Origin of the sequence: Kitasatospora sp. NPDC050463, assembly GCF_040655255.1 — a bacterium.
Classification (GTDB): domain Bacteria; phylum Actinomycetota; class Actinomycetes; order Streptomycetales; family Streptomycetaceae; genus Kitasatospora.
Genome location: NZ_JBFAJO010000001.1, coordinates 1 through 56,541, shown reverse-complemented (window position 1 = coordinate 56,541; position 56,541 = coordinate 1). Strand labels below are relative to the sequence as shown.

48 protein-coding genes, 1 tRNA gene, 1 pseudogene and 1 riboswitch (1 of these 51 only partly in view) are annotated in these 56,541 nt (G+C 72.5%); of the genes and pseudogenes, 33 read left to right on the top strand and 17 right to left on the bottom strand.

Going from position 1 to position 56,541, the window contains the following annotated elements; translation table 11 throughout:
- The 5 genes from AB0J08_RS00250 to AB0J08_RS00230 form a co-directional block, all read left to right on the top strand.
- On the top strand, nt 1-60 hold the final stretch of the coding sequence (locus tag AB0J08_RS00250) for an N-6 DNA methylase (RefSeq protein ID WP_360624310.1). The gene continues 2,127 nt to the left of window position 1, outside the view; only the last 60 of its 2,187 coding nucleotides appear in the window; its start codon lies beyond the left edge, outside the window; its stop codon occupies nt 58-60.
- Nucleotides 61-248: 188 nt separating this feature from the next.
- Nucleotides 249-977: a hypothetical protein gene (locus AB0J08_RS00245; RefSeq protein WP_360624307.1), complete on the top strand. Its 729-nt coding sequence runs from the start codon at nt 249-251 to the stop codon at nt 975-977.
- A complete protein-coding gene (locus tag AB0J08_RS00240; protein WP_360624304.1) occupies nt 974-2,722 on the top strand; it encodes a serine/threonine-protein kinase in 1,749 nt (582 codons plus the stop codon). The genes AB0J08_RS00245 and AB0J08_RS00240 overlap by 4 nt, the downstream gene beginning before the upstream one ends.
- A gap of 112 nt (nt 2,723-2,834) precedes the next feature.
- Nucleotides 2,835-4,271 (top strand): histidine kinase, encoded by a 1,437-nt coding sequence (locus tag AB0J08_RS00235; protein ID WP_360624301.1) that lies wholly within the window; start codon nt 2,835-2,837, stop codon nt 4,269-4,271.
- A gap of 7 nt (nt 4,272-4,278) precedes the next feature.
- Entirely contained in the window at nt 4,279-5,004 is a 726-nt protein-coding gene (locus AB0J08_RS00230; RefSeq protein ID WP_360624298.1) for a response regulator transcription factor, read from the top strand.
- Nucleotides 5,005-5,097: 93 nt separating this feature from the next.
- On the opposite strand, the pseudogene AB0J08_RS00225 reads toward AB0J08_RS00230, so the two are convergent.
- Nucleotides 5,098-5,700, bottom strand: a pseudogene (locus AB0J08_RS00225) (phosphatase PAP2 family protein); the annotation flags it as partial.
- 338 nt (nt 5,701-6,038) lie between these two features.
- Between AB0J08_RS00225 and AB0J08_RS00220 the strand changes: the two are divergent.
- Nucleotides 6,039-6,635: a hypothetical protein gene (locus AB0J08_RS00220; protein ID WP_360624294.1), complete on the top strand. Its 597-nt coding sequence runs from the start codon at nt 6,039-6,041 to the stop codon at nt 6,633-6,635.
- A 165-nt stretch (nt 6,636-6,800) separates the two neighbouring features.
- A complete protein-coding gene (locus tag AB0J08_RS00215) occupies nt 6,801-7,829 on the top strand; it encodes a MazG family protein (protein ID WP_360624291.1) in 1,029 nt (342 codons plus the stop codon).
- Nucleotides 7,830-7,877: 48 nt separating this feature from the next.
- On the opposite strand, the gene AB0J08_RS00210 is transcribed toward AB0J08_RS00215, so the two are convergent.
- Entirely contained in the window at nt 7,878-8,312 is a 435-nt protein-coding gene (locus tag AB0J08_RS00210) for an SDR family NAD(P)-dependent oxidoreductase (RefSeq protein ID WP_360624288.1), read from the bottom strand.
- Nucleotides 8,313-8,470: 158 nt separating this feature from the next.
- Between AB0J08_RS00210 and AB0J08_RS00205 the strand changes: the two genes are divergently transcribed.
- The 7 genes from AB0J08_RS00205 (at nt 8,471) to AB0J08_RS00175 (ending at nt 16,738) form a co-directional block, all read left to right on the top strand.
- Nucleotides 8,471-9,745: a cytochrome P450 gene (locus AB0J08_RS00205; RefSeq protein ID WP_360624285.1), complete on the top strand. Its 1,275-nt coding sequence runs from the start codon at nt 8,471-8,473 to the stop codon at nt 9,743-9,745.
- A gap of 275 nt (nt 9,746-10,020) precedes the next feature.
- A riboswitch (cyclic di-AMP (ydaO/yuaA leader) is annotated at nt 10,021-10,192 on the top strand.
- A gap of 4 nt (nt 10,193-10,196) precedes the next feature.
- Complete coding sequence (locus AB0J08_RS00200; protein WP_360624282.1) at nt 10,197-11,114, top strand: transglycosylase family protein; 918 nt, start codon at nt 10,197-10,199, stop codon at nt 11,112-11,114.
- A 242-nt stretch (nt 11,115-11,356) separates the two neighbouring features.
- Nucleotides 11,357-12,643 (top strand): phosphopyruvate hydratase, encoded by a 1,287-nt coding sequence (eno, locus tag AB0J08_RS00195; protein ID WP_360624279.1) that lies wholly within the window; start codon nt 11,357-11,359, stop codon nt 12,641-12,643.
- A gap of 223 nt (nt 12,644-12,866) precedes the next feature.
- Entirely contained in the window at nt 12,867-13,364 is a 498-nt protein-coding gene (locus AB0J08_RS00190) for a septum formation initiator family protein (protein ID WP_360624276.1), read from the top strand.
- Nucleotides 13,354-14,001, top strand: coding sequence for a DUF501 domain-containing protein (locus AB0J08_RS00185; RefSeq protein ID WP_360624273.1), 648 nt, complete (start codon nt 13,354-13,356; stop codon nt 13,999-14,001). Before AB0J08_RS00190 ends, AB0J08_RS00185 begins: the two co-directional genes overlap by 11 nt.
- A complete protein-coding gene (locus AB0J08_RS00180) occupies nt 13,998-14,939 on the top strand; it encodes a Ppx/GppA phosphatase family protein (RefSeq protein WP_360624270.1) in 942 nt (313 codons plus the stop codon). Before AB0J08_RS00185 ends, AB0J08_RS00180 begins: the two co-directional genes overlap by 4 nt.
- 428 nt (nt 14,940-15,367) lie before the next feature.
- Nucleotides 15,368-16,738 carry an FAD-dependent oxidoreductase gene (locus AB0J08_RS00175; RefSeq protein WP_360624267.1) on the top strand — a complete coding sequence of 457 codons (1,371 nt, stop codon included), beginning with the start codon at nt 15,368-15,370 and terminating at the stop codon, nt 16,736-16,738.
- Between the two features lie 199 nt (nt 16,739-16,937).
- Here AB0J08_RS00175 and AB0J08_RS00170 read toward each other — a convergent pair whose 3' ends face one another.
- Together AB0J08_RS00170 and AB0J08_RS00165 are read right to left on the bottom strand one after the other, a co-directional pair.
- The gene (locus AB0J08_RS00170; protein WP_360624264.1) at nt 16,938-19,496 is read right to left on the bottom strand and encodes an FtsX-like permease family protein; all 2,559 of its coding nucleotides are present in this window, start codon (nt 19,494-19,496) and stop codon (nt 16,938-16,940) included.
- Nucleotides 19,497-19,543: 47 nt separating this feature from the next.
- A complete protein-coding gene (locus AB0J08_RS00165) occupies nt 19,544-20,317 on the bottom strand; it encodes an ABC transporter ATP-binding protein (protein WP_360624261.1) in 774 nt (257 codons plus the stop codon).
- Between the two features lie 399 nt (nt 20,318-20,716).
- Between AB0J08_RS00165 and AB0J08_RS00160 the strand changes: the two genes are divergently transcribed.
- The 3 genes from AB0J08_RS00160 (at nt 20,717) to AB0J08_RS00150 (ending at nt 22,350) form a co-directional block, all read left to right on the top strand.
- Nucleotides 20,717-20,798: transfer RNA gene (locus AB0J08_RS00160), tRNA-Leu, on the top strand.
- Nucleotides 20,799-20,940: 142 nt separating this feature from the next.
- The gene (locus AB0J08_RS00155) at nt 20,941-21,867 is read left to right on the top strand and encodes a Bax inhibitor-1/YccA family protein (RefSeq protein ID WP_360624258.1); all 927 of its coding nucleotides are present in this window, start codon (nt 20,941-20,943) and stop codon (nt 21,865-21,867) included.
- Between the two features lie 78 nt (nt 21,868-21,945).
- Nucleotides 21,946-22,350 carry a hypothetical protein gene (locus AB0J08_RS00150; protein WP_360624254.1) on the top strand — a complete coding sequence of 135 codons (405 nt, stop codon included), beginning with the start codon at nt 21,946-21,948 and terminating at the stop codon, nt 22,348-22,350.
- 198 nt (nt 22,351-22,548) lie between these two features.
- Here the strand turns inward: AB0J08_RS00150 and AB0J08_RS00145 are convergent, their stop codons facing one another.
- The 3 genes from AB0J08_RS00145 to AB0J08_RS00135 all read right to left on the bottom strand — a co-directional run bounded on the left by AB0J08_RS00145 (nt 22,549) and on the right by AB0J08_RS00135 (nt 26,234).
- Nucleotides 22,549-23,514: a hypothetical protein gene (locus AB0J08_RS00145; protein ID WP_360624251.1), complete on the bottom strand. Its 966-nt coding sequence runs from the start codon at nt 23,512-23,514 to the stop codon at nt 22,549-22,551.
- Nucleotides 23,515-23,807: 293 nt separating this feature from the next.
- Nucleotides 23,808-25,028, bottom strand: coding sequence for an acetyl-CoA C-acetyltransferase (locus tag AB0J08_RS00140; RefSeq protein WP_360624248.1), 1,221 nt, complete (start codon nt 25,026-25,028; stop codon nt 23,808-23,810).
- A gap of 111 nt (nt 25,029-25,139) precedes the next feature.
- Complete coding sequence (locus tag AB0J08_RS00135) at nt 25,140-26,234, bottom strand: SGNH/GDSL hydrolase family protein (RefSeq protein ID WP_360624245.1); 1,095 nt, start codon at nt 26,232-26,234, stop codon at nt 25,140-25,142.
- Nucleotides 26,235-26,519: 285 nt separating this feature from the next.
- On the opposite strand from AB0J08_RS00135, the gene AB0J08_RS00130 reads away from it, so the two are divergent.
- The 4 genes from AB0J08_RS00130 (at nt 26,520) to AB0J08_RS00115 (ending at nt 31,013) form a co-directional block, all read left to right on the top strand.
- Nucleotides 26,520-27,920 carry a cystathionine beta-synthase gene (locus tag AB0J08_RS00130; protein ID WP_360624242.1) on the top strand — a complete coding sequence of 467 codons (1,401 nt, stop codon included), beginning with the start codon at nt 26,520-26,522 and terminating at the stop codon, nt 27,918-27,920.
- Between the two features lie 671 nt (nt 27,921-28,591).
- Complete coding sequence (locus tag AB0J08_RS00125; protein WP_360624239.1) at nt 28,592-28,930, top strand: hypothetical protein; 339 nt, start codon at nt 28,592-28,594, stop codon at nt 28,928-28,930.
- A gap of 188 nt (nt 28,931-29,118) precedes the next feature.
- On the top strand, nt 29,119-30,411 hold the full coding sequence (locus AB0J08_RS00120) for an Ig-like domain-containing protein (RefSeq protein ID WP_360624236.1): 1,293 nt from the start codon (nt 29,119-29,121) through the stop codon (nt 30,409-30,411).
- Nucleotides 30,412-30,521: 110 nt separating this feature from the next.
- A complete protein-coding gene (locus AB0J08_RS00115; protein ID WP_360624233.1) occupies nt 30,522-31,013 on the top strand; it encodes a DUF1203 domain-containing protein in 492 nt (163 codons plus the stop codon).
- 16 nt (nt 31,014-31,029) lie between these two features.
- Here AB0J08_RS00115 and msrA read toward each other — a convergent pair whose 3' ends face one another.
- Nucleotides 31,030-31,695, bottom strand: coding sequence for a peptide-methionine (S)-S-oxide reductase MsrA (msrA, locus tag AB0J08_RS00110; RefSeq protein ID WP_360625129.1), 666 nt, complete (start codon nt 31,693-31,695; stop codon nt 31,030-31,032).
- 142 nt (nt 31,696-31,837) lie between these two features.
- Here msrA and AB0J08_RS00105 point away from each other — a divergent pair, with 142 nt between their 5' ends.
- Nucleotides 31,838-32,995: a cystathionine gamma-synthase gene (locus AB0J08_RS00105; RefSeq protein ID WP_360624230.1), complete on the top strand. Its 1,158-nt coding sequence runs from the start codon at nt 31,838-31,840 to the stop codon at nt 32,993-32,995.
- Between the two features lie 16 nt (nt 32,996-33,011).
- Here the strand turns inward: AB0J08_RS00105 and AB0J08_RS00100 are convergent, their stop codons facing one another.
- Nucleotides 33,012-33,491 carry a MarR family transcriptional regulator gene (locus AB0J08_RS00100; protein WP_360624227.1) on the bottom strand — a complete coding sequence of 160 codons (480 nt, stop codon included), beginning with the start codon at nt 33,489-33,491 and terminating at the stop codon, nt 33,012-33,014.
- A gap of 122 nt (nt 33,492-33,613) precedes the next feature.
- Between AB0J08_RS00100 and ilvA the strand changes: the two genes are divergently transcribed.
- The 3 genes from ilvA (at nt 33,614) to AB0J08_RS00085 (ending at nt 36,970) form a co-directional block, all read left to right on the top strand.
- Nucleotides 33,614-34,825 carry a threonine ammonia-lyase gene (gene ilvA / locus AB0J08_RS00095; RefSeq protein ID WP_360624224.1) on the top strand — a complete coding sequence of 404 codons (1,212 nt, stop codon included), beginning with the start codon at nt 33,614-33,616 and terminating at the stop codon, nt 34,823-34,825.
- 215 nt (nt 34,826-35,040) lie between these two features.
- Nucleotides 35,041-36,111 (top strand): ATP-binding cassette domain-containing protein, encoded by a 1,071-nt coding sequence (locus AB0J08_RS00090; protein ID WP_360624221.1) that lies wholly within the window; start codon nt 35,041-35,043, stop codon nt 36,109-36,111.
- Between the two features lies 1 nt (nt 36,112).
- Nucleotides 36,113-36,970 (top strand): ABC transporter permease, encoded by an 858-nt coding sequence (locus AB0J08_RS00085; protein WP_360624218.1) that lies wholly within the window; start codon nt 36,113-36,115, stop codon nt 36,968-36,970.
- 81 nt (nt 36,971-37,051) lie between these two features.
- Here AB0J08_RS00085 and greA read toward each other — a convergent pair whose 3' ends face one another.
- The gene (gene greA, locus AB0J08_RS00080) at nt 37,052-37,552 is read right to left on the bottom strand and encodes a transcription elongation factor GreA (protein WP_360624216.1); all 501 of its coding nucleotides are present in this window, start codon (nt 37,550-37,552) and stop codon (nt 37,052-37,054) included.
- 287 nt (nt 37,553-37,839) lie between these two features.
- The gene (locus tag AB0J08_RS00075; protein WP_360624213.1) at nt 37,840-38,253 is read right to left on the bottom strand and encodes a DUF4307 domain-containing protein; all 414 of its coding nucleotides are present in this window, start codon (nt 38,251-38,253) and stop codon (nt 37,840-37,842) included.
- Between the two features lie 271 nt (nt 38,254-38,524).
- Between AB0J08_RS00075 and mca the strand changes: the two genes are divergently transcribed.
- Together mca and AB0J08_RS00065 are read left to right on the top strand one after the other, a co-directional pair.
- A complete protein-coding gene (gene mca, locus AB0J08_RS00070; RefSeq protein ID WP_360624210.1) occupies nt 38,525-39,430 on the top strand; it encodes a mycothiol conjugate amidase Mca in 906 nt (301 codons plus the stop codon).
- 49 nt (nt 39,431-39,479) lie between these two features.
- Entirely contained in the window at nt 39,480-39,671 is a 192-nt protein-coding gene (locus tag AB0J08_RS00065) for a hypothetical protein (RefSeq protein ID WP_329489368.1), read from the top strand.
- 174 nt (nt 39,672-39,845) lie between these two features.
- On the opposite strand, the gene AB0J08_RS00060 is transcribed toward AB0J08_RS00065, so the two are convergent.
- On the bottom strand, nt 39,846-41,489 hold the full coding sequence (locus tag AB0J08_RS00060; RefSeq protein ID WP_360624207.1) for an allantoin permease: 1,644 nt from the start codon (nt 41,487-41,489) through the stop codon (nt 39,846-39,848).
- Nucleotides 41,490-42,090: 601 nt separating this feature from the next.
- Complete coding sequence (locus AB0J08_RS00055) at nt 42,091-43,806, bottom strand: RICIN domain-containing protein (RefSeq protein WP_360624204.1); 1,716 nt, start codon at nt 43,804-43,806, stop codon at nt 42,091-42,093.
- A 500-nt stretch (nt 43,807-44,306) separates the two neighbouring features.
- On the opposite strand from AB0J08_RS00055, the gene AB0J08_RS00050 reads away from it, so the two are divergent.
- The gene (locus AB0J08_RS00050; protein WP_360624202.1) at nt 44,307-46,385 is read left to right on the top strand and encodes a thioredoxin domain-containing protein; all 2,079 of its coding nucleotides are present in this window, start codon (nt 44,307-44,309) and stop codon (nt 46,383-46,385) included.
- Between the two features lie 81 nt (nt 46,386-46,466).
- The gene (locus tag AB0J08_RS00045) at nt 46,467-47,327 is read left to right on the top strand and encodes a GNAT family N-acetyltransferase (RefSeq protein WP_360624199.1); all 861 of its coding nucleotides are present in this window, start codon (nt 46,467-46,469) and stop codon (nt 47,325-47,327) included.
- A 36-nt stretch (nt 47,328-47,363) separates the two neighbouring features.
- On the opposite strand, the gene AB0J08_RS00040 is transcribed toward AB0J08_RS00045, so the two are convergent.
- Nucleotides 47,364-48,296: a hypothetical protein gene (locus AB0J08_RS00040; RefSeq protein WP_360624196.1), complete on the bottom strand. Its 933-nt coding sequence runs from the start codon at nt 48,294-48,296 to the stop codon at nt 47,364-47,366.
- Nucleotides 48,297-48,561: 265 nt separating this feature from the next.
- Between AB0J08_RS00040 and AB0J08_RS00035 the strand changes: the two genes are divergently transcribed.
- Nucleotides 48,562-49,218, top strand: a complete 657-nt coding sequence (locus tag AB0J08_RS00035) for a papain-like cysteine protease family protein (RefSeq protein ID WP_360624193.1) — start codon at nt 48,562-48,564, stop codon at nt 49,216-49,218.
- A gap of 8 nt (nt 49,219-49,226) precedes the next feature.
- Nucleotides 49,227-50,084: a hypothetical protein gene (locus AB0J08_RS00030; protein ID WP_360624190.1), complete on the top strand. Its 858-nt coding sequence runs from the start codon at nt 49,227-49,229 to the stop codon at nt 50,082-50,084.
- 185 nt (nt 50,085-50,269) lie between these two features.
- Here AB0J08_RS00030 and AB0J08_RS00025 read toward each other — a convergent pair whose 3' ends face one another.
- Nucleotides 50,270-50,926, bottom strand: a complete 657-nt coding sequence (locus AB0J08_RS00025; RefSeq protein WP_360624188.1) for a TetR family transcriptional regulator — start codon at nt 50,924-50,926, stop codon at nt 50,270-50,272.
- A gap of 8 nt (nt 50,927-50,934) precedes the next feature.
- Nucleotides 50,935-52,521, bottom strand: coding sequence for an MFS transporter (locus AB0J08_RS00020; protein ID WP_360624185.1), 1,587 nt, complete (start codon nt 52,519-52,521; stop codon nt 50,935-50,937).
- 327 nt (nt 52,522-52,848) lie between these two features.
- On the opposite strand from AB0J08_RS00020, the gene AB0J08_RS00015 reads away from it, so the two are divergent.
- Nucleotides 52,849-53,469 (top strand): hypothetical protein, encoded by a 621-nt coding sequence (locus tag AB0J08_RS00015; RefSeq protein ID WP_360624183.1) that lies wholly within the window; start codon nt 52,849-52,851, stop codon nt 53,467-53,469.
- Here the strand turns inward: AB0J08_RS00015 and AB0J08_RS00010 are convergent.
- The gene (locus tag AB0J08_RS00010; RefSeq protein WP_360624181.1) at nt 53,440-54,123 is read right to left on the bottom strand and encodes a hemolysin III family protein; all 684 of its coding nucleotides are present in this window, start codon (nt 54,121-54,123) and stop codon (nt 53,440-53,442) included. The two genes, AB0J08_RS00015 and AB0J08_RS00010, sit on opposite strands and share 30 nt — an antisense overlap.
- Before the next feature lie 276 nt (nt 54,124-54,399).
- Between AB0J08_RS00010 and AB0J08_RS00005 the strand changes: the two genes are divergently transcribed.
- Nucleotides 54,400-56,226, top strand: coding sequence for a phosphoenolpyruvate carboxykinase (GTP) (locus AB0J08_RS00005; RefSeq protein ID WP_360624178.1), 1,827 nt, complete (start codon nt 54,400-54,402; stop codon nt 56,224-56,226).
- Nucleotides 56,227-56,541: the final 315 nt, after the last annotated feature.

Below are 56,541 nucleotides of genomic sequence, written 5' to 3'. Positions count from 1 at the left end.
ACCCAGGCCCTCACCGACGGCCTCGCGACCGGCACCCTGGCCCCGCCCGGCCGCCCCTGAATCCCGGGTCAGGTCCGGTCCGGCTGCACGGACGCCACCACCGGCCCGCGTCCGGCCGTCCCACCCGCCGTGCGTGGCCGGGGCCCGGAGGCTGGGAAGCCCCCCGGCGTGTCGGCCGCGGAAGGTACGGTGTTCGGGGTTCGTCCGTCCTGCGGCCGGCCACCGTCCTCACTCGCTCAGGAGCGCACATGTCAGGGCAGTACCCCGGGCAGTTCGGACCACCGCCCGGCGGCGCGTTCCCCGGCGGGCCCCACGGCGGCCCGCCGCACGCCGGAGGGACGGGCGCGGTGCCGTACCCCGTTCCACCGCCGCCCGGCGCGGCGCGGCGCCCCGGGCCCTACGGTCCGCTCGGCCGGGTACTGTGCGCCCTCACCCCGCTGGTGACGGTCGGTCTGCTCGGCATGATCCCCTCTCTGCTGCTGGCGATCCGCCGCCGCCGGGCGTACGACATCCTCGGCGCGGTGGTCTTCGCCGGGCTGTTCCTCACCTACCTGGTCTGCGCGGGCGTGGCCGGCGGCACCGGGGACGCGCCCGCCGCGGACACCGTCGGCATGGTGGCCATGGTGCTGATGTGGTTCGGTGCGCCGCTGCACTTCCTGGCGATGGACCTGCGCGTCGTCTGGGAGGCCGGCCTGCCGAAGGCGCCCGCCCCGGCGGCCCACTACCCGCAGCCCGCCGCGCCGTACGCACAGCCCGCGCCCGGTGCGCCCTACGCTCCGACCCCCGCGCCCGGGTACGCCGCACCGTTCGGTGTCCCGGCTCCGCCCGGCGCGGCAGCCCCGAACACCCCGCCGCCCGTACCCGGCTACGGCTACCCGGCCCCGGCCCCGGCCCCGACCGCGCCCGCGACCGGCGAGGAGCTGCGCGAGCTGGGTGAACTGCTGCGGCGCCAGGCCCGGGAGGGCGGCCGGCCGTGACCACCGCCAGGGTGATCGGCGGCCGCTACCGCCTGACCGAGAAGATCGGTCACGGCGGGATGGGACAGGTCTGGGGCGGCTACGACGAGCGGCTGGACCGCCCGGTCGCCGTCAAACTGCTCCGCACCGACCGCCTGCTCCCGGGCGACCCGTCCGCCGGTGGCGGGACGGAGCACCGCCGGCAGGGGGACGAGCTCCGCCGCCGCTTCCTGCGCGAGTGCCGGATCACCGCCGCCCTCGACCACCCCGGCCTGGTCACCGTCTTCGACGCGGGGGAGGACGGCGGCGAGCTGTACCTGGTCATGCAGCGCGTACCGGGCATCAGCCTGGCCGACCTGATCGCCGAGGACGCCCCGTTCCCGCCGGAGCGCGCGGCCGCCGTCGCGGCCCAGCTCTGCGCGGCGCTGGCCGCCGTCCACGCCGTACCGGTGGTCCACCGCGACCTGAAGCCCAGCAATGTGATGGTCCGGGACGACGGCCGGACGATCCTGCTCGATCTCGGCATCGCCACCGCGCTCGACACCGAGGCCACCCGCCTCACCCTGACCGGCGTCCCCGTCGGCAGCCCGTCCTACATGGCTCCCGAGCAGGCGCTCGCCGCGACGGTCGACCCGCGCAGCGACCTCTACGCGCTCGGCTGCATGCTGCACGAGATGCTCGCCGGCGAGGAGCCGTTCCGCGCGCCCACCGCGCTCGGCGTGCTGCGCCGACACGTCGACGAACCGCCGGTGCCGCTGCGCGAACTCCGCCCGGACGTCCCGGAACCGCTGGAGCGGCTGGTCCTCGACCTGCTCGCCAAGCAGCCCGACGGCCGCCCCGCCGACGCCCAGGAGGTGCACGCGCGGTTGCTCCCGCTGTTGCCCGCCACCACCCGGGAACCGCAGCCCCGGTACGGGCCGCTGCCCGATCCCGCCCGCCCGTACCGCCACCCCCACCAGCCGCAGCACCGGCCGATCGAGGCCGCGGCGCCGGTGCCGTCGCCCGCGCCGCGTGCGGAACCGCGCCCGTTCCTGATGGCGGCGGTGCCGGGGCCCGTCCTCCCGTCCTCGCCTCCCCCTCCTGTCGCGGGTCCCGCTGCGGCGGCGACCGGGCCGACGGCGTCCGGGGCAGCGGTGTCCGGGGCAGCGGCGTCCGGGGCGGACCTGGCGGCGGCCTGCGCCCGGCTCTCCGACCTGCTCGACGCGGGCCGCCGCGCGGAGGTGCTCGATCTCGCCGGCACGCTGCTGCCCCGGGCCCAGGCCGAACTCGGCGACAGCGCACCGCTCGTGCGCACCGTCCGGACCATCTACGCCCGCACCCTGCACCAGGAGCGCCGCTACCGGCAGGCGCTGCCCGAGTACCGGCTGCTGGCCGCTACCGCTGACGGTGGCCCGCACGGCCCGCAGGCGCTCGAACACCGCTACCGCGCCGCCGAGTGCCTGGAGCGGCTGGGGCAGGGCACCGAGGCGCTCGCCGAGTACCGGGCGCTGCTCGCCGACGCTCCGGGCCTCGACCCGGAGCGGGCGTTCGACGCGCGCGAGCGGATCGGCCTGCTGCTGGCGGCGGGCGGTGATGCCGAGGGCGCCTGGCAGTGGCTGCTCCAGCTCCTGTTCGACCGCGAACGCCGCGAGGGCCCGCACCACCCGGCCGTCCGACGGCTGCGCCAGACCCTGGACACCCTCCAGCCGCACCGCACCACCAACAACCCCGCGCCCCCCGATCCCCGTGCCGATCCCCGTGCGGCTCCCTGGCCCTCCGCCCCCTGAGCCGCCGGCCGTCACGGGAGGCCCGGCCAACCCGGCCCACGTGGCACCGCCGCGGCATCCGTATGACTTTCGGCAGATCCGGCGTTGCCGCCCGCCTCCTACTGTCGTAGCCGTGAGGACGAACGGTGAGCGGTGGAGCGGGTGGCTCGACGGCGGCCTGCTGGCGGGTGCGGCGGCGGCGACCGGGGCGAGCACGGTGAGCATCTGGTGGGCTCTGCCGGCGATCGGAGCGGCGTTCCTCGCCGGGTGGCGGACGGACCGCGTGCGGTGGGCCGCGGTCGTCCTGGCGGCGATGGTCGCGGTCGGGGTGGCGGCGGCGCTGACGGTGCCGGCATGGATGGTCCAGGGGACGTCGTTCCTGTCCCTGGTGGTCTGCGCGGGGATGGCGCCCTGGATGGCGGGCAGGTTCTGGCGGCAGTCGCAGGAACTGGTCCGGGCGGGCTGGGAGCGGGCGGAGCGGCTGGAGCGCGAGCAACGGTTGGTGGCCGACCAGGTTCGGCTGCGCGAGCGGGCCCGGATCGCCCAGGACATGCACGACGCCCTGGGTCACGACCTGAGTCTGATCGCCCTGCGGGCCGGTGCACTGAAGCTGGCGGCCGACCTCGCGCCGACGCACCGTGAGGCGGCCCAGGAGATCCGCAAGGGCGCGGGAGCGGCCGTGGAGCGTCTCGCGGAGGTGATCGGAATCCTGCGGGACGAGGCGGACGAGGCGGACGAGACGGACGAGGCGGTCCGGGGCCCCGCCGACGCGGGAGTCGGCCAGCTGGTCGAGGAGGCGGCGGCGGCCGGGTTGGAGGTCCGGCTGATCGTGACCGGCACAGCCGACGGCCTGCCGCGCGCGGCCGAGCACGCCGCCTACCGGGTGACGCAGGAGGCGCTGACCAATGCGGCCAAACACGCCCCGCTGGCTCCGGTCACGGTGCGGGTGGCCTACACACCGGACGGCGCCCGGGTCCAGGTGGTCAGCGGGCCGTCGCCGGCGGCTCCGGCGGCCGCACCGGGCGGGGGCGGCCGCGGGCTGATCGGCCTGGCCGAGCGGGTCAGACTGGCCGGCGGAACCCTCCGACACGGGCCGGGTGCCGACGGCGCCGGCTTCGAGGTGCTCGCCTTCCTTCCGCGCTCCGGTGCGGCCGTCGCTCCGGCCCCCGGGCCCGGCCCGGTGTCACCGGCCCGCGAGCTGAGCCGCGCCCGTCGCCGGGTGGGCCGGATGATGGCAGCGACCGTCCTGCTGCCACTGGTCACCGTGCTGGTGCTGACCGGTCTCCTGCGGGGATGGACGATCTACAGCGCAGGGCGTGCGGTGCTGGCCCCGGCGGCCTACGCGTCGCTGCGGGTCGGCCAGGACCGCGCCACCGTCCAGCGTTTTCTGCCGGGTCATCAGTTTCCGTACCATCCATCCGTGGGGAACCCGCCACCCCGGGGAGAAGGAGTGACGTGCGAGTACTACGCGATCACCGCCGAACCGTTCGGCAACGACCGTTCCGGCGACGCGTACCGGCTCTGTTTCCAGGGCGGCGTGCTGATCTCCCTGGACGCCCTGGTCGCGTGAGCGCCGGATGAGCGGCGGCGAGCGGGCCGCGACCGGCAGACCGATCCGGGTGGTGATCGCCGACGACGAGCCGATGGTCCGCGCAGGCGTCCGCGCGGTGCTCACCACCGATCCGGGGATCGAGATCGTGGCCGAGACCGGGGACGGCCGGGAGGCCGTCGAACTGGTCCGCCTCCACCGCCCCGATGTCGTCGTGCTGGACATCCGGATGCCCGGCGCGGACGGCATCACCGCTGCCGCCGAGATCCGCCGCACCGGCGCCACCACCGGGATCGTCATGCTGACCACCTTCGGTGAGGACGACTACATCCTGCGGGCCCTCTCCGGTGGCGCCAATGGGTTCCTGATCAAGTCCGGTGAGCCGGAGGAACTGATCGCCGGAGTGCGGGCGGTGGCCGACGGCGCGGCCTACCTCTCACCCAAGGTGGCCGCGCGGGTCGTCGCCCACCTCGCCGCCGCCGGAGCCGGCGGGCCGGCCGACCGCCGCTCCGCCGCCCGTGAACAGGTGGCCGGGCTGACCACCCGGGAACGGGACGTGTTGACGCTGATCGCCGCCGGACTGTCCAACGGTCAGATCGCGCGCCGGATCGGGGTGGTGGAGGGCACCGTGAAGGCCCACGTGAGCTCCATCCTGGCGCGGCTCGGCGTGGCCAACCGGGCGGCCGCCGCCGTCCTCGCCCACGAGGCCGGTCTGACCACCGGCGGAGCGTGCGCGGGCGGACCGCGCGCCTGACGGCGGCGCCGCCAGCAGTGGGCCCAGCACCCGTATACCGGTCAGTGACGCCACGGCGGTGGTGGCGAGCGGTAGCAGCGCGACGACCACCGCCGCCGTGATCGCCCCGCCGAGAGCCGCCCCGGCGACCACGTCGTGCGGATAATGCACCCCGGCGGCCACCCGCAGCGCGGCCGTCGCGCCGCCGACCGGGACGACCAACAGGGCCCAGCGCGGGCGCAGCAGGACCAGGCCGGTGGCCAGGGCGACGGCGAGGGTCGCGTGGTTGCTGGGGAACGACCAGTCGCCCGGGGGCGGGCACTCGGCGACGGCCGGCCGTGCGGACAGCACGCCGGACAGCGCGCGGCAGGGGCGCTCCTCTTCGATCACGACCTTCAGCACCTCACTCGCCCCGTACGCGAGGACCGTGCCGAGGCCGGTGAGCGCGACCCCCGCGACGAGGTGGACGGCGCGCCGGCTGCGGGCCGTCCACCAGCACAGTGCCAGCAGCAGGCCCAGCACCAGTAGCCCGGCCTCGGTGGCGGGCTCCAGCAGTGAGCCGAGTCGGTGCGGCGCATCGGCGACGACGTCGGCCACCCGCCGATAGCCGGTGGCGGACGCGCCGGTGATCACCCGGGCCGGCCCGTCCTCCCCACCGCGGGCCGGCGCCAGCGACCCGACCACACCGGTGCCCGCACCCAACAGCACCACCGTCATGGCCGCCCGCGCGCCGGTCGTTCCGACCGCCCTCGTACTGACCGCCCTCGTCCCGACCGCTTCGGCCCCGACCGTTCTCGTCCTGGCCGCTCGCTTCCTCTTCCTGACCTTGTTCGTCATGGTCAGGACGGTAGGGGCGGTCGGGGGCTCGCGACCCGGGCCGAAAGGCAGGGCGAGACCTGGACGATCGTCAGGGTTGACAGCCGCCGCACGCCTGGTGACCCGTTCGGGTCACGGTCCGCGCGATGCGGGCCCGGTCGCCCTAATCTCAGGACAACGCCCGGCCGCTCGTGGGAGGGCGGCCCCGGACGCGTGTCACCCCACCCCGGAGACCAGCCATGCACCGTCGGACCGCCGTCGCAGGCGCCCTGCTCGCCGCCTCGGCGCTGGCCGCCTGCGGAGGCAACGGGCTGACGCCGGGCACGGCGGCGGTGCTCGACGGCCGGCGGATCCCGGTGGCGGCGGTCGAGGCCCGGGTCGCGGAACTGCGTGACACGGCCGGCGGTGCGTCGGCTGACGCCCGGCAGGAGTCGGACGGGCTGGTGCGGCGAGCCCTCACGGACCTGGTGCTCGATACCGTGATCGCCCGCGCGGTGGCCGACCGGGGGATCGCCGTGGGCGGCGCCGAGGTGGCGGCGGCCCGGACCGTGGAGGAGGACCGGTTCGGCGGTGCCGGGCCGCTCGCCCGGGTACTGGCTTCCCGGGGCGTCCCCGCCGCCGCGATCGACGACTACCTCCGCCGCCAGCTGGGCATCCGCCGCCTCGCGGCGGCAGCCGGGCAGGACGGCGGCACCCCGGCGGGCGACGCCGGCGTCCGCCTCGCCCTGGCCGACGCCGCCACCGCCCTCCACCTGCACGTCAACCCCCGCTACGGCACCTGGGACGCCGACCAGGTCACCCTCCTCCCCGACACCCCGCTCTGGTTGGCCCCGTAGCCCGGCGTGCGGCTACCGGCCAGGGGAGAGCTGCGGGGAGCGGGAAGTCGGACCGGCCGACTTCCCGCTCCCGGGTCCGCGCCTCCCCGGGTCCGCCCCGCCCCCGCCGCGGGGCGGCCGGAAACGCGAGGGCGGAGCCTTGCCCGGGGCGGGTAGGTTCGGGGTGTGACGAATCCTCCGGGCGCGAAGCTGATCCTGCTCACCACCACCCACCGGGTGGCCCCCGGCCTGCTGGCCTGGCCCGCCTGGGAGGCGCTGCGGTCTGCCGGGCGGGTGCTCGCCGGCGACGCCGCGCACCCGCAACTGGCAGCGGTGCGGGCTGCCGGGGTCGAGGTGGAGGTGGTGGTGCCCGGCTCGGCGCCGACGCTCGCCCGGCTGCTGACCGGGCAGCCGGCCGCTTCGGGCCCGACGGTCTGGCTGGGCAGCCCGGACGGCGACCCGGGGCTCACCGACGCGCTGGCGCGCCTGGCGGTCGAGCACGCGGGTGAGGTGCCCGAGATCGAGGTGCTGCCGGGCTCGTACGACCTGCCGGGCGCGCGGCTGCTGGACCTGGTCTCGGTGATGGACCGCCTGCGCTCGCCCGGCGGTTGCCCCTGGGACGCCGAGCAGACCCACGCCAGCCTGGTGAAGTACCTGGTCGAGGAGTCGTTCGAGCTGGTGGAGGCGATCGAGGAGGGGGATCGCGAGACCCTCCGCGAGGAGTTGGGCGACGTCCTGCTCCAGGTCTTCTTCCACTCCCGGATCGCCGAGGAGCACCCCACCGACGCGTTCTCCATCGACGACGTGGCGGGCGACATCGTCGACAAGCTGATGTACCGCCACCCGCACGTGTTCGGGGACACCGAGGCGGAGGGTGCCGCCGAGGTGGAGGCGAACTGGGAGGCGCTGAAGGCCGCCGAGAAGTCGGAGCGCGAGTCGGTGCTGGACGGCGTACCGGCCGGGCTGCCGTCGCTGGCGTACGCGGCGAAGCTGGTGTCCCGGGTGCGCAGGGCGGGGTTCACGGGAGTGCCGGACGCGCCCTACGAGCTGCCTGCGGAGCTCACGGCGGAGTCGGCGGGCAGGCTGCTGCTCGCCGTGGCGCAGCGGGCGCACGACGCGGGGGTGGACGTGGACGCCGCGCTTCGGGCGGCCGCGCGCGGCTACCGGGACGCCGTGCGCGCGGCCGAGGGGCTCAAGCCCGAGCAGCCCGAGTAGCCCGGACTACCCCGAGCACCCCCGAGCACCCCGGACCGAGCGCGCCCGTCAGACCGTCGCGACGTCCTCCACGGAACGGCGCTGCGCCGGGACGACGTCGCCGACGACCTCGGCGATCGCCTCGCCGACCAGCGCGAGCAGTTCGGCGAGCCGCTCCAGGTCGAGGTGGTCGGGCAGTTCGGCGAGGGAGACGATGCGCTCGCCGTCCGGGCCGGCCACGCAGAACAGGTCGATCGGGCCGAGGTGCTTCTCGGTGGTGTCGACGAGGGCGGCGATGTCGCTCGGGCGGCGGATGTCACCGCAGACGCCGACGACCGGGCAGCCCGGCCGGTCGAGTTCGGCGGCGAGGTCCTCGGCGATGCCGACCTGCTGGTCGGCGATGAGCACGCCGGCGGCGCCCGCGGCGGTGAACCGGCGGGCGAGGTCGGCTCCCGACCCGCCGGCGAGTACGGCGATGACCACGACTGCCCCGGTGACCCGCATGGTGCGCTCCTCCCTGTGGGCGGCTCCGCACCGGCGCCCACGCGTTTTGCTTGCGGAGGATGGTAGGCAGGTCCTGATCCTCCGCAACAGGGATTACCCCTCAGGTGACCAGGCTCACGCCTGCCGCGCCCGAGATCCCCACCGGATACGGTCGACACATGCCAGTTCAGCCCGATTCAGCCCGCCCGCCGCTCTTCACCTGGGAGTTCGCCGCCGACCCGTACCCGGCGTACGCGTGGCTGCGGGAGCACGAGCCGGTGCACCGCACCACCCTGCCGAGCGGGGTCGAGGCCTGGCTGGTGACCAGGTACGCGGACGCCCGGCAGGCGCTCGCCGACAGCCGCCTCTCGAAGAACCCGCTCCACCACAGCGGGCACGCCCACCGCACCGGCCGGGTCGGCATCCCCGGCGAGCGCCAGGCCAACCTGATGACCCACCTGCTGAACATCGACCCACCGGACCACACGCGGCTGCGCCGACTGGTCTCGAAGGCGTTCACGCCGCGCCGGGTGGCGGAGTTCGAGCCCCGGGTGCAGCAGCTCACCGACCGGCTGATCGACGGCTTCGCGCAGCGCGGCTCGGCGGACCTGATCCACGAGTTCGCCTTCCCGCTGCCCATCTACGCGATCTGCGACCTGCTCGGGGTGCCGGCCGAGGACCAGGACGACTTCCGGGACTGGGCTGGCATGATGATCCGCCACGGCGGCGGGCAGCGCGGCGGGGTGGGGCGTGCCGTCAAGCGGATGCGCGCCTATCTGGCGGAGCTGATCCACCGCAAGCGGGCCGATCTCGGCGACGACCTGATCTCCGGCCTGATCCGGGCCAGCGACCACGGTGAGCACCTGACCGAGAACGAGGCCGCGGCGATGGCCTTCATCCTCCTCTTCGCCGGTTTCGAGACGACCGTCAACCTGATCGGCAACGGCACCTACGCGCTGCTGCGCAACCCCGGGCAGCGGGCGCTGCTCCAGGATTCGATCGCCCGTGGCGAGACCGCCCTGCTGGAGACCGGGATCGAGGAACTCCTGCGCTACGACGGGCCGGTGGAGCTCGCCACCTGGCGGTTCGCGACCAGCCCGCTGACCATCGGCGGCGTGGAGATCCCGGTCGGTGACCCGGTACTGGTGGTGCTCGCGGCGGCGGACCGGGACCCGGCGCGGTTCGCCGACGAGAACACCCTCGACCTGGCCCGGACCGACAACCCGCACCTGGGCTTCGGGCACGGCATCCACTACTGCATCGGTGCTCCGCTGGCCCGATTGGAGGGGCGGTCGGCGCTCACCACCCTGCTCACCCGGCTGCCCGATCTGCGACTCGCCGAAAGCCCGGAGAATCTCCGTTGGCGCGGTGGCCTGATCATGCGTGGACTTCGCGACCTCCCGGTGGAATTCACCCCCGAGAAGCCGTCCGCAGAGCCGCCGACCGGGCTCTGAGAATCCGCAGCGGCGATGCCCCGGCGGTGTCTCGATCTCGACCCTTCGAGTCTCCGACACGCTGACGGGGTGTCGCTGTCCGGCTCTGATCGCAGGTCTGAATCACCATCAATCAGGACATAGCCCTGTCGTTGGTAGGCAATCGGCCATCCGCCGTAATTTATGTGTGATACCTGCGATATGAGCTTGTGATTGATGTGAGGATCTGTCTACCCTCCCTGGAGTTCGCAGCTGCGGACCTCGTGCGCGGAACGCCGAATCCTGCCCGCCGCGTCACGGGAAACCGACCAGAACCCTTGGGCAGGGGCGGGGGAACCAGGTTTGTTGCCGTCCCCCACGGCTTGGGGTGAAGCCGCCAGCGCGGGCCGAAAGCCCCCGCGCCACGCGGCCGGGCCACCTCCCGGTCCGAACCCGACAGCTCACCTCGCAGGCGTGCGGAGAGGGAAACGTCATGCTCTTCGTCGGAACCGGCCGTCATCGTCGTCGCACCCAGACCGAGAAGGCCATCGCCGTGGCCGGTGTGGCCGGCGTCGGACTCGCGCTGCCGCTGCTCACCGCCACCGGCGCCTCCGCCGCCCCGACCTCGACCTGGGACGCGGTCGCCCAGTGCGAGAGCGGCGGCAACTGGAGTATCAACTCCGGCAACGGCTTCTACGGTGGCCTGCAGTTCACCCCCAGCACCTGGAAGGCGTACGGCGGCACCTCGTACGCGCCGCAGGCCCACCAGGCCAGCAGGGCGCAGCAGATCTCGGTCGCCGAGAAGGTCCTCGCCTCGCAGGGGCCGGGCGCCTGGCCGGTCTGCTCGCAGAAGGCGGGCCTGGCCAAGGGTGGCGCCCCGGCCTCGGTCGACACCTCCTCGGACGCCGAGCCCGCCGCCCAGCAGCCCGCCGCGCCGAAGCCCGCGCAGGCGAAGCCGGCTCAGCCGAAGCCCGCTCAGAAGCCCGTCCAGCAGCAGGCCCAGAAGCCCGCCCCGAAGCCCGCCGTCCAGCAGCCCGTCCAGCAGGACGCGCAGCAGAAGCCCGGCTGGGACGCCGACGCGAAGGTCTTCTGGTACCAGAGCAACGGCGCCTGGTACTGGACCAGCCACCAGAGCGTCTATCAGCAGTACGCGGGTCAGGCCGCCGGCCAGTACGCGGGTCAGGACAGCCGTCCGGCCGAGGCCCACGGCGCCCCGGCTGCCGCAGCCTCCCCCGTCGCCCAGCAGCGCGCCGGCCACGGCTACACCGTCCAGTCCGGTGACACGCTGTCGACCATCGCCACCGCCCAGGGTGTTGAGGGCGGCTGGCAGACGCTGTACGACGGCAACCGTGGCACCGTCGGCACCGACCCGAACCTGATCCTCCCGGGCCAGGTGCTCGACCTCGGCTGACGCCCGCCGGTGCGGTGGCTCCACGAAGGGGGCCGATCGGCCCCCTTCGTCCGCATCTGTTCCCCTTTTGTGGGGCAATCAGGTGAACTACCGGTGGGTAGCCGGGCCACACGCTGAGACGGGACCGAGGTCGACGTGGTCCCGAGAGCCCGTGCGGTTAGGCTCTGGTCGTAACGACTCCGCAACCATCCGGCCGACAGCACCCATCGTCAGCCGAACCTGCTTCCGCTAGGAGATGCCTCGTGCCGTCCATCGATGTCGTCGTAGCCCGTGAGATTCTCGACTCGCGTGGCAACCCCACGGTCGAGGTCGAGGTCGGCCTCGACGACGGCAGCACCGGCCGTGCCGCTGTCCCGTCGGGTGCCTCCACCGGCGCCTTCGAGGCGCTGGAGCTTCGCGACGGTGACAAGAACCGCTACTTCGGCAAGGGCGTGGAGAAGGCCGTTCTGGCCGTCATCGAGCAGATCGGCCCCGAGCTGGTCGGCTACGACGCCACCGAGCAGCGCCTGATCGACCAGGCCATGCTCGACCTGGACGCCACCCCGGACAAGTCCTCGCTCGGCGCCAACGCGATCCTCGGCGTCTCGCTGGCCGTCGCGCACGCCGCCTCCGAGGCCAGCGACCTGCCGCTGTTCCGCTACCTGGGCGGCCCGAACGCGCACGTCCTGCCGGTCCCGATGATGAACATCCTCAACGGTGGCTCGCACGCGGACTCCAACGTCGACATCCAGGAGTTCATGATCGCCCCGATCGGCGCGGAGTCCTTCTCCGAGGCCGTCCGCTGGGGCGTCGAGGTCTACCACACCCTCAAGGGCGTGCTGAAGGAGCGCGGCCTGTCCACCGGCCTCGGCGACGAGGGCGGCTTCGCGCCGAACCTGGACAGCAACCGCGAGGCCCTGGACCTCATCACCGAGGCCATCCAGAAGGCCGGCTACGTGCCCGGCAAGGACATCGCGCTCGCCCTGGACGTCGCCGCCTCCGAGTTCTACCAGGACGGTGCCTACCAGTTCGAGGGCAAGGCGCTCTCCGCCGCCGAGCTCATCGAGTACTACGCCGAGCTGGTCGCCTCCTACCCGCTGGTCTCCATCGAGGACCCGCTGGACGAGTCTGACTGGGACGGCTGGAAGGCCATGACCGTCAAGCTGGGTGACAAGGTCCAGCTGGTCGGCGACGACCTGTTCGTCACCAACCCGGCCCGCCTGGCCAAGGGCATCGAGACCGGCACCGCCAACGCGCTGCTGGTCAAGGTGAACCAGATCGGTTCGCTGACCGAGACCCTGGACGCCGTCGAGCTGGCCCAGCGCAACGGCTACCGCTGCATGATGTCGCACCGCTCCGGCGAGACCGAGGACGTCACCATCGCCGACCTCGCCGTCGCCACCAACTGCGGCCAGATCAAGACCGGCGCCCCGGCCCGCTCCGAGCGCGTCGCCAAGTACAACCAGCTGCTGCGCATCGAGGAGATCCTCGACGACGCCGCCGTGTACGCCGGCCGCGGTGCGTTCCCCCGCTTCCGCTCCGCGGAGTAACGAGCACAGCCGCTCCGCGGAGTAACGAGCACAGCCGCTCCGCGGAGTAACAAGCACAGCCGCTCTGCGGAATAGCAAGCACAGCCGCTCCGCCGAGTGGTCGTCGCCGCAGCCGAGGACGAGGGCCGCGCGCGCCCAGTGGCGCAAGCCTGACCGGTGCCCCGCCGTTCACCCCGTAGGGTGGACGGCGGGGCACCGCCGCGACCAGGAGGGGATACGGGAGATGGCAGGCTGGAGGATCCCGGGCTTTGCCGCCCGGCCTCGCTTCACGAGCCGGGCGACCGTCCTCGTCCTGGTGCTCTGTTCCCTGGTGGCGATCCTGGCGTACCCGACCAGGCAGTTCATCTCCCAGCGTTCCGAGATCTCCGCCCAGCGGGCGAGGGCCGAGCACGCCCGGCAGCAGGTCGAGCAGCTGCGCCGGGAGAAGGCCCGCTGGCAGGACCCGGAGTACGTCAAGGCGCAGGCCCGCAACCGGTTGCACTACGCGATGCCGGGGGAGACCCCGTACATTGCGGTGGATCCGGCGGGCCGGGGCGCCACCCCGTCCTCCGTCGCCCCGCCCGCCTCGTCCGACGGCGTGGCCGCCGGGCCGGCGAAGGCCGCCAAGCCCTGGTACGCGAGCGTCTGGGACTCGGTGGACGCCGCCGACACCGCCGCCCTAGCCCCGCCCTCTCCACCCGCCCCTGCCTCTGCTGGAGCCAGCTCCCCCCATGACCACTGAGAACCACCCCTCCGTCTCCGACACCGATGTCGCGGCCATCGCCGCGCAGCTCGGCCGGGTCCCGCGCGGCCTGCGCTCGGTGGCGCACCGCTGCCCCTGCGGCAACCCGGACGTCGTGGAGACGGCGCCCCGGCTCGCGGACGGCACGCCGTTCCCGACGCTCTACTACCTGACCTGCCCCAAGGCCGCCTCGCTGATCGGCACGCTGGAGGCGGACGGCGTGATGAAGGAGCAGACCGCCCGGCTCGCCGAGGACCCGGAGCTCGCCGCGGCCTACCAGAAGGCGCACGAGGACTACATCGCCCGCCGCGACGCCATCGAGGTGCTGGAGGGCTTCCCGAGTGCCGGTGGCATGCCGGACCGGGTGAAGTGCCTGCACGTGCTGGTCGGCCACTCGCTGGCGGCCGGCGAGGGCGTCAACCCGCTCGGCGACGAGGCGATCGGCATGCTGGAGGACTGGTGGGCCAAGGGCCCCTGCGTCTCCGCCGCCGAGGTCGAGGCCGCCGGTCAGCGGGTCGCGAGGAACCGTGCCAAGGACCAGGACCATGAGGCCGTGATCGCGGCCAAGCAGCAGAAGGCCGCCGAGCGCGCCGCCAAGAGGGCCGCCCAGGAGACCGTCGAGGAGGACGGCGCATGAGCGTCACCCGGGTCGCCGCGATCGACTGCGGCACCAACTCGATCCGCCTGCTGGTCGCCGACCTCGACCCGGAGACCGGTGCGATCACCGACCTCGACCGCCGGATGATCATCAACCGGCTGGGCCAGGGCGTGGACCGGACCGGCAGGCTGCACCCGGACGCGCTGGCGCGCACCTTCGCGGCCTGCCGCGAGTACGCCGAGGTCATCTCCGGCTTCGGGGTGGGTCCGGACCGGATCCGCTTCGTCGCCACCAGCGCCTCCCGGGACGCCGAGAACAGCGACGAGTACGCCAAGGGCGTGCGCGACATCCTGGGCGTCGGGCCCGAGGTGGTGAGCGGCGAGGAGGAGGCGCACCTCTCCTTCGTCGGTGCCACCAAGGAGCTCGCCGGCGGCCGGTTCCCGGCGCCGTACCTGGTCTTCGACCTCGGCGGCGGCTCCACCGAGTTCGTGCTCGGGACGGAGGACGTCCGGGTCGCCCGCTCGGTCGACATCGGCTGTGTCCGGCTGACCGAGCGCCACTTCGCCGGCGCCGAGCTGCCGTCGGCCGAGCAGATCGCCGAGGCGCGGGCGCACGTCCGGGCCGAGCTGGACAAGGCCGAGGAGGTCGTCCCGCTGACCGGTGCGGCCACCCTGGTCGGCCTGGCCGGGACGGTCACCACCGTGTCGGCGATCGCCCAGGACCTGCCCGCGTACGACTCCGAGCGGATCCACCACTCGCGGCTCGGCCGGGAGCAGGTGGCCCGGATCGCGACCGAACTGCTCTCCGCCACGCACGCCCAGCGTGCGGCCATCCCGTCGATGCACCCCGGTCGGGTGGACGTGATCGCGGCCGGTGCGCTGGAGCTGCTGGAGATCATGGAGCGGACCGGCGCCACCGAGCTGGTCGTCAGCGAGCACGACATCCTGGACGGCATCGCCTGGAGTATGGCCTCCTGAGCGGATGCGAGCCTTACCGCCCCGGCCCCGGCACCCCTTCGAGGGGTCCGGGGCCGGGGCGCGCGCGGGGCTCCGCGGAAAAGTTCGTGAATTTCTTCACATGGCGATCCAGCCATTCGTCGTGCCTTCCGGTCCGCTACGTCCGAAATGTGGGACCGAAGGCCCGTCGGCCGTGCGGGCCGCTGGATCGCAGGTGATGCTCCCGCACAGGTTTGAAAATCGAAATCACGCGCGGGAACCCGGGCGTGCCATGGATCGTTGCTGCTCAGCCGGGCCGTTCGGGCGCGCATCCTCACCGGGGGGTCGGGTGGGCCGTGAGGCGGCTCCCCGGGGCCGCGAAAGTGGCCGCGAAGTGTAGCACAGGGCGTCCAGGAGCTTGTGACCGGCCTCACGAAGGCTGCTCCGGACGGTGCTGGATACTTTCGGATATGAGCACCACGGAGCGTCCTCGCATCCTCATTGTCGGCGGTGGTTACGTCGGCCTGTATGCCGCGATGCGCATCCTCAAGAAGATGCGCTATGGCGAAGCGACCGTCACGGTCGTCGACCCGCGGTCGTACATGACGTACCTGCCCTTCCTCCCCGAGGCGGCCGGCGGCAACGTCGCGCCCCGCAACCTCGTCGCGCCGCTGCGCAGCGCCCTCAAGAAGGCGGAGGTGCTCACCGGTGCTGTCACCGGTGTGGACCACGCCCGCAAGGTCGCCACCATCCAGCCCGCGGCCGGCGACTCGTACGAGCTGCCCTTCGAGTACCTGGTCGTCGCGACCGGCTCGGTCTCCCGGACCTTCCCGATCCCGGGCCTGGCGGAGCACGGCATCGGCATGAAGACGGTCGAGGAGGCCATCAGCCTCCGGAACCACGTCATGGCGCAGCTGGACAAGGCCGAGTCCACCACGGACGAGGCGATCCGCCGCAAGGCGCTGACCTTCGTCGTCGTCGGCGGCGGCTTCGCCGGTGTCGAGACGATCGCCGAGATCGAGGACATGGCGCGCGACGCCGCCAAGATCTACAAGACCGTCAGCCGTGACGACATGCGCTTCATCCTGGTGGAGGCGGCCAACCGCATCCTCCCGGAGATGGGCCCGGACCTCGGTCTGTGGACCAAGGAGAAGCTCGAAGAGCGCAACATCGAGATCTACATCGAGACCTCGATGGACTCCTGCGTCGACCAGCACGTCGTGCTGAAGAACGGCGTCGAGGCCGATGCCTCCACCATCGTGTGGACGGCCGGCGTGAAGCCGAACCCGGTGCTGGCCAACTTCGGCCTGCCGCTGGGCCCGCGCGGCCACGTCGACACCGCCTCGACCCTCCAGGTCAAGGGCTTCGACTACGTCTGGTCGGCCGGCGACAACGCCCAGGTGCCGGACCTCGCCGCCGGTGAGGGCGCCTGGTGCCCGCCGAACGCGCAGCACGCCGTCCGCCAGGCCGCCGTCCTCGGCGACAACGTCATCTCGGGCATGCGCGGCTTCCCGCAGGCCGAGTACAAGCACAAGAACCTCGGTGCGGTGGCCGGCCTCGGCCTGCACAAGGGTGTGGCGATCCTCTTCGGCAAGTACAAGCTGAAGGGCCGTCCGGCCTGGTGGTTCCACCGCCTGTACCACGGCGCCATGGTCCCGACCATGAACCGCAAGGTCCGCGTCTTCACCGACTGGACCCTGGCCGTGTTCCTGAAGCGCGAGGCCGTCGGCCTGGCCCAGATGGAGAAGCCGTTCGAGGCGTTCCAGGAGGCCGCGGCACCCGCGCCGAAGCCGGTCGAGGCCGCCAAGCCGGCCGCCGACAAGGAGCTCGCCAGCAAGTAAGCGACTGCGACCCCGGTGTGGGAGCACCGGGGTATGAGTCGGAGGCCCTCCGCCCGGCAGCGTCGCCGGACCACGACCTCCGTGGTGCTCAGCCGGCCGTGCGACCGGGCGGAGTACAGAAGTACGGGAAGACCCCCACCGAACCCTCCGGTGGGGGTCTTCCCGTGTTCGGCGCCGGGGTGGTGCCCGGCGCCGGCGGTCAGTCGGTCTTGATGCTTTCCAGGATGTCCAGCTTGGACGCCCGGCGGGCCGGCCAGATCGCGGCCACCAGGCCGACCACGCCGGCCAGGGCGAGGAAGAGCAGCAGCTGGCCGTACGGGAGCACCGTGGTGAGGCCCGCCATGCTGGACTTCAGCGTGCCGTTGATCGCCCAGGCCATGAAGCAGCCGAGCAGCAGGCCGATGCCGGCACCGAAGAGCGAGATCACCACGGACTCCAGACGGACCATCCGCTTGATGCCGCCGCGGTCCAGGCCGATCGCCCGCAGCATCCCGATCTCGCGCTTGCGCTCGAAGACCGACATGGCCAGCGTGTTGACGACCCCGAGGATCGCCACGATCACGGACATCGCCAGCAGGCCGTACATCAGGTTCAGCGCGATGGTGATGGTCTGGCTGAAGTCGTCCCGGACGTCCTGCTTGGACTTGACCTCGATCACCGGGTTGGCGCCGGTGGAGTCCTTGAGCGCCTGCTTCAGGGCGGCGGTTTCGCCGTCGGCGCCCTTGACCAGGACATCGCTGATGTAGGGCTCGGGCTCGTGCTTCACGATCTCGCTGTTGGCCAGCACGACCGGGCCGAGCATGCCGCCCGCCTCGTAGACGCCGCCGACGGTGATCTGCCCCGTGGTGTCGTCCGGGTAGGTGACGGTCAGGGCCGAACCGGCGGTGACGTTGTTCTTCTTGGCGACGTCCGAGTCGATCAGGATCTGGCCCTGGGCGAAGTTGGCGGTGGAGCCGCTGGTCAGCTCGACGGAGACGAGCTTGTCGAAGCTGTCCGCGTTCAGGCCGCTGATCGCCTTGGTGGTGCCGTTCAGCTCCCAGTAGACCGTGCTGAGCGGCGAGGAGGCCGTCACACCGGCGGTCTTGGCGACCTCGGCCGGGACCTTCGGGGAGAGGCTCATGTTGTTCGCGGTCGAGACCAGGTAGTCGGCCTTCATCGAGCTGGTGACGGCCTTGTCGAGCGCTCCGCCGACCGAGGCGCCGAGCACCGTCAGACCGCTGACCAGGGTCAGGCCGATGGTGAGCGCGGCCGCGGTGGCCGCGGTACGGCGCGGGTTGCGCACGGCGTTCTGCCGGGCGAGCTTGCCGGGCGTGCCGGCCAGCTTGCCCAGGGCCGGGCCGATCAGGGCGATCACCGGTCGGGAGAGCAGCGGCAGCAGGATGAACACACCGACCAGGGCGAGCACGGCGCCGAGGGCGACCGGGATCCGGCCGTCGCTGTTGCCGGTGGAGGCGCCGTAGGCGATCAACGCGCCACCGCCCGCCGCGAGCACCGAACCGATGGTGTTGCGGACCACCAGGCTCTTCTGGCTGCTCGGCTGGTCACCACTGCTCATCGCGGCCACCGGGGCGATCCGGGAGGCGCGCATCGCGGGCAGCAGGGCGGAGAGGACGGTGACCAGGACACCCACCACCAGGGTGACCGCCACGGTCAGCGGCTTGATCACCAGCGAGCCGGTGGGCATCCCGTCGTTCATCGAGTGGACCAGGGACTGCAGCCCGGCGCCGATCCCGACGCCGACCACCAGGCCGGCCACGGACGAGAGGGCGCCGATCACCAGGGCCTCGACCAGGACGGCCCCGGTGACCTGCTTGCGGCTGGCGCCGATCGCCCGCAGCAGGGCGAGCTCCCTGGTGCGCTGGGCGACCAGCATGGTGAAGGTGTTGGCGATGATGAAGATGCCGACGAAGAGCGAGATCGCGGCGAAGAAGAGCAGCATGGTGCGCATGTTCTCGGTGCCGCGGGTGATCATCTCCTGCTCGTCGTCCTTGAGCTTCTGGCCGGTCTCGGCGTCGAGCTGCGGGCCGGCCGGGAGCTTCTGCTCGGCCTGGGCGAGCAGTGCCGCCTCGGTGGTGCCGGGCTTGGCGGCGAGCACGATGCTGCTGTAGCGGCCGGGCTCCAGCAACAGCTGCTGGGCGGTGGCGCGGTCGAACAGGGTCAGCGTGCCACCGGTGCTCACCACCGGGTCGTCGGTGGTGAAGATGCCGGTGAGCTTCGCCTCGACCACCGGGCCGTTGGAGGCGACCCGGACGGTGTCGCCGACCTTGTAGCCGCCCGTGTCGGCGGTCTTGCGGTCGAGCGCTATCTCCTTGGCCGTCTTCGGGCCCTGGCCCTCGGCCATCGGGTAGCGGGCGTCCTTGCCGTCCGTGCCGGGAGCGAAGTTGGCGCCCTTGGCGGACCAGGCCTGGCCGATCAGGGTGCCGTTCCTGTCGGCGACGCCGGTGAAGCCGCTGACCACACCGCGGGCGGAGGCGGCGCCGGGGAGCGCGCCCAGCTGCTGGACGGTGGCGTCGGTCAGGGTGGCCGCGCTCTTCTCGCTCTTCTCCCGGGCGGAGGCGGAGGAGCCGGCCGCCCGGTCGACGATCTGGACCGACACGTCGGAGTAGCTCTTGGAGTTGCTGTCCCGCATGGCCTTGCCGAAGGTGTCGGAGAAGACCATGGTGCCGGCCACGAAGGCGGTGCCCAGCATGACGGCCAGCGCCGTCATCAGCAGTCGGCCCTTGTGGGCCAGCACGTTGCGCAGTGCGGTGCGATACATGGGGTGTCCTGAACTCTACGAAGGGACGGGCTGCTTCCGGTGGAGCGTCAGCTCGTCCGGCCCTTGGCGTCGAAGCGGCGCATGCGGTCCAGGACGGTGTCGGCGGTGGGGTTGGGGAGTTCGTCGACGATGCGGCCGTCGGCGAGGAAGACGACGCGGTCGGCGTAGGCGGCGGCAACGGGGTCGTGGGTGACCATGACGACGGTCTGGCCGAGTTCGCGCACGGAGTTGCGCAGGAAGGAGAGGATCTCGGCGCCGGAGCGGGAGTCGAGGTTGCCGGTCGGTTCGTCGGCGAAGATGATGTCGGGCTTTCCGGCGAGGGCGCGGGCGCAGGCGACGCGTTGCTGCTGGCCGCCGGAGAGCTGGCTGGGGCGGTGGGTGAGGCGACCGGAGAGGCCGACGGTCTCGACGACGCGGTCGAGCCAGGCCTTGTCGGCCTTGCGGCCGGCGATGTCCATCGGGAGGGTGATGTTCTCCAGGGCGGTCAGGGTGGGGAGCAGGTTGAAGGCCTGGAAGATGAAGCCGATGTGATCGCGGCGCAGCTGGGTGAGCTGCTTGTCCTTGAGGCCGACGAGTTCGGTGTCGCCGATGGTGGAGGAGCCGGAGGAGACGGTGTCCAGGCCGGCCATGCAGTGCATGAGGGTGGACTTGCCGGAGCCGGAGGGGCCCATGATGGCGGTGAACTCGCCCTGGGGGAACGTCACGCTGACGTTGTCGAGGGCGACGACCCGGGTCTCCCCGTCCCCGTAGACCTTGTTGAGGCCGGTGGCGCGGGCGGCCGCCCGGCCGGTACGGACGGCGGTTGCGGTCGACGTGGTCACGGGGATGCTCCTTGTGAGTCGGGCTGCGGCCGGCGCCGGGAGAGCGCGCTGAAGGTCGTTGGACGGCCGGTCACCGCAGGATTCCGGCCGTATTTCCATGCTCGGCCACGTGATCACGGTTTCTCGTCGCTCCGCCGGACGGTTGCGCTGACCCCCGCTGGGCGTACGTCCGGATAAAGCCCTCATCCTCCGGTATGACGTCGACCCTTACCGGAGTCCGTGGCCGGATAGCGCGCTTTGCCTGGCCAAATCACGAACTGTTCGTCAGATGGCAAGGAAACATGACAACTTCCCTGGCTGGGAACATGCGAAAGGGGGAGGCGGGCGACTAGGCTCGGGGATGGCCCGCACGCGGACGGAGCACCACCTCCGGCTGTCGGCAGGGCAGGTCCGCAGAAGGCCCGGATGGTGGAACGCAGACACGGGCAGCTTAAAACTGCTTGGCCGTGAGGCCGTGCCGGTTCGAGTCCGGCTCCGGGCACCGCTCGACTCGCGGGGGCGCCATCGGGCGTCCCCGCCGTGAGCCGTCCGCCGGATCCTCCTCGCGGCGTATCCCCATTCTTTTGCCAACCCATTACCCTTGTGGTGCGGGCGGTGCAGTGCCGCCACGGAGGGAATGAGCAATGAGAAGCAGCAACCCGGTCTTCTCGCGGGAGGGATCCTTCACCCGCGAGCCCGGCTACGCGGGTTTCGGTACCACGCAGGCCCCGCCGGCCGGGAGTCCGCACGCCGCCGGTCCCGACGGCCAGAGCAACCCGTACGGCAACAACCCGTACGGCAACAACCCCTACGCGGGCAGCCCCTACGCCCAGCAGCCGCAGGGCCAGGGTCCGCTGACCGACGAGCAGCTGGTCGAGATGTACCGCGCGCCGTCCGCCGGTCCGCTGGCGACGGGTCGGATGACGCTCGACGACGTCGTCGCGCGCACCGCCATGACGTTGCTCACCCTGGTCGCCGCCGGCGGGCTGGCCTGGTTCGCGCTGCCGGACCGGAACTTCGGCCTGGCCATCGGCGCCTCGCTGATCGCCTTCGTGGTCGGCCTGGTGATCTCGTTCAAGCGGAGCGTCAGCCCGCCGCTGATCCTGCTCTACGCGGGCCTGGAGGGCTTCGCGCTCGGTGCCGTGACCAAGGTGTTCAACACCATCTGGCCGGGCATCGCGATCCAGGCGGTGCTGGGCACGGCGGCGGTCTTCGCGGCGATGCTGATCGCCTACAAGACCGGCCGGATCCGGGTCACCCCGCGCTACACGCGGATCGGCATCGCGATCGCCATGGGCTTCGTGCTGCTGTTGGTGATCAACATGGTCGCGTCGATGTTCGGTGCGGACATGGGGCTGCGCTCCGGCCCGCTGGGCATCGTGGTGGGCCTGGTCGGCATCGGCCTCGGCGCGTTCTTCCTGTCGCTGGACTTCGCGGCCATCGAGCAGGCCATCGCGCAGGGCGCCCCGCAGAAGGAGGCCTGGCGGGCCGCCTTCGGGCTCACCCTGTCGCTGGTCTGGATCTACATCGAGATGCTGCGACTGATCGCGATCCTGCGCGGCGACGACTGACCGCGACCTCCGCGCACTGCCGCCGGGCCCCGGAGCCTTCTGCTCCGGGGCCCGGCGGCTTTTCGTTAGGCTCGCGCCATGCCTGAAGCAGCCTCCCTCTCCGCAGCCGTCGAAACCCTGGCGGATCGTTTCCGCTCGATGCCGCAGAGCCGGCTGCTGGGCGCGGTACCCGGCCACCCCTCCCGGGCGGCCGCCGCGCTGGCGCTGGCCCGCCGGCTGGCGGCGGTGGCGCAGACCGCCGAGGCGGTGGCGGGCGGGGGGAACGGGCCGGTCGGGCCGCCGAGGGAGTTCCCGGATGCCGGAGCCTTCGCGGCCGGCGACCAGCTGGCCGTCGCCGGGCACGACCTGGCGGCCGCCCTGGCCGCCCTGCCGGAGTCGGCGCGGGTGCCGCTGCCGGAGCCGCTGGGCGGGCCCGCGACGGCTGAGGCGGTGCTCGCCCGGGCGCTGGCCGAGGTGGCGGCCACGGCCGCGCTCTGCGGCTGAGCTCCTCGGCCGGGCCCGCGAGGCTGAGCGGCTTCGCGGCTGCGCGGCCCAAGGGGGGCCGGCGGGGCCGGTGGGGCCGGAGGGAACGCCGAAGGCCGACCGGATCGGTAACCCCTTGATCCGGTCGGCCTTCTGGTGTGCGGTCAGCCGCGTCCGCGTCGGTGGGCTGCTCGGTGGCCTGGTCGGTGGCCGGTGGCGTCAGATGCTGGCGACCACCCGGTCGGCGAGCACGTAGACGGCGTCCTCGTCGGTGGAGAAGGTCAGCGAGTACGAGCCGGAGAACCGCGAGCCGCCGAGCAGCCGGACGTCCTCGCCGGCCCGGACGGCGTCGATCAGCCGGTACGCGGCCTCCCGGTCGCCGGGGGCGACGCAGAGCGTGGTGCCGTCGGCGAAGGCGTACACGTCCAGCGTGCCGAGCGGGCCGGGGCGCACGTCGATCAGGGCCACGCCCTCGTCGGCGAGTGTGGTCAGCCGGGTGTCGGTCCACTCGCGGGACGGCGCCTGGCTGGGCACGAAGTCGGGGTGCGAGGGGTGGCGGCGCGGGTCGGGGGCGGGCATCGGCGCGTCCTCGACGGCCGGCTCGACGTCCAGCAGTCCGGACTCCAGGCCGGTGGCCAGCAGGTCGGCCTCGCGGCGGGCCCGGGCGTCACCGCCGCCCTCACCGGCCGGGGCACCGGACGGATGGCCGGACGCGTGGCCGGGACGCAGCGGGGCGCCGCCCTCGGGGCCGGGCCCGGCCGGCTCGGCGCCGCCCTCGTTGATCAGATCCTCCAGGGCGGAACGCAGCGCCTCGCCGAACTCCGGGTCCATGGTGCCCGCGTTGTCGGCGGCCTCCTGCGGACCGGTCGGCCGGGGGAAGAAGAGCGGCCACTCGTCGGTGGAGCCGAGCACGCCGGCGAAGGGGGAGTCGAACAGTGGCGCGTCCTCGGCCGCGCGGGCCTCCTGCTCGGCCCAGAAGGCGCGGGCCTCGGTGATCTCCCGCTCGCGGTCGGCGGCCAGCGCCTCGGCGACGGCCCGGCGGATCGAGGCCTCGTCGACCGGTGTGGGCGCGGCGGCCGCCGTGGCCCGGGCGTCCAGCCGGCGGGAGAGCCCCCGGAGGTGGACCAGCACAGCGGTCGACACGGCGATCAGTATCAGCAGGAGAAGGGTGTAGACGGCGCTCACGGAACGTACTCCTAGGGAGGAGTGGAACGGGGTTACCTCTCCACACTGCCCCATGGGGGGCTGTTACCGCAGTGGTGAATGTCTAATTTGTCCGTGACTTTCGCCCTTGTCCCCAAATTGTTAGGTAACACCGTTCTACGCAGCGGAGTTGATCCGCTCCGCACTGTCGATTTCCGGGCCCGATTCGAAAGAAAAGAGGGCCGGATCGACCTCTCGGTGTGATCCGGCCCTCAATTACTCTGCGTCACTCCAAATGGGTGGTCTGGACCCTTTGGGGTTGACAGGTCCAGGGGTCAGCTGAGCCGCTCGATCACCATCGCCATGCCCTGGCCGCCGCCGACGCACATGGTCTCCAGACCGAACTGCTTGTCGTGCCACTGGAGGGAGTTGATCAGGGTGGTGGTGATGCGGGCGCCGGTCATGCCGAAGGGGTGGCCGACGGCGATGGCGCCGCCGTTGACGTTGAGGCGGTCGAGGTCGACGCCCAGGTCGCGGTAGGACGGGATGACCTGGGCGGCGAAGGCTTCGTTGATCTCGACGAGGTCGATGTCGTCGATGGTGAGGCCGGCGCGGCGCAGGGCCTGCTTGGAGGCCTCGACGGGGCCGTAGCCCATGATCTCGGGGGAGAGGGCGCTGACGCCGGTGGAGACGACGCGGGCGAGGGGGGTGATGCCGAGGTCGCGGGCCTTGGTGTCGGACATGATGACCAGGGCGGCCGCGCCGTCGTTGAGGGGGCAGCAGTTACCGGCGGTCACGGTGCCGTCAGGGCGGAAGACGGGCTTGAGGCCGGAGACGGCTTCGAGGGTGACGCCGGCGCGGGGGCCGTCGTCGGTGCTGACGAGGGTGCCGTCGGGGAGGGTGACGGGGGTGATCTCGCGCTCCCAGAAGCCGGACTTGAGGGCGGCTTCGGCGAGGTTCTGCGAGCGGACGCCGAACTCGTCCTGTTCGGCGCGGGTGATGCCCTTGAGGGCGGCGAGGTTCTCGGCGGTCTGGCCCATCGCGATGTAGGCGTCGGGCAGCAGGCCGTCCTCGCGCGGGTCGTGCCACTCGCCGCCGCCCTGCTCGGCGCGGTGGGCGGTGCGGGCCTGGGCGTCGTCGAAGAGCGGGTTCGTGGTGCCGGGGATGCCGTCGGAGGTGCCGTGGATGCTGCGGGAGACGGTCTCGACACCGGCGGAGATGAAGACGTCGCCCTCGCCGGCCTTGATGGCGTGCAGTGCCATCCGGGTGGTCTGGAGCGAGGAGGAGCAGTAGCGGGTGATGGTGGCGCCGGGCAGGTAGTCCATGCCCATCTGGACGGCGACGATCCGGGCCAGGTTGTGGCCCTGCTCGCCGCCGGGCAGGCCGCAGCCGAGCATCAGGTCGTCGATGTCGCGGGGGTCGAGCTGGGGGACCTTGGCGAGCGCGGTGGCGATGATGTGGGCGGTCAGGTCGTCGGGGCGGACGTCCTTGAGGGAGCCCTTGAAGGCCCGGCCGATCGGCGAACGGGCAGCGCTGACGATGACGGCTTCGGGCATGGCGGGCTCCTCGCTGAGTGACCTTCGGGCTGTGGGGGGTCCGGGCGGCGGCCCGGCGGGAACGACCGGGTGCGCGGCGGACGCCCGGGAGGAAAGTTACCGCCTGGTAGCTCAGGCGTCACCCGCCCCGGCGTGTGAGCTGGCCGACGTGTTCCCGCGGTCGGCCCCGGCACCCGCGTCCGGCCCGCCCCGCGCCGCCTCGGCGGCCCAGGTGCCCGGCAGGCCGACCCGCAGCCGGTGGCGCAGCAGCGCCCAGCGCCGGCCCGCGCCCTCGGCCCCGACGGCCGCCACCTCGGTGCCGGAGCGGCCCGCCGCGGCGGCCGCGGCCACCGCCACCGGCAGCACCGCCTCGCCCGGGACGGGGCCGGCCGGCCGTTCCTCCTCGGGCCAGAGGCCGAGGACCGCGCAGAGCGAGGGCAGGACGGCCATCGCCGCCGTCGCATAGCCCTGTGCGGAGGGGTGGTAGCGGTCGGCGGCGAACATCTCGGGCCGGGCCGCGAACTCGGGCCCGAGCAGTGAGCCCAGCGAGACCGTCCGGCCGCCGGCCTCCACCACGGCGATCGTCTGTGCGGCCGCCAGCTGGCGGCTGACCCGTCGGGCCACCCAGCGCAGCGGCGGGCGCACCGGCTTGATCGTGCCGAGGTCCGGGCAGGTGCCGACCACCACCTCGCAGCCGTTGGCGCGCAGCGCGGCGACCGCCTCGCCGAGGTGGCGCACCGCGAGCTGGGCCGGGCTGTGCCGGGTCACGTCGTTGGCGCCCACCATGATCACGGCGATGTCGGGGCGGTGCGGCAGGGCCAGCTCCAACTGCCCGGAGAGGTCGGCGGAGCGCCCGCCGGAGCGGGCCACGTTGACCAGGCGGACCGGCCGCTCGGCCACCGACGCCAGGCCCGCGGCGAGCAGCGCGCCCGGCGTCTCGCGGGCGCGCAGCACACCGAGACCGGCGGCGGTGGAGTCGCCGAGGAAGGCGAGCACCAGGGGCGGCTGCCCGTCGGTGCCGGCGTCGGCGAAGGCCTCGCCGTAGACGCCGTCGGCCTTGGGCGGGTCGCCCTGGAGGACGCCGATGGCCTGCACGGCCAGCTTGCTCTCGGTCAGCAGCAGGCCGACCAGCCCCACACCCAACAGGCCGAGCCCGCCGCCGCCGTACGCCGCAGCGGTGGCGATCCGCCGGGCCACCCGGGCCCGCGACTCCTGTGCCCCTGGCATCCGGTGCCCCCTTCGCGTCCTCATGCCGCCCCCCTGGCGGGGCCACCACTCGCGTTGCCTGTACACCTCCTACCCGTCCGCGACCGCGCACTATCGACGGGACTGGGCCATCCGTGGGCGTGCGGTGGGGACGCTGCCGGCGGCGGGGCGTGCGGGCAGGTCCGGCGGGCAGGTCGCACGGAGCGCGGGGAGGAGTGTGGCGCAGGGGAGGGCTGGGGCCGATGGCACGCCCTAGGCTTTGCAGTACCGAAAGCACTCGCATGCCCACAGACCGGGAGGACCCCCGTGCGGTACCACAACTCGATCATCGACCTGGTCGGCAACACGCCCTTGGTCAAGCTCAACAAGGTCACCGACGGCATCAGCGCGACAGTGCTGGCGAAGGTCGAGTACTTCAACCCCGGTGGCTCGGTGAAGGACCGGATCGCGATGCGCATGATCGAGGCCGCCGAGGCCTCGGGCGCGCTGAAGCCCGGCGGCACGATCGTGGAGCCGACCTCCGGCAACACCGGTGTCGGCCTGGCGATCGTGGCCCAGCAGAAGGGCTACAAGTGCATCTTCGTCTGTCCGGACAAGGTGTCCACCGACAAGATCAACACCCTGCGCGCGTACGGCGCCGAGGTGGTCGTCTGTCCGACCGCCGTCGCTCCGGAGCACCCGGACTCCTACTACAACGTCTCGGACCGCCTGGTCCGTGAGACGCCGAACGCCTGGAAGCCGGACCAGTACTCCAACCCGGACAACCCGGCCTCCCACTACCACTCCACCGGGCCGGAGCTGTGGGAGCAGACCGAGGGGCGGATCACCCACTTCGTGGCCGGCGTCGGCACCGGCGGCACCATCTCCGGCACCGGCAACTACCTGAAGGAGGTTTCCGGCGACAAGGTCAAGGTCGTCGGCGCCGATCCCGAGGGCTCGGTGTACTCGGGCGGCACCGGCCGGCCGTACCTGGTCGAGGGCGTCGGCGAGGACTTCTGGCCGACCGCCTACGACCGCAGCGTCGCGGACGAGATCGTCGCGGTCTCCGACAAGGACTCGTTCCAGATGACCCGGCGCCTGGCGAAGGAGGAGGGCCTGCTGGTCGGCGGCTCCTGCGGAATGGCCGTGGTCGCCGCACTGGAGGTCGCCAAGCGGCTGGGTCCGGACGACGTCGTGGTGGTCCTGCTGCCGGACGGCGGCCGTGGCTACCTGTCGAAGATCTTCAACGACGACTGGATGGCCGACTACGGCTTCCTGCCCTCGGCCACCGACGAGGCGCACATCGCCGAGGTGCTGGCCCGCAAGGACGCGATCGAGCACGAGGGCATCCCGCAGTTCGTCCACATGCACCCCAACGAGACCGTCGCCGAGGCGGTCCGGGTGCTGCGCGAGTACGGCGTCTCGCAGATGCCGGTGGTCTCCCCGGGGGCCGGCCACCCCGATATCATGGCCGGCGAGGTCATCGGCTCGGTCGCCGAGAAGCTGCTGCTGGAGGGCGTCTTCGCGAACGAGATCCAGCTGAACGACACGCTGGACAAGGTGATGTCCAAGCCGCTGCCGGTGGTCGGCTCCGGCGAGACCGTCACCAACCTGATGACCGTGCTGGAGAAGGCCGACGCGGCCGTGGTGCTGGTGGAGGGCAAGCCGCAGGGCATCGTCACCCGCCAGGACCTGCTGGGATTCCTCGCCGGCCGCGCCTCGCACTGACACCGGCTCACCCCGCCCGCCCACCCGGGCGGCTGAGGACTCGTCCGCGGGCGAAGTGGTACACCGGCGTCACCTGCACGCAGCACGCGGTTAACAACGGTCGGGCATCGTTGGGGTCAACGGCAAGACGCCGAACGAGACGACCGACACCGACCGGGAGCGGCTCCCCGGTGGTGGCAGTCGCCTCGGGACACGTCGGACGGCCCTGACCCGGCCGGCCGTGTCCTGCCCTCCATGCCCGGTTGCGGGCAGGAGGGGCCACCGCGGGGGACGTCGTCGTCCCGCCCCTGTCCGGCTTCGGCCGGCCAACAGGGTGCGGCGGCTCCCGTGGTCACCACCGCGCCGCATGGCGCGTCTCCGCGGCTCCCGGGTGGGGGAGTCCGGCGGAGACGGCAGGGCCGGTCCCTCCTCGGAGGGGCCGGCCCTGCTGTATTTCTGTGTTTTCGCCCGCTCGCCTCCGGGGCGCTTCGGCCCGGCGTCGACGGTCGGAGCTCCCTCGCTCCTTCGTCGCTCCCTCGCTCTCTCCCTTTCGACACCGGCGCGCCCCTTCGGCTCGGGGCGGGTTTGGCTCGGGGCGGGTTTGGCTCAGTGCGGGCGGCTCGGGGCGGTTTCTTCGCCCGCTCGCCTCCGGGGCGCTCTGGTCCGGGGTGGTTTCCCGTACGCTCGCACGCATGACCAGCACTGACACGACCGGCCAGGACGAACCGCGCTACGTCCGGCTCAGCATCGAGCTCATCGCCGAGATCACCGACGAGGGGGCGCTCAAGGCGGCGGCCCTGCAGCAGGTGACGGACGACGAGTACCTCGACGACGAGGAGCGCGCCCAGTCCGTCGAGGCCATCGAGGTGGACCCGTCGGGTTCGCTCGCGCACTTCATCGACCCGGTCGCCCTGCTCGGCGACGTCCCGGGTGTCGAGCTCGCCTCGGCGACCTGGGAGTCCGCGCAGACCGAGTTCGACGCCGAGGGGGAGGGCTGGGACGAGTACACGGTGGAGGAGTCCGCCGAGTAGTCGTCACCCGCTTTCGTCACGGCTTGTGACTGCCCGGTCTGCTGCCTGCAGGCCGGGCATTTTGTCCATATTTGGCATGAACTTGAGTAGTCTCATACGATCGCTTCCCGTTGGTGATGGAACCGTGAAAGGGCGGATTGCGTTTCTGTATCCGTAATGTCCGGGATGATCAGCAGGGAGAACGCGACGTGACGGCACGGGACGGTCAGGGCCGGGCGGCCGGAGGAAACTGGAGCCGGCGCGGTGTGCTGGCCGGTCTGATCGGTGCGCCCGTCCTGCTGCTGGCGGCCTGCAACGACGCCAAGAGCGGCGACGGCCGGACCGGCGCCGGCTCGGGCAGCGGGTCCGCGGGTGGCAGCGGTGCCACCACGGGCGGCACCGCGAGCGCGAGCAACTCGCCGAAGACCTCGGTGGCCGTCATCACCGTCACCCCCGCCGACGGCTCCACCGCCGCCAGCTTCAGCGAACCGGTCAAGGTCACCGTCACGGGCGGCACCCTGGCTTCGGTCAAGGTCGCCGACTCGACCGGCAAGGCGCTGGCCGGGGAGCTCTCCCCGGACGGCACCAGCTGGACGTCCGCGGCCGCGCCGGCCAGCGGCACCAAGTACACCGTCACCGCCTCGGCCACCGACAAGGACAAGCTGGAGGCGGACGCCAACGCCGTCTTCACCACGGCGACCCCCGCCAACACCTTCGTCGGCTACTTCACCCCCGAGGACGGTTCGGTCGTCGGTGTCGGCATGCCGGTCTCGATCAACTTCAGCAAGCCGGTGACCGACCGCAAGGCCGTCCAGGAGGCGATCACCGTCATAGCCGAGCCCGGTGTCGAGATCGTCGGACACTGGTTCTCCAGCACCCGCCTGGACTTCCGGCCGCAGGAGTACTGGGCCAAGGGCACCAAGGTCACCGTGAAGCTCCGGCTCAAGGACGTACAGGCCGCCAAGGGCGTCTACGGCACCCAGTCCAAGGACGTCCGCTTCACCGTCGGCCGCGCGCAGACCAGCGTCGCCGACCTCGCCACCAAGAAGCTCACCGTCACCACCGACGGCCAGGTCAGTGCCGTCTACCCGATCTCCGGCGGCTCGCCCGAGTACCGCACCTGGGGCGGCAAGATGGTCATCTCGGAGCAGTACCAGCAGACCCGGATGAACTCGCAGACCGTCGGCCTCGGCAGCGAGTACGACATCGCCGACGTGCCGCACGCCCAGCGCCTGACCACCTCCGGCACCTTCATCCACGGCAACTACTGGTCCCCGTCGTCGATCTTCGGCGGCCAGAACACCAGCCACGGCTGCGTCGGCCTGAAGGACGTCAAGGGCGGGCAGGACCAGAGCGCGGACGGCTACAAGTTCTACAAGAGCTCGATGATCGGCGACGTCGTCGAGGTCGTGAACTCCGGCGACAAGACCGTCGAGCCCTCCAACGGTCTGAACGGCTGGAACATGGGCTGGGCCGCCTGGAAGGCCGGCAGCGCGATCTGAGTGTGAGTGGGGCCGGTCCGCCGGGCCCGGTGAGCGGCGCGGCGCGGGCCGTCGAACGCGACGGCCGAAATCCGCCGGACGCCGGCCGGCCCCGGCGGCAGGCTGGAGACATGACCACTCCCACCGCACCGGCGCCGGTCGTCCGCCCGATCGACCCCGACGTCCACCTCGCCCTGCTGGAACGCGACGACGCCGGGCGCCCGCCCGTCCGCTCGGTCGACGAGACCGGTGGCGCCCCGCTGCGCTGCTGCCTCACCCGGGCGCTGCCCGGCGACCGGATCGCCCTGGTCGGCTACGCGCCGCTGCGCCGCTGGGCCGCCGCGACGGGCGCCGACCCGGGCCCGTACGACGAGGTCGGCCCGGTCTTCGTGCACGCCCACCCGTGCCCCGGCGCGGGCCCGTCCTGGCCGGACGGGTTCCACGGCGGCCCGCGGGTGCTGCGCGCCTACGACCGGCGCGGCCACATCCTGGGCGGAGTGCCCGTCACCCCGGACACCGCCCAGGCGGCCGCCGTCGAACTGCTCGCCGACCCGGAGGTGGCCGTGGTGCACGTCCGCGCGCTGGAGTTCGGCTGCTTCCAGCACGAAGTCCGGCGCGCCTGAGGGCGGCCCGGGCCCGTCAGTCCCCGGTGCGGGCCACGCCGATCGGGCAGCTGGCGCCGGTGCCGCCGAGGCCGCAGTAGCCGTTCGGGTTCTTGGCGTCGGACAGGTACTGCTGGTGGTACGGCTCCGCGGGGTAGAACGGGCCCGCCGGGGCGATCTCGGTGGTGATCGGCCCCAGGCCGATCGCGGTCAGCGCGGGCTGGAAGGCCTCCCGGCTCGCGGCCACCGTCGCGGCCTGGGCCGGGGTGTGGGTGTAGACGGCGGACCGGTACTGGCTGCCGACGTCGTTGCCCTGCCGGTTGCCCTGCGTCGGGTCGTGCGCCTCCCAGAAGGTCTTCAGCAGCCGCTCGTACGAGATCACCGCCGGGTCGTAGACCACCCGGACCGCCTCGGTGTGGCCGGTCAGCCCGCTGCACACCTCCTCGTACGTGGGATGCGGGGTGTACCCGCCCTGGTAGCCGACCAGCGTCGTCCAGACGCCGGGCAGCTTCCAGAACGTGCGCTCGGCGCCCCAGAAGCAGCCCAGCCCGAAGTCGGCCACCTCCAGCCCCTCCGGGTACGGACCGGTGAGCGGGTGGCCGAGCACGGTGTGCGGCTCGCGGAGGGTGAATCCCGGCGTCTCCCGGCCGGGCAGCGCCTGGTCGGCCGGGACGAGCGAGGTCCTGCGGCGGTTGAACAGCACGGCCTGCTCCAGCTGGTCGGGAAGCGTTGTGCCGGTTCCAACGCTGACGGCCGCCGCCGGATTCCGGGCAGCGTCGGCACTTTCCGGACGGCGCAGCCCCTTCGGGGAGGCGGCCCGGCGTTCGCCCACTACGCTCGTTGTCATGACCGAGCACCAGCTTCCCCAGGGCTTCGAGACCCTCGCCATCCACGCGGGTCAGGAAGCAGACCCCCAGACCGGGGCCGTCGTCACGCCGATCTACCAGGTGTCCACCTACAAGCAGGACGGGGTGGGCGGCCTCCGGGGCGGCTACGAGTACAGCCGTAGCGCCAACCCGACCCGCACCGCGCTGGAGGAGTGCCTCGCGGCACTGGAGGGCGGCGCCCGCGGCCTGGCCTTCGCCTCCGGCCTGGCCGCCGAGGACACCCTGCTGCGCACCATCCTCAAGCCGGGCGACCACATCGTGATCCCCAACGACGCCTACGGCGGTACCTTCCGGCTCTTCGCCAAGGTCCTGACCCGCTGGGGCGTCGAGTTCTCCGTCGCCAACACCCAGGACCTGTCGACCGTCCGCGAGGCCCTGCGCCCCAACACCCGCGCGGTCTGGGTGGAGACCCCCTCCAACCCGCTGCTGGGCATCACCGACCTGACCGCGCTCGCCGAGATCGCGCACGGCGCCGGCGCGCTGCTGGTGGTCGACAACACCTTCGCCAGCCCCTACCTGCAGCAGCCGATCGCGCTCGGCGCGGACGCGGTCGTGCACTCCACGACCAAGTACATGGGCGGCCACTCGGACGTCGTCGGCGGTGCGCTGGTGCTGGCCGAGGCGGGCCTCGGCGAGAAGGTCGCCTACCACCAGAACGCGATGGGCGCCGTCTCCGGCCCGTTCGACGCCTGGCTGGTGCTGCGCGGCATCAAGACCCTCGGGGTCCGGATGGACCGGCACAGCTCCAACGCCGAGAAGGTCGCCGAGCTGCTCGCCGGCCACCCCAAGGTCAGCCAGGTGCTCTACCCGGGCCTGCCCGAGCACCCCGGCCACGACATCGCCGCCAAGCAGATGAAGGCGTTCGGCGGCATGGTCTCGTTCCGCGTCAACGGCGGGGAGGAGGCGGCGGTCGAGGTCTGCAACCGCGCGCAGCTCTTCACCCTCGGCGAGTCGCTGGGCGGCGTCGAGTCGCTCATCGAGCACCCGGGCCGGATGACCCACGCCTCGGTGGCCGGTTCGGCCCTGGAGGTGCCCGCCGACCTGGTGCGCGTCTCGGTCGGCATCGAGTCGATCGACGACCTGCTGGCCGACCTCCAGCAGGCGCTCGGCCGGTAGTCCTCCCCGCGAGGGCCTACGCGCCTTGCCGGCCCGCCGTGTACGACTCCATGGAGTGGTTGAAGCGGGCCAGCAGGGCGCAGAACACGTGCTGTTCCTCGGGCGCCCAGTCGGCCACCAGGCGGCGGGCCAACTCAGCCCGCCCGGCGCGGACTTCGGCCAGCCGACGGGCGCCGATCGGGGACAGTGCGAGCCGTACCGCACGGCGGTCGGCCGGGTCCTGGACCCGGCCGACCAGCCCGGCCGCGACCAGCGGGGCGACCTGCCGGGTGACGGTGGAGGAGTCGACGCCCAGCGCGTCGGCCAGGGCCTTGACGTTGGCGGGCCCGTGCCGCTCCAGCCGGTCGAGCAGCAGGTAGGCGGCCCGGTCCAGCGCGCCCACGCCGTCGGAGCTGCGGACCTGCTCCATGCGTCGGGCGAACACCGCCAGTTGGTACTGGAGTTGGGCGTGCAGGGGGTCGGTGCGGTCGGTGGCCTGGGGCGAGGTCGTCGTCATCGCGGCTCACGATCGTCGTGCGGTGAGGGAGGCTCAGAACCAGCAGCGTACGCGGGCCGGGCGGGCCCGGGAACAGTGCCGACGTCCCCGGTTGGCGGCGCCGCACGGCCTAGGCTGGCGGTATGCACAACTGGCCGATCACCATCGACGATGTCCGCGGAGCCCAGAAGATGCTCGCCGGGGTCGCCCGGGTGACACCGATGGAGGGCAGCCGGCACCTGTCCGCGCTGATCGGCGCGCCGGTCCACCTGAAGTGCGAGAACCTCCAGCGCACCGGCTCGTTCAAACTGCGCGGGGCGTACGTGCGGATCGCGGGTCTCTCGCCGGTTCAGCGGGCCGGCGGGGTGGTCGCGGCGAGCGCCGGGAACCACGCCCAGGGGGTGGCGCTGGCGGCCGCGCTGCTCGGGGTCCGCTCGACGGTCTTCATGCCGGTGGCCGCGCCGCTGCCCAAGGTCGCGGCGACCCGCGAGTACGGTGCCGAGGTCCGGCTGTCCGGTGCCACGGTGGACGAGGCACTGCGGGCCGCGCAGCAGTACTCGGAGGCGACCGGCGCGGTGTTCATCCACCCCTTCGACCACTGGGACGTGGTGACCGGCCAGGCCACCGTCGGCCTGGAGATCCTGGAGCAGTGCCCGGAGGTGCGGACCATCCTGGTCGGGGTGGGCGGCGGCGGGCTGCTGGCCGGGATCGCGGCGGCGGTGAAGCCGCTCCGCCCGGACGTGCGGGTGATCGGGGTGCAGGCGGCGGCCGCGGCCGCGTACCCGCCCTCACTGGCGGCCGGGCGGCCGGTGACGCTGGAGCACTACGCCACCATGGCGGACGGGATCATGGTCGGCCGGCCCGGGGACATCCCGTTCGAGGTGGTCAACGCCCTGGCGGACGGTGTGCGGACGGTCTCCGAGGACTCGCTCTCGCGCGCCCTGCTGCTGGGCCTGGAGCGGCTGAAGCTGGTGGTGGAGCCGGCCGGGGCCAGCCCGGTGGCGGCCCTGCTGGAGCAGCCGGGCTCCTTCGAGGGCCCAGTGGTGGCGGTGCTCTCGGGCGGCAACATCGACCCGCAGCTGATGCAGCGGGTGCTCCGGCACGGTCTGGCGGCGGCCGGCCGCTACCTGTCGCTGCGGGTGCGGCTGGCGGACCGGCCGGGCGCGCTGGCGGACCTGCTCGGGGTGCTCACGCGGGTGGACGCGAACGTGCTGGACGTGGCGCACGTGCGGATCGACCCGCACCTGGGGCTGACCGAGGTCGAGGTGGACCTCCATCTGGAGACCAAGGGGCCGGAGCACTGCGCGGCGGTGCTCGGCGAGCTGCGGGAGGCCGGGTACGTCGTCTCGCACTGAGTGCTGAGTGCTGAGTGCTGAGCGCTGAGGTACTGAGCGCTGAGGGTCGAGCGCCCGAGCATCGAGCGCCTGGGGCTCGGGCGCCGGCGCACTTTCGGCCCCCTCGGAGCGAAAACCGAGTCGCCCGCCCGCCCGCGTTCGGGGCAAAGTGGGACAGACCACTGGAATTCGCTCAATCGATAGCGCCCCTATCGTCCGAGGAGATGAGGCAGGCCATGGCGCCAGCCATCCAAGCCGAGAACCTGGTGAAGACCTTCGGTGACGTACGAGCCCTGGACGGCGTCAGCCTCGACGTCCCCGAGGGCACGGTGCTGGGGCTGCTCGGCCCGAACGGAGCCGGCAAGACCACCACCGTGCGCGTCCTCACCACCCTTCTCCACCCCGATTCCGGCCGTGCGGTGGTCGCCGGGGTCGACGTCCTCAGGCACCCCAACAAGGTCCGCAGCCTGCTCGGCCTCTCCGGTCAGTACGCCGCGGTCGACGAGTACCTCACCGGGTTCGAGAACCTGCAGATGGTCGGCGAGCTGTACCAGATGACCGGCCGGGCCGCGAAGGCCCGGGCACTGGAGCTCCTGGAGTGGTTCAACCTCTCCGAGGCCAAGGACCGCACCGCCAAGACCTACTCCGGCGGCATGCGGCGCCGGCTCGACCTGGCGGCCGCGCTGGTCGTCCGGCCGCCGGTGATGTTCCTGGACGAGCCGACCACCGGCCTCGACCCGCGCAATCGGCTCGCCCTCTGGGAGGTCATCGAGACCCTCGTCGAGCAGGGCACCACGCTGCTGCTCACCACCCAGTACCTGGAGGAGGCGGACCGTCTCGCCCACGACATCGCCGTGGTCGACCACGGCCGGGTGATCGCCCGCGGCTCCGCCGACGAGCTCAAGGCGCAGATCGGCGGCGAGCGGATCGAGGTCGTGGTGCACCGCGCCGACCTCGTCGCCGCGGCCGTCGGGGCACTGTCCGCGTACGCCAAGGGCGACCCGGCGGTGGAGAAGAACACCCGCCGGATCACCGTGCCGGTCAGCGGCGGCGCCAGGGTGCTGGCGGACGCCATCCGCGAGCTGGACGCCCGCTCCATCGAGATCGACGACATCGGCCTGCGCCGGCCGACCCTGGACGACGTCTTCCTCTCGCTCACCGGCCACGTCACCGCGGCGGAGGACGAGGAGAACCGCGCCGCCGACAGCGGCCGGGGCAAGGGGCACGGCGGCCACGGCAGGGGCCGGTCCGGCGAGGACGGCCAGGATCCCGACGAGCGGGCCGTCCCGGCCGGGAAGGAACTGTGAGATGACGACTGCCACCGACCACGCCATCGGCGGGGCGGTACCCAAGCAGCGCCGGGGTGCGGCCGCCACCCTGCACGACTCCTGGGTCGTCGCCAGGCGCAACCTGCGCCGGATGACCCGGATCCCCGAGATCGTGGTCTTCGGGCTGATGCAGCCGGTGATGTTCGTGCTGCTGTTCTCCTACGTCATGGGCGGGGCCATCCAGATTCCCGGGACGCAGGCCAGCTCCGACTCGTACATCCAGTTCCTGATGGCCGGCATCTTCGCGCAGACCGTCACCTTCGCGACGGCCGGCGCCTCCGCCGGCATCGCGGAGGACATGACCAAGGGGCTGGTGGACCGCTTCCGCTCGCTGCCGATGGCCCGCTCGGCGGTGCTGGTCGGCCGCACCCTGGCCGACCTCTGCCAGACCGCCTTCACCCTGGTCGTGCTGGCGGTGGTGGCGCTGCTGGTCGGCTGGCGGATCCACGAGGGTGTGCCGAAGGCGCTCGCCGCGTTCGGGCTGCTGCTCCTGCTCGGCTACGCGTTCTCCTGGATCGGCGCGCTGATCGGCCTCTCGGTCCGCAGCCCCGAGGCGGCCACCTCGGCCGGACTGATCTGGCTCTTCCCGCTGACCTTCATCTCCAACGCGTTCGTGCCGATCAGCTCGATGCCGGGCTGGCTGCAGGGGATCGCCTACTGGAACCCGTTCAGCGCCACCGTGCAGGCCTGTCGCAACCTGTTCGGCAACCAGGTCGGGCCGGTCGACAGCGCCTGGCCGATGCAGCACGCGGAGCTGGTGTCGGTGCTCTGGTCGCTGCTGATCACCGCGGTCTTCTCCTGGCTGTCGGTGCGCAAGTACCGCTCGGCCGCGGGCTGAGCCCGGCCGGCGCCCGGCCCGGGACGCGCCGAGGGCGGCCGTGGAGGAGTCCACGGCCGCCCTCGGCGTCAGGTGCGGGGATCAGCCGTTGTGCGGCTTGACCTCGGTGACGGTGACCGAGGCGGCCTTGCCGTTCGGCAGCTCGTACGTCGCCTCGTCGCCGACCTTCTTGCCGTCGATGGCGCGGCCCAGCGGCGACTGCGGGGAGTACACGTCGAGCTCGTCGCTGCCCGCCATCTCGCGCGAGCCCAGGAGGAAGGTCATGGTGTCGTCCGCGTCGCCGTCGAAGGCGACCGTGACGACCATGCCGGGGGCCACCACACCGGAGTCCGCGGGGGCCTCGCCGACCTTGGCACGCTCCAGGAGCTGGGTGAGCTGGCGGATCCGCAGCTCGTACTTGCCCTGCTCCTCCTTGGCCGCGTGGTAGCCGGCGTTCTCCTTGAGGTCACCCTCTTCGCGCGCCGCCTCGATCTTCTGGGCGATCTCGATGCGCCAGGGGCCGCTCAGATGCTCCAGCTCGGCCTTGAGCTGCTCGTAGCCGGACTGAGTGAGCCAGGTCACGTTCTCGCTGGTCTGGGTCACGGGTGCTCCTCGTAGGTGCTGGGGCTGTGCTGAGGGTGTGAGTCGTCAGCAGGGTGGCGGTGGAGATATCGGTCGTAACTACAAAGCAACGCCCGCTCCCGGACCTCTCGGTGCGGAAGGGGCGAAACCACGAGCCTAACAACTCCCGCCGACAAGCGGGAGGGCCGTTGGCGCGTCATTGACGACAGCATTGCGCCGAGGTGTACAGGATCGGTGTGCAGGACATCCTGACGGATTCCCGCTCCTCTGATCGAATATTCGCCCGGGCGGGTCGCGATCGCCGGAGCCTACTCGGCCGGGGTGCATCCCAGCAGCTGGGCGGTGGTGCCGCGGGCGGTGGTGCGCAGGCTGACCACGGCGTCGTAGTCGGCGCCGGAGGCGGGGACGGGGAAGTCGGCCACCCCGACCACCGCGCCGTCCTCGCCCTGCGAGCGGACGGTGCAGCTGCCCGCCGTGCCGGCGCTCTTGCGCACCGCCAGGTGCAGCTGCAGCTCGGTGTCCGAGACCGCCTGGAAGGAGGGGACGCTGCCGTTGATGGTGGTCTCACGGATCAGGTACGAGCCGCCCAGCCAGGCCACCAGGCCCAGCGCCAGCACGCCGCAGACCGCGCCCGCCACCTTGAGGCGGCGGTCGGACTCGCGGTCGCCGTGCCGTCCGTAGCGCCCCTCGGGCAGCTGCGGGGTGGTCGTGCCTGCGCTCATCGGGCTCAGTCCTCTCCGGGAGGTACCCCCCGCGGTGGTGCCGGGGGAATGCGACGCTCCTCCAGTCCGTCACTATAGGAGGGGCACGCCCGCGGCCGGTCCGGCGGGGGCGCTGCTCGGCCGTGTCGGCGCCGAGCCGGCGGCGTGGCGAGGTCGTGCCGCGGCGCACTCGGCGGCAGGCCCGCGGTGACGCGGCCCGAACCGAGCGGCTCGGACGGTGGGCAGACCGGACTTCGCGGAAGGCCCAGACATTGTGGAAGGAACGCACGCGTTGACTGAGCAGTTGCGACTGATGGCGGTGCACGCCCACCCGGACGACGAGTCCAGCAAGGGCGCTGCCACCATGGCCATGTACGTCGATCAGGGGGTGGACGTGCTGGTGGCCACCTGCACCGGGGGGGAACGCGGGTCGGTCCTCAATCCGAAGCTGCAGGGCAAGCCCGAGATCGAGGAGAACATCCACGAGGTCCGGCGCAAGGAGATGGACGAGGCGCGCCGCATCCTCGGGGTCAAGCAGGCCTGGCTGGGCTTCGTCGACTCCGGCCTGCCGGAGGGCGACCCGCTGCCCCCGCTGCCCGAGGGCTGCTTCGGCCTGCAGGACGTCGAGGTGGCGGCGGAGCCGCTGGTCCGACTGATCCGCGAGTTCAAGCCGCAGGTCATCACGACCTACGACGAGAACGGTGGGTACCCGCACCCGGACCACATCATGACCCACAAGATCACCATGCTGGCCTTCGACGCCGCCGGTGACCCGGACGCCTACCCGGACGCCGGCGAGCCCTGGCAGCCGCTGAAGCTCTACTACAACCACGGCTTCCCGATGGGCCGGATCCGCGAGCTGCACGCGTACCTCACCGAACACGGCCACGAGTCGCCGTACGGCGAGTGGATCGAGGGCTGGGAGAAGAGCGGCCGCAAGGAGCGCGAGATCACCACCCGGGTCCGCTGCGAGGACTGGTTCGAGACCCGGGACCGCGCGCTGATCGCGCACGCCACCCAGATCGATCCGGACGGGCCGTGGTTCCGCGTCCCGCTGGAGGTCCAGCGCGAGGTCTGGCCGACCGAGGACTACGAGCTGGCCCGGACCCTGATCGACGTCGACCTGCCGGAGGACGACCTGTTCGCCGGTCTGCGCACCCCCAGCCTGGCGGCCGAAGCGGCCGACACGCGCGACTGAACCACCCCCCGATGGCCCGGCTCCCCGTGAGCCGGGCCACCATAGAGATATGAGTGCCCCCGTGAACCTCACCCACCTCGCCGCCGAGCTCGCCCTCGACGAGACCAAGGTGACCCCCGGACTGCTGGGCTTCGTCGTCTTCGCCGCCCTCGGCGTGGCCACCTGGTTCCTGGTCAAGTCGATGAACAAGCAGTTCAAGCGCGTCGACTTCGTCGAGGAGCCGGAGGCTCCGAAGGAGTGAGGCTCAGCCCCCGCCGCGCGCTCAGGCGCAAGGACGGGGGCATGCCGCACCGTCTCGCGGACCCGGCCCCGCCGTATCCGCGGCAGCGTGCCGACAACCCGGTCGGCCGGTAGGCGGCGGGGCCCCGAGGCCTTCGACCGGGCGCGCCGGCGGGCGGCACCGGCGGCGAGGGGGCTATGCGGCGGGCAGGAGGTGGTCGCCGATCCTGTCGGTGCTCAGGCACAGGGAGCAGACCACCGCGTCGTGGGTGGTGCAGGCGGCCAGATCGGGTCGCTCGTAGGACTGGTGGCAGACGTGGCAGTCGAGGGTGACCGCGCTGAGGTTGCCGTCGGTGTCCAGAAGCGGCTCGTCGATGCCGTCGTCGGTGCGGCGCAGGTAGTACCTGCCCTTGGTGACGACGGCCATCAGGGGCGTGAGGACGAAGGCGATGACGGCGGCGGCGACGGGGGAGTAGGGCTGGAGGGTGTCGCCGAGCGCGTGGAAGTACATGCCGATGGACAGGCCCGAGGCCGCGACGAAGGCGACCACGCCGACCGGGTTGACCGCGTGCAGCATGCCCCGGCGGAACTCCGGCTGGAGCGGGGAGATCTTGAGCAGGTACTTGTTGATGCCGATGTCGGTGGCCACGGTGACGACCCAGGCGATGGCGCAGTTCGAGTAGAAGCCCAGGATGCTGTTGAGGAAGCTGAACATGTCGGCTTCCATCAGGACGAGCGCGAAGCCGAGGTTGACCAGGGCGAAGACCATGCGGCCCGGGTAGTGCCCGGTGACGCGGGTGAAGGAGTTCGTCCAGGCGAGCGAGCCGGAGTAGGCGTTCGTCACGTTGATCTTGATCTGGCTGATGACGACCAGGGCGAGGGCGAGCGGGACCACCATCCAGGACGGCATCATCGCGTCGAACGCGCCGCGGAACTGCTGGATCGGCTCGGTCGCGACGGACGGTCCGACCTTGGCGAGGACGTAGACGGCGAGGAAGACGCCGATGGCCTGCTTCAGCGCGCCGAGCACGACCCAGCCCGGGCCGGCCATGACCACGGCGGTCCACCAAGTGCGCTTGTTGGCCTCGGTCTTGGGCGGCATGAAGCGCAGGTAGTCGATCTGCTCGCCGATCTGCGCGATGAGGGACAGGCACACGCCCGCGCCGAGCAGCACTGATGCGGTGTTGATGCCGCCGTCGCCGTCCGTACCGGCGTAGCCGAGGAAGCGCTCGACCGTGCCGGGGTCCTGGGCGACCAGGTAGACGAGCGGGGCGACCATCAGCAGCAGCCAGACCGGGGTGGTCCACACCTGGAGCTTGCTGAGTGCCTTCATGCCGTAGATCACCAGTGGGAACACGATCAGCGTGGAGACCAGGTAGCCCAGCCACAGGGGGAGTTGGAGGCCCAGCTTCAGCCCCTGGGCCATGATCGAGCCTTCGAGGGCGAAGAAGATGAAGGTGAAGCTGGCGAAGATGACGCTGGTGAGGACCGAGCCGTAGTAGCCGAAGCCGGAGCCGCGGGTGATCAGGTCGAGGTCGATGTTGTAGCGGGCGCCGTAGTAGGCGAGGGGAAAGCCGGTGACGAAGATGACCGCGGCCGCGACGGCGATCGCGACCAGTGCGTTGCCGGTGCCGTGGGTGAGGCCGATGCCGGCGCCGATCGAGAAGTCGGCCATGTAGGCGATGCCGCCGAGTGCCGTGGTGGCCACGACCATGGGGGTCCAGCGACGGTAGGTGCGGGGCGCGAAACGGAGGGTGTAGTCCTCCAACGTCTCCTTGGTCGCCTGGCTTGTCGGGGAGTGCGATGTCGTCGCCGACTGCGGCGACTCGGTGGCGGTCATGGGATGCCCTTCGGGGGTGCGGGCTGGGGGGAAGGAGAGCGGTGGCACTCCCGGGTGGCGCCGTCGACAGCCGGGGAATCGGGGCCGGGCGTGATGCCCGGGGGTTCGGGAGTGGTCGGCCTGCTTCAGAGACGGTCGGCGTGCAGGGCCATCTGCGTCATCGCGCGCTGGGCACGCTGCAGCACCACGGCCGTCGAGTCGCCGACGTGGGCGTGCAGGGCCCGGTAGCCCTAGTCGAGCCGTCCGTCCCGGACGAACTCCATGATCTCGATGTGTTCCGTGATGGTCGTCTCCACCCGGATACGCTAGGAACCGCTTGTTTCCCGGAGAGTTCACCCGTCGTGAACGCATCGTTTCCAAGGTCTCACCGCGGGCCGCGGGTGGATCGCTTCCTGCCCGGCCGGTGTCTCGTGGGCGAGGACGGCGACGAGGGCGACGAGGGCGTCGAAGCCGCCCCCGCGGCGCGCACGGTCGTCCTCGGCGAACCGTGGCCGTCACGCCGATGCCTTCCCGGCCGACGAGGTCTCGGCCGGGAAGGCATCAGTGTGACGGAGGGGACGAACGCGGCCCGTCGAAGGGCGGGCCGACCGGCTGCGTGCGTCTACTTGAGCGCTGTACCACCCGAGTTGTGGTACGCGATCGTCTTGTTGATCAGGTTCCCGCCGTCGGTCTCGGGCGTGGTCTGTTCCGACCAGCCGGCGCCAAACAGGAGGGCGCCGACGTGTGCGTTCGCCACCTGGTCCATGTGCGAGAAGAACCAGTCGACCTTGTCGTCCTTGTAGTGGCCGGGGGTGTTGTTCTGCGCCATGTTGCCCAGGGGGATCTGCCACAGGACCACCGGCTTGCCCACCGCCTCGGACATCGTCTTGTAGAACGCGAGGGCGGCGAAGCCCTTCTGGTCGTTCCAGTAGGTGTCACGGCTGCCGTGGGCGGGCAACGCGTACCAGCCCGCGTCGCGGTCCGTCACGTCGGTGACCAGGAAGTCGGCGTTCTTCGCCCCGAGGTCCGCGTAGTCCTTGGCGCACTGCGCGGTGTTCTGCTGCCAGTCGAAGCAGGACAGGTGCAGTCCCACCCCGGCGTTCGGCGCGTACTTGTGCCCCATCGCGATCATGCACTGGGCCAGGCCGGAGGCGCTGTTCTCCTGCGATCCGCAGTCCGTCGGGTTCGCGGCCTTGACCTGCGCGGCGACCTGGTGCGGGTTGCCGAGCGACCGGACGTAGCCCCAGAAGTCCGGCTCGATGTCGACCATGTCCTGCGCGTTGCCGATCTTCTGGAGGAAGAAGCGGTAGTCGTTCAGGTACTTGGTGAGCAGGTCGGCCCGGTTGATGGCCTGGACCTCGCCGGGACCGTCGCCCTGGCCCGCCATGTCTCCGAGGTCGCGCAGCGAGTACCAGGTGAAGAGAGTCTTCTGCGGGCGCGGCTTGCCCTGGTACGTCGCCTTGGACGCGCGGTCCTTGTACAGGGTCACCTGGGTGCCGGGCGCCGTGGTGTCGCCGGTCCAGCAGCCCCACCAGCCTGACCACTCGGGCTTGCAGCGCGAGGCCGTGTAGGCGTCGGACGAGGGCGCGGGCTGGCTGTGGATGTAGGCGTACCGCACGTCGAACGGCGCGGCGTTCGCCGTGGCGTCGTCCATCATGCCGCCGAGGAGCACCGTGCTGCTGCCCATGAGCTGCTTCGCCGAGCTGCCGCCGGCGGGGGTCGGCGTGGCCGGCGGCGCCGACGCCGGGCGGGTACCGCTCGGAGTCTGGCTCGCCGGCCCGCTGCCGCCGGGCGTGGCAGGGGTGGTGGGCGTGGCGCTGCTGCCGGAGTTCCCCGCGTTCCCGGTGCCGCCGGCGCTACCGGCCGGTACGAGCTGCCACTGCTGCTGGGGGCCGTTCCAGTCGTGGTACTGGGCGATGCGGCTCCCGTCGGTCTTGGAGCCGCCCGGGACCTCGACGGCCTTGCCGCTGTGGCGGTTGATCAGGCGCACGTAGCCGTCCGACGACTTCTCCAGGTGGAACTGCTGGTTGGCGCCGTTCAGGTCGCGCCACTGCACCAGCTCGGAGCCCTCGGTCGTCGACCAGTTGTAGGCGTCCAGCACCTTGCCGGAGTTCCGGTTCTGCAGCCGGTAGTTCCCGTCACCCGAGTCGATGAACTTCCACTGCTGGTTGGTCGCGCCCGTGCGGCTCCACTGCGCCAGCGGAGCACCGTCGTTCGTGGCGAAGCCGTAGTCGTCCAGTGCCTTGCCGGTGCTGCGGTTGACCAGCATGTACCAGGAGTTCGTGTCCACGGTGGTTCCCGCCGAGGCCGTGTTGACCACGGCCACGGAGCCGCCCACGATCGCCAGGCCGACGGCTGCCCAGAAACCCCGGCGCTGGTACAGCCGACGGCGGCGATGCGTCTGCCGCTGACCCGGCAGGGCCGAGCGGAACGACGGGCGACCCCGGTGGGCGCGACCGCCGGGGGGCGATGCCTCCGACGGTGTGGAGGGGCGAGGGGACATGTCGGTGCTCACTTTCAGCCGCTTCCTCTGACCGGCCCGCCTGGCCGGACGACACTTGGTTGTCACCGGCGCCGAAAAGGTTGCCCCGGCCCGCGAGAATCCTTTCGGCCGCCGCCCGCCGGGCTGCGATCGCACCGTCGGGTGGGGCGGCGGGCGGGGTGACACGCGGCTGACGGCCGGCCGGTCGGGGGCGACGGTGGCTGTCGTGCACCCGCACCGGCGGTGGACCCGACGCCTCATCGTGCGCCGGACCAGAACGAACGCGGCCGGAACCGCGCTCGGCTGCGTCCCCGTGTCGGTTGGCCGGGGCACCTGGGCGTGCGGGACCATGGAGCATGCCCAATCGACTCGCAGGCGCCACGTCTCCGTACCTCTTGCAGCACGCCGACAACCCCGTTGACTGGTGGCCCTGGGGGCCCGAGGCGTTCGCGGAGGCCGAGCGGCGCGGGGTGCCGGTCCTGCTGTCGGTCGGGTACGCGGCCTGCCACTGGTGCCATGTGATGGCCCACGAGTCCTTCGAGGACGACGCGCTGGCCGCGTACGCCAACGAGCGGTTCGTCGCGGTGAAGGTCGATCGTGAGGAGCGGCCGGACGTCGACGCGGTCTACATGGAGGCGGTGCAGGCGGCGACCGGGCAGGGCGGCTGGCCGATGACGGTCTTCCTCACGCCCGACAAGGACCCGTTCTACTTCGGGACGTACTTCCCGCCGGAGCCCCGGCACGGGATGCCGTCCTTCCGGCAGGTCCTGGAGGGCGTCGACGCGGCCTGGCGGGACCGGCGCGAGGAGGTCGGCGAGGTCGCCGCCCGGATCCGGACCGACCTGGCCGAGCGCGCCTCGGTGTACGCCGTCGGTGGCGGGGTGCACCAGCCGCCGGGCGAGCCGGAGTTGCACGAGGCGCTGGTCGCGCTCAGCCGGGAGTTCGACGCCCGGCGCGGCGGCTTCGGCGGCGCGCCCAAGTTCCCGCCGGCCATGGTGATCGAGTTCCTGCTGCGCCACCACGCCCGGACCGGTTCGGCGGCCGCGCTGGAGATGGCCGTGCGGACCTCCGCGGCGATGGCCCGCGGCGGCATCCACGACCAGCTCGGCGGCGGCTTCGCCCGGTACGCGGTGGACGCGGACTGGGTCGTCCCGCACTTCGAGAAGATGCTCTACGACAACGCGCTGCTGCTCCGCGCCTACCTGCACCTCTGGCGGGCCACCGGCTCCCCGCTCGCCCGGCGGGTGGCGCTCTCCACGGCGGACTTCCTGCTGCGTGAACTGCGCACCCCCGAGGGGGCGTTCGCCTCGGCACTGGACGCGGACAGCCTGGACCGGGCGAGCGGCGCCTCGGTCGAGGGGGCGTACTACGCGTGGACGCCGGGGCAGCTGGCCGAGGCACTGGGGGAGGCGGACGCCGCCTACGCCGCGGCGCTCTACGAGGTGACCCCGGCGGGTACCTTCGAGCACGGCTCCTCGGTGCTGCAACTGCTCTCCGACCCGCAGGACGCCGAGGCGGCCGAGCGCGTCCGGGCCGGGCTCTTCGCCGCGCGGGCCGAGCGGCCGGCTCCCGCCCGGGACGACAAGGTGGTCGCCGCCTGGAACGGACTGGCCATCGCCGCGCTCGCCGAGACCGGTGCGCTGCTGGAGCGGCCCGACCTGATCGAGGCCGCCGAACGCGCCGCCGACCTGCTGCTCGCCGTCCACCTCACGCCCGACGGCCGGCTGCTGCGCACCTCCCGGGACGGCCGGGCCGGTGCCAACGCGGGCGTCCTGGAGGACTACGCGGACACCGCCGAGGGCTTCCTCGCGCTGTACGCGGTGACCGGCGCGGCGGAGTGGCTGCAACTGGCCGGCGGGCTGCTGGACACCGTGCTGAAGCACTTCGCCGACGAGGCGTCCGGCGCGCTCTACGACACCGCCGACGACGCCGAGGAACTGATCCGGCGCCCGCAGGACCCGACCGACAACGCGACCCCGTCCGGCTGGACGGCCGCCGCGGGTGCGCTGCTCACCTACGCCGCGTACACCGGGTCGGCGCGCCACCGCACGGCCGCCGAGCGGGCGCTCGGCATCGTCGGGGCGCTGGCCACCCGGGCGCCGCGGTTCATCGGCTGGGGACTGGCCGTGGCCGAGGCGCTGGTGGACGGCCCGCGCGAGGTCGCCGTGGTCGGCCCGGCGGGGGATCCGGCGACGGCCGCGCTGCACCGGGCGGCCCTGCTGGGCACCGCGCCCGGAGCGGTGGTCGCGATCGGCGAGCCTTCGGTGGCCGGGTCGGCGGACGGCGGGTCGGACGGCGCCGAGGTGCCGCTGCTGGCGGACCGGCCGCTGGTGGGCGGCGCGCCCGCCGCGTACGTCTGCCGGCACTTCGCCTGCGACGCGCCGACCACCGATCCGGCGGAGCTGGCCGAACGGCTGGGCGCTGCGGAGCGGTAGCGGTGGCGCCCGCTGGGTGGCAGTGGTGACGGCGGCGGAAAAGAGTTTGTACGCGGCGTGGTGAGCCGGTGAGAATCCGTCATGGCCTGGACTCTGAGTACCTCGCTCGACGATTTCCGCGTGCAGGCGGGCGATTTCCTCGACGCCAGCCCGGCCGAGAACACGGTGCTGCTCACCGTCGCCCACCGGCTGGCCGCGCGCGGACCGAACGTCTTCGGGGAGCATGCGCCGGTCTTCGGATGGTGGCGCCGCGAGCCGGGCGGTCCGGTCGAGGGGGCCTACCTCCAGACGCCGCCGTTCAGTCCGCGCCTCGCGGTGATGCCCCAGGCTGCCGCGGCCGAGCTGGCCGGCGCGCTGGCCTCGGCCGGTGCCGGGTTCGCCATGGTCACCGGGGTGTCCGGCGGCGAGGCGGCGGTGCGGGCGTTCGCCGCCGGGTGGCAGGCGGCCACCGGTGCCGAGGCTTCCGTCCAGGGCAGTGAGCGGCTCTACCGGCTGGGCGCGCTGACAGCGCCGCCGCGCCCGCCGGCCGGCCGTCACCGGCTCGCCGGGCCGGCCGACCGCGGGTTGCTGATCGACTGGTACGAGGAGTTCCTGGTCGAGGCCGGGGTCGGGCTGCCGGACGTCCCAGGCGCCGTGGACGAGCGGACGGCCGGTGGGCTGCTCCATGTCTGGGAGGACGGTGGAAGTCCGGTCGCGATGGCCGGGAACAGCCCGGTGATCGCCGGCATGTCGCGGATCGGCCCGGTCTACACCCCGCCTGAGCAGCGCGGCCGCGGCTACGCCAGTGGCGTCACCGCGGCCGCCTCGGCGTACGCGCTCGCGCAGGGCGCCACCGAGGTGCTGCTCTACACGGATCTGGCCAACCCGACCAGCAACTCGATCTACCAGCAGCTCGGTTACCGGCCGGTGGAGGACTGCCTGACGGTGGGCTTCGGGAGCTGACGGCCGGCCACCCGTCGCCCGCCCGCTGCGGGGCCGTCACTCCCAGTCCCACCGGACGCCGAGCAGGCAGGGCTGCAGGGCCGTCGCCACCAGGTGCACGCAGTGGTGGCCGTCGAGGGTCAGCTCCTCGGTCTCGTAGGGACTTTCGCCGGGGGAGCGGAGGGCGAAGCGGTGGCAGCGGACGGGCAGGGCGTCGGGGTGGAAGGTGACCTGGAGGACGTACTGGCCGGCTCCGGAGTTGAAGCCGCGGACGTACTCGCAGCCGGGCGTGGGTGACGGGCTGTCGTCGAAGCCGTAGCCGAGCAGGTGGGTGTCGCCGGCCCGCAGTCGGCGGTCGAGGAGGAGCTCGGCGACCAGCAGGTCGTGGGCCTGGTCGCGGCGGATCCGGCCGGGGCGGCAGTTCTCCTCGGCGCGCACGCCGACCCGGGAGATGTCGCAGCCGGGATCCCCCTGGTAGAGGGCCAGGTAGCGGTCGATGCCGTCGCGGTGGGCGCGCAGCGCGTGCTGGGAGTCGCGACGCAGCAGTTGGCGGTCGGCGCCGATCCGGATCCGCTCGATGTGGGTGATGGTGTGCAGCCCGGTGTCGCGCGGGCTCGCGAGGGCGGCGAGCAGGTCGTCGACGGCGGCGGCCGGGGAGATGAGGTCCCGGTAGGGGCGCACGGGTGGGCCGGTCGGGTCGGCGGGGGTGGCCCGGCGGGGGCCGAGCAGCCGGGTGAGGGAGTGCTCGGGGAGTTCCAGGACCTCCTCCAGGGCCTGGACCGCGCGCAGCGACTCGGGGCGGTCGGGTCGGCGGCGGCCCTGTTGCCAGTAGCTGAGGCTGGTGACGCCGACCTGGATGCCGCGCAGGGCGAGGTGTCGGCGGATGCGGTGCAGGGCGAGGCCGCGGGCGGCGATGGCGGTGCGCAGGGCCACGTGGAACGGGCCGGTGCGCAGGGCGGTGGCGAGGTCGGCCTGGTCGCTCCGCTGCATGGCGGCCTCCTCGGTGGGCGGGCAGTGCGGACACCGGTTGGTCGTGAATATTCACATGTGGAAGGCGGTTTGTCACCGGTCGGGGCGTGCCGCGCGGGCGTTTCCGGGGTGGCGTTCACACCTGGGAGGGGTCGTTCACATCGCGGTTCGCGGGGCGTGAAGGCCGTTGACCAGCCTCTGTCAACGGCGCGATGCTCGGTGACGCGATCCGGACCGCACCCAGCAGGAACCCCCACTCCTCTGCCGTGCAAGGAGAAACTCCCCCATGCCAGTTCCACGGATACGTCTGCGCCGCGCCGTCGCGGTGCTCGCCCTGGGCGTCCTCGGCCCGGCGATCAGCGTCGCGGCCACCACTCCGGCCTCGGCCGCGCCGGCCCCCACCGGTGCGTCCGCCCAGGTCCGTCCGGCCGCGGCGCCGGGCAGCACGGCCGATCTGGCCGGCACGTTCAGGAAGCTCAACATCACCATGCAGCAGCAACAGCAGTCGAACTGGTGCTGGGCGGCGAGCGGCAACACCATCGCCACCTGGTTCGGCTACGGCTACAGCCAGAACCAGTTCTGCAACGCCGCGTTCGGCCGCTCGACCAGCTCCAGCTGCCCCAACAGCCAGGCCACGTTGGGCGATGTGCAGAACGGCCTGAGCTGGGTCGGCATCAACCCCGGCTCGTACGTCACCGGGTACCTGCGCTACAGCACGGTGCAGACCGAGGTGAACGCCGACCGGCCGATCGAGACCCGGATCCAGTGGAGCTCCGGCGGCGGCCACATGCACGTGGTCTACGGCTACGACACCGGTAGCAATTGGGTGTACTGGGGCGACCCGTGGCCCTCCAACACCCGCTACAACTGGGCGGACTACAACTACTACGTGTCCAACGGCACGTTCTCCTGGACCCACTCCCTGTACCGGATCGGCGCGTGAGGGCGACCATGACCAGCATCCGTAACGCGGCCGTCGCCGTCCTGCTCGCCGCCGGCCTCGGCCTGGCCGTCACCCCGGCCGCCCAGGCGGACACCCCGGCCGGCACCCTCGCCGGTACCCCCGCGCCGGTCGCCGCGGCCGACCTCGCACAGGCCCGCGGCGCCGTCCAGGACCCGGCCGTCCTGGAGCGGTTGGGCCACTTCTTCGCCCGCCAGGGCGTTCCGCCGACCCAACAGCTCACCATCGGCGCGGCCGAGGAGGCGCGGGCGGCGAGCGCGGCCGCGCCGAGGCTGGCGGGCGACACCGTGCCCGTCTACACCCTGGACGCGGACTTCGTGGCCGGTTCCCCGGGAGCACCGGTGGCGAAGGCCGAGTACACCGCCAGCAAGGCCGTCTCGGCGGACGGCCAAGTGGCCTCGGTCTGGACGGTGAACCAGGGCGGGAGCTGGCGGGTGGTCAACATCGCCTCCGGCGGTGACGAGAGCGACTACGCGGCCCGGGCGGCGGGCGGTGGCGGCGGGACGGCCTTCCGCGAGCCGCAGCTCAACGCCTGGTACGTGCTGCGGGACGGCCGGGTACTGCCGCTGGACGACGAGGCGCGGCGCTCGGTGGGCGAGGCCGGGGTGAGCCTGGCCGCCTACCAGCGGCTGGTCCACCAGCGGTACGGGGACAAGCTGCCCGGCTCGGCGTACGACCGGGCCGGCAAGGGCGGCGGCTACCAGCCGGACGCCACCGGGCAGCAGACGGCCGCGGCGGGTGGCGGCAGCGCGCTGCCCGCGGTCACGGCGGCCGCGGCCCTGGGCGCCACCGCGCTGGTGGGCGCGGGCGTCGCCCTGCGGCGGCGGGCGGGTGCCCGGCGCGGGTAGCGCGCCCACCGGCTGGGCGGCGGCGGGGTCCGGCACGGCGGTCGGGCTCCGCCGCCGCGGTCGGGCGTCGCGGTCCGCCGCCGCGGTCGGGCGCTGCCGTCGGGCGCTGTCGCCGGGCCCGGGCGCCGTCCGGCCGAAGGCCCGGGGAGCCGTGCGTCGATCCGCCGGGATCGACCGGACGAGGACTAGAGGCCGGTGAAGCCGCGCTCCAGCACGGCGAAGGTGTGGTCGACCAGGTCCGCGAGGTCCTCCCGGCCGTCGCTCTCGGCCCACCGCAGGGCGGTCTCGGTGGTCGCCGCCCCGATGGCGGCCGCGGCGATCCGCATCTCGAAGGTCGGCTCCTCGACGCCGTGGCGCCGGGTCAGGACGTCGAGGTAGAGCCGCTGCGGGTCGTTGGCGGTCTCGTGCATCCTGGCGCGCAGCGCGGGGACCTCGTGGACCAGGCGCATCCGGGTGAGCAGTTCGTCCCGTTGGTCCTGGAGCAGTTCGCGGACCAGGCCGACGAGGGCCTCCCGGCAGGACCGCAGAAACGGTTCGTCAGAGGGTCGGGCCAACAGCGCGGTGACCATCGCCGGGTCGTACTCGTCGCTGAGGACGAGGTCCTCCTTGGTGGCGAAGTACCGGAAGAAGGTGGACTGCGAGACCTCGGCCGCCGCCGCGATCTGCTCCACGGTGGTGCTCTCGTAACCCTGGGCGGCGATCAGCCGGTAGGCCTCGCGGCGGATCGCCTGGCGGGTCTTCAGCTTCTTCCGCTCGCGCAGCGACAGCGGCGCCTCCAGCATCGCCTGGACCGTGTGGGCCGGGTCCGCCGGGGGCGCCGTGGTCGGCTGCGTTGCGCTCATACCTTCGATTATCCGTGATCGGCGGCGGGGACGGCGGCGGTCTCCGCCGCCGGGTCGGCACCGGTGGCGACGCGCGCCTCGGCGGCCGGCATCCGCAGCGCGACCAGCACCGCCGACAGCAGGGCGATCACCCCGGAGACCAGGAGGACCACCGTCATGCCGTGGACGTAGGCGGCGTGGGCGGAGGCGGTCAGCGCCTGGTCCCCCGAGGCGGCGGCCACCGTGTCGGCGGCGACCACCGACTGCTCGGCCCGGTGCGCGGCGTCGGCGGGCAGCGCGGCGGTGTCCAGCGCGCCGCGGTACGAACCGGCCAGCAGGCTGCCGAAGACGGCGACCCCGATCGCGCCGCCGACCTGGCGCAGTGTCTGCATCAGCCCGGAGCCGACCCCGGCCCGGGCCGGTGGCAGGGTGAGCAGGGCGGAGGCCTGGGCGGTGATGAGCGACAGACCCATGCCCAGGCCGAGCAGGGTGAGCCAGACGGCCGCCAGGCCGTAGCCGTCGGAGACGGCGGTGCGGCTGCCGAGCAGCAGGGCGGCGGCCAGCGAGGTCAGCCCGAGGGCGATCACCGCCCGGGGACCGATCCGGGCGACCAGCCCCTCGCTGAGCCGGGCGGCCACCATCAGCCCGAGCATCATCGGCATCAGCCGCAGGCCGGTGCCGAAGGCGTCCTCGCCCAGCACGCTCTGGAAGTACAGCGGCAGCACGAAGAACGCGCCGAAGAGCACCAGCGAGACCAGCGTCGCGGCCACCGCGGCCCAGCGGAACGTCGGGTCCGCGAGCAGGGTGAGGTCGAGCATCGGAGCGCGCTGGTGGCGGCTGCGCAGTACCAGGACGGTGAGGGCGACCACTGAGCCGCCGAGCATGCCCAGTACCAGCGGGTCGGCCCAGCCGCGGTCGGGGCCCTCGATGATGCCGTAGGTCAGCGCGGCCAGACCGCCCGCGCCGAGCACGGTGGCGAGCACGTCGATCCGGGGCGCGGTGGGATTGCGGGTCTCCGGGAGCAGCAGGACGCAGGCGACGATGCCGATCACCGTCAGCGGGACGTTGATCACGAAGATCGAGCCCCACCAGAAGTGCTGCAGCAGGAAGCCGCCGATCAGCGGGCCGAGCGGAGTGCCGGCGGCGAGCGCGGCGGAGAGGATCGCGGTGGCGCGGCGCTGTTCCCCGGCCGGGAACAGACCGGGGATCACCGCCATGGACATCGGCATCACCAGGGCGCCGGCCAGGCCCATCGCGGCGCGGGCGGCGACCAGGGTGCCGGGGCTGTCGGCCAGCATGCCGACGGCGGAGGCGAGGCCGAAGAGGGCGAGGCCGACGGTGAGGGTGCGGCGGCGGCCGAAGCGGTCCCCGAGCAGGCCGGCCGGGAGCATCGCGGCGGCGAAGACCACGGTGTAGGAGTCGACGATCCACTGCTGCTGCCCGGTGGTGGCCTGCAGCTGGGAGGCCAGGGTCGGCAGGGCCACGTTGAGGATCGTCATGTCGAAGCTGATGACCAGGACGCTCAGCGCGACGGCGACCAGCGCCAGCCAGCGGCGTGGATCCGGGGCGGGCGGGGCGGGTGGAGTGGGTGGGGCGGGGACAGCGGGCGTGGGCACGGCGACCTCCGGAGCTTCGGGGGAGTTACTGTCAAATGACAGTAACTCCCAAAAGGTGGTTGCCGTCAACATGTCGGGGGCTCGACAGGGCCACGTCACGCTCCGTGACGTGTCCTGGAAGTGCGCGTTCCGCACAAGGAATTGACGCAACGTTGATCTGGCGTTCGCTGCCTCGGGGCGACTCCGGGTGACTGACGGTAGATACGATGTGGCAATCGGTCAGTGCGTGCCGAAGCGTGCCGAGAGGCGCGCCGAGGCGCGCCGAGAGCGGAGAAGGGGTGGGGCGGCAGGAGCCGACCACGAACCCGGCGCGGGAAGGGGAGTCGAATGGCCGGCAGGGAGTCGAGCGCCCAGGTCTGGGGTGCGGCAGTGGTGGTGGCGTCCGCGCTGGCCGTGGTCGCGGCCTATCTGATCAACGGTGCCGCGCTGGTGCTGGGGGTCGCCGGGGTCGAGGTGCTGCTGCTGATGGTGTACGTCGGCCGGCGCTGGCAGCTGCTGCACCAGCAGGCCGGGCCGCGCGACCGGCGGCCGGGGCGCCGGCACCGTGCGGGGCGCGGCATCCCGGACGCCGCGCACTGCGAGCGCTGCCGCCGGGCCCGTGAGGCGCTGGACGCGCGGCAGGACGGTTCCCGCCCGTACGGGGCGCGCGAGCAGCTGATCCGCGAGTATCCGGGGCGGGGCGCGGGTCACGACCGTACGGCCCGCGAGCGCGTCGCGCGGGAGCGGCCGGGATACGACCGGCCGGGGCACGAGCGGCCGGGGCACGAGCGTCCGGCGTACGAGCGTCCGGGGCACGACGGCCCGGCGCCCGAGCGGCCGGACCGTGGCCGGCCGGGCAGGCCCGGCCCGGAGTGGACGGCGGAACGGGCGGCCGCCCGGTCGCTGGACCGGCCGACCGCCCGTCGTGGGGCGCCGGGTTCAGCCGGCCGCGCTGTACGCCACCAGTGAGACCCCGACGTACTGCACGATGAAGGCTCCGAGGGTGAAGGCGTGGAACACCTCGTGGAAGCCGAACCAGCGCGGTGAGGGGTTGGGTCGCTTGAGTCCGTACACCACGCCGCCGACGCTGTAGAGCACCCCGCCGACGATCATCAGCACCAGCACCGCGACCCCGCCGGTGCGCAGGAAGTCCGGCAGGAAGAAGGCTGCGGCCCAGCCCAGCGCTATGTACACCGGCGTGTACAGCCAGCGCGGCGCGCCGACCCAGAACACCCGGAACGCTATCCCCGCCAGCGCACCTCCCCAGACCGCCCAGAGCAGCACCTGCTGCGCGGCGCCGTCCAGCAGCAGGATGGTGAACGGGGTGTAGGTGCCCGCGATGATCAGGAAGATGTTCGCGTGGTCGAGGCGGCGCAGTACGGCGTCGCCACGCGGTCCCCAGGTGAAGCGGTGGTAGACCGCGCTGACCCCGAACAGCAGCCAGGCGCTGACCGAGTAGATCGCGCAGGCGATCTTGGCGGGTGTGGAGTCGGCCAGGCAGATCAGCACGATCCCGGCGGCCACCGTGGCGGGGAACATCCCGGCGTGCAGCCAGCCTCGCCAGGTCGGCTTGCTCTCCGCACGCTCCGCGCTCTCCAGGAGCTCAGCAGTCATGGGCTGCATGCTACCCGCTACCTACGCATCCGTAGGTTACTGACGCGTAGGAAGTGGTGATCATCACTACTTGGACGTTTTGGAGTATTAGGAGGTCTGGAGTGAGGGGTCGGGCTGGGCCGAAGGCGACCCATTACCAGCAAGTAACTAGACTGAATGTAGTAAAAGATGAGTCAATTTCACCGTCGCGCCGTATTCGGGGCTTGAGGCCGGAGCTACGCTGCAAGCACCCTCAAACCCCCGCTACGCCGTCTCCGTGCCGAGATGGCGTGAAACGGAGCGATCGTGTCGTACGAGAACCTCGCTCTCAGCGCATCCGCGCCCACCCGCCACAAGCGCCTGCTGGCCTGGGTGAGCGAGATCGCGGAGCTCACCCAGCCGGCTCGCATCGAGTGGTGCGACGGGTCCGAGGAGGAGTACCAGCGCCTCGCGGACCTGCTGGTGGCTCAGGGCACCTTCAGGAAGCTCGACGAGAAGAAGCGCCCCAACTCCTACTACGCCGCCTCGGACCCCACGGACGTGGCGCGCGTCGAGGACCGCACCTACATCTGCTCCGAGCAGGAGAAGGACGCCGGTCCGACCAACAACTGGAAGGCCCCCGCCGAGATGCGGGAGGTCTTCCAGGGCGAGAGCGGTCTCTTCCGCGGCGCGATGAAGGGCCGCACGATGTACGTCGTGCCCTTCTCGATGGGCCCGGTCGGCTCTCCGCTGGCCGCCTACGGCGTCGAGATCACCGACTCCGCCTACGTGGCCGTGTCGATGCGTGTGATGACCCGCATGGGCCGGGCCGTGCTGGACCAGCTCGGCGAGGACGGCGACTTCGTCAAGGCCGTGCACACCGTCGGTGCCCCGCTCGCCGAGGGCGAGGCGGACGTGGCCTGGCCGTGCAACAGCACCAAGTACATCTCGCACTTCCCGGAGACCCGGGAGATCTGGTCCTTCGGCTCCGGCTACGGCGGCAACGCCCTGCTCGGCAAGAAGTGCTACGCCCTGCGCATCGCCTCCACCATGGCCCGCGACGAGGGCTGGCTGGCCGAGCACATGCTCATCCTCAAGCTCACCCCGCCGAACGGCGAGGCCCGGTACGTCGCGGCGGCCTTCCCGTCCGCGTGCGGCAAGACCAACCTCGCCATGCTCCAGCCGACCATCCCGGGCTGGAAGGTCGAGACGATCGGCGACGACATCGCCTGGATGCGCTTCGGCGCCGACGGGCGGCTCTACGCGATCAACCCCGAGGCCGGCTTCTTCGGCGTGGCCCCCGGCACCGGCATGGACACCAACGCCAACGCCATCGAGACCCTCTGGGGCAACACCGTCTTCACCAACGTCGCGCTGACCGACGACGGCGACGTCTGGTGGGAGGGCCTGACCGACGAGCCGCCGGCCCACCTGACCGACTGGCGCGGCAACGACTGGACGCCGGAGTCCGGCACCCCGGCCGCCCACCCGAACGCCCGGTTCGCCGTTCCGGCCGCGCAGTGCCCGACCATCGCCCCCGAGTGGGAGGACCCGGCGGGTGTGCCGATCTCGGCCATCCTGTTCGGCGGCCGCCGCGCCACCGCCGTCCCGCTGGTGACGGAGTCCTTCGACTGGCAGCACGGTGTCTTCCTGGGCGCGAACATCGCCTCCGAGAAGACCGCCGCCGCCGAGGGCACCGTCGGCGAGCTGCGCCGCGACCCGTTCGCGATGCTGCCCTTCTGCGGCTACAACATGGGTGACTACTTCGCCCACTGGCTGAAGGTCGGCGCCCAGGCGGACGCCGCCAAGCTGCCGAAGATCTACTACGTGAACTGGTTCCGCAAGAACGGCGAGGGCGACTTCGTCTGGCCCGGCTACGGCGAGAACAGCCGCGTGCTGAAGTGGATCGTCGAGCGCCTGCAGGGCACCGGCGAGGGCGTCGAGACCCCGATCGGCGTGCTGCCGACCGTCGAGGGCTTCGACCTGGACGGCCTGGACCTCTCCGACGCGGACCGGGACCTGCTGTTCACCGTGGACGCCGACATCTGGCGTCAGGAGGCCGCGCTCGTCCCGGCCCACCTGGAGCTCTTCGGCTCCCACACGCCCACCGAGCTGTGGGACGAGTACCGAGACCTGGTCGCCCGCCTCGGCTGAGCCTGAGCCTCAGCCGGCGAGTAGTGGTGGGTGCGTGGCACGAATCGCGCACCGACCGAGCGACAGGACGGCCGGAGCCCCGCGGACGATCTTTCCCCGACCAAGGAGATCGTCCTGACCGGGACTCCGGCCGTAGCTTTTCCCGACCCGCGGCGACCCGCGGCGACCCGCGGTGACCGGCAACGGCCCGCGGCGGCCCGCAGCGACCGGCCCCGGCGGGCGGGAGCTATCCACCTCCCTGCGACCGTTGATCGCCACGCTGCTTCACCACCCGGTGACCACCCTGGGCCACCTCGCCGCCGAGTGCGAGATCCC

What these genes read in the sequence shown, in the direction of transcription:
- AB0J08_RS00210 (WP_360624288.1), bottom strand. Translation starts at nt 8,312, where the DNA reads ATGCGGGTCACCGGGGCAGTCGTGGTCATCGCCGTACTCGCCGGCGGG.
- AB0J08_RS00170 (WP_360624264.1), bottom strand. Translation starts at nt 19,496, where the DNA reads ATGTATCGCACCGCACTGCGCAACGTGCTGGCCCACAAGGGCCGACTG.
- AB0J08_RS00140 (WP_360624248.1), bottom strand. Translation starts at nt 25,028, where the DNA reads ATGCCCGAAGCCGTCATCGTCAGCGCTGCCCGTTCGCCGATCGGCCGG.
- AB0J08_RS00180 (WP_360624270.1), top strand. Translation starts at nt 13,998, where the DNA reads ATGAGCGTCACCCGGGTCGCCGCGATCGACTGCGGCACCAACTCGATC.
- AB0J08_RS00190 (WP_360624276.1), top strand. Translation starts at nt 12,867, where the DNA reads ATGGCAGGCTGGAGGATCCCGGGCTTTGCCGCCCGGCCTCGCTTCACG.
- AB0J08_RS00040 (WP_360624196.1), bottom strand. Translation starts at nt 48,296, where the DNA reads ATGCAGCGGAGCGACCAGGCCGACCTCGCCACCGCCCTGCGCACCGGC.
- AB0J08_RS00035 (WP_360624193.1), top strand. Translation starts at nt 48,562, where the DNA reads ATGCCAGTTCCACGGATACGTCTGCGCCGCGCCGTCGCGGTGCTCGCC.
- AB0J08_RS00030 (WP_360624190.1), top strand. Translation starts at nt 49,227, where the DNA reads ATGACCAGCATCCGTAACGCGGCCGTCGCCGTCCTGCTCGCCGCCGGC.
- AB0J08_RS00060 (WP_360624207.1), bottom strand. Translation starts at nt 41,489, where the DNA reads ATGACCGCCACCGAGTCGCCGCAGTCGGCGACGACATCGCACTCCCCG.
- AB0J08_RS00050 (WP_360624202.1), top strand. Translation starts at nt 44,307, where the DNA reads ATGCCCAATCGACTCGCAGGCGCCACGTCTCCGTACCTCTTGCAGCAC.
- AB0J08_RS00015 (WP_360624183.1), top strand. Translation starts at nt 52,849, where the DNA reads ATGGCCGGCAGGGAGTCGAGCGCCCAGGTCTGGGGTGCGGCAGTGGTG.
- AB0J08_RS00045 (WP_360624199.1), top strand. Translation starts at nt 46,467, where the DNA reads ATGGCCTGGACTCTGAGTACCTCGCTCGACGATTTCCGCGTGCAGGCG.
- AB0J08_RS00125 (WP_360624239.1), top strand. Translation starts at nt 28,592, where the DNA reads ATGACCAGCACTGACACGACCGGCCAGGACGAACCGCGCTACGTCCGG.
- AB0J08_RS00075 (WP_360624213.1), bottom strand. Translation starts at nt 38,253, where the DNA reads ATGAGCGCAGGCACGACCACCCCGCAGCTGCCCGAGGGGCGCTACGGA.
- AB0J08_RS00200 (WP_360624282.1), top strand. Translation starts at nt 10,197, where the DNA reads ATGCTCTTCGTCGGAACCGGCCGTCATCGTCGTCGCACCCAGACCGAG.
- AB0J08_RS00150 (WP_360624254.1), top strand. Translation starts at nt 21,946, where the DNA reads ATGCCTGAAGCAGCCTCCCTCTCCGCAGCCGTCGAAACCCTGGCGGAT.
- AB0J08_RS00205 (WP_360624285.1), top strand. Translation starts at nt 8,471, where the DNA reads ATGCCAGTTCAGCCCGATTCAGCCCGCCCGCCGCTCTTCACCTGGGAG.
- AB0J08_RS00065 (WP_329489368.1), top strand. Translation starts at nt 39,480, where the DNA reads ATGAGTGCCCCCGTGAACCTCACCCACCTCGCCGCCGAGCTCGCCCTC.
- AB0J08_RS00100 (WP_360624227.1), bottom strand. Translation starts at nt 33,491, where the DNA reads ATGACGACGACCTCGCCCCAGGCCACCGACCGCACCGACCCCCTGCAC.
- AB0J08_RS00175 (WP_360624267.1), top strand. Translation starts at nt 15,368, where the DNA reads ATGAGCACCACGGAGCGTCCTCGCATCCTCATTGTCGGCGGTGGTTAC.
- AB0J08_RS00105 (WP_360624230.1), top strand. Translation starts at nt 31,838, where the DNA reads ATGACCGAGCACCAGCTTCCCCAGGGCTTCGAGACCCTCGCCATCCAC.
- AB0J08_RS00010 (WP_360624181.1), bottom strand. Translation starts at nt 54,123, where the DNA reads ATGCAGCCCATGACTGCTGAGCTCCTGGAGAGCGCGGAGCGTGCGGAG.
- AB0J08_RS00245 (WP_360624307.1), top strand. Translation starts at nt 249, where the DNA reads ATGTCAGGGCAGTACCCCGGGCAGTTCGGACCACCGCCCGGCGGCGCG.
- AB0J08_RS00025 (WP_360624188.1), bottom strand. Translation starts at nt 50,926, where the DNA reads ATGAGCGCAACGCAGCCGACCACGGCGCCCCCGGCGGACCCGGCCCAC.
- AB0J08_RS00115 (WP_360624233.1), top strand. Translation starts at nt 30,522, where the DNA reads ATGACCACTCCCACCGCACCGGCGCCGGTCGTCCGCCCGATCGACCCC.
- AB0J08_RS00185 (WP_360624273.1), top strand. Translation starts at nt 13,354, where the DNA reads ATGACCACTGAGAACCACCCCTCCGTCTCCGACACCGATGTCGCGGCC.
- ilvA (WP_360624224.1), top strand. Translation starts at nt 33,614, where the DNA reads ATGCACAACTGGCCGATCACCATCGACGATGTCCGCGGAGCCCAGAAG.
- AB0J08_RS00155 (WP_360624258.1), top strand. Translation starts at nt 20,941, where the DNA reads ATGAGAAGCAGCAACCCGGTCTTCTCGCGGGAGGGATCCTTCACCCGC.
- AB0J08_RS00220 (WP_360624294.1), top strand. Translation starts at nt 6,039, where the DNA reads ATGCACCGTCGGACCGCCGTCGCAGGCGCCCTGCTCGCCGCCTCGGCG.
- AB0J08_RS00085 (WP_360624218.1), top strand. Translation starts at nt 36,113, where the DNA reads ATGACGACTGCCACCGACCACGCCATCGGCGGGGCGGTACCCAAGCAG.
- AB0J08_RS00135 (WP_360624245.1), bottom strand. Translation starts at nt 26,234, where the DNA reads ATGCCAGGGGCACAGGAGTCGCGGGCCCGGGTGGCCCGGCGGATCGCC.
- AB0J08_RS00090 (WP_360624221.1), top strand. Translation starts at nt 35,041, where the DNA reads ATGGCGCCAGCCATCCAAGCCGAGAACCTGGTGAAGACCTTCGGTGAC.
- AB0J08_RS00230 (WP_360624298.1), top strand. Translation starts at nt 4,279, where the DNA reads ATGAGCGGCGGCGAGCGGGCCGCGACCGGCAGACCGATCCGGGTGGTG.